51 protein-coding genes and 1 riboswitch (2 of these 52 running past the window's edge) are annotated in these 57,671 nt (G+C 39.0%); of the genes, 11 read left to right on the top strand and 40 right to left on the bottom strand.

Annotation, left to right across the window (positions count from 1 at the left end; genetic code table 11):
- The 6 genes from AC4E8C_RS05360 to AC4E8C_RS05335 all read right to left on the bottom strand — a co-directional run.
- Window positions 1-360: the 5' portion of a glycosyltransferase gene (locus tag AC4E8C_RS05360; RefSeq protein ID WP_490210875.1), read on the bottom strand. Its footprint begins 426 nt before the window's first position; 360 of the gene's 786 nt are visible here — the first part of the coding sequence; the start codon lies at window positions 358-360; the stop codon falls past the left edge of the window.
- 15 nt (window positions 361-375) lie between these two features.
- Window positions 376-1,368, bottom strand: coding sequence for a glycosyltransferase family 2 protein (locus AC4E8C_RS05355; RefSeq protein WP_490210874.1), 993 nt, complete (start codon window positions 1,366-1,368; stop codon window positions 376-378).
- Window positions 1,369-1,395: 27 nt separating this feature from the next.
- Window positions 1,396-2,085 carry a sugar transferase gene (locus AC4E8C_RS05350; RefSeq protein WP_490212478.1) on the bottom strand — a complete coding sequence of 230 codons (690 nt, stop codon included), beginning with the start codon at window positions 2,083-2,085 and terminating at the stop codon, window positions 1,396-1,398.
- Window positions 2,086-2,130: 45 nt separating this feature from the next.
- The gene (locus AC4E8C_RS05345) at window positions 2,131-3,456 is read right to left on the bottom strand and encodes a UDP-glucose dehydrogenase family protein (protein ID WP_490210872.1); all 1,326 of its coding nucleotides are present in this window, start codon (window positions 3,454-3,456) and stop codon (window positions 2,131-2,133) included.
- A gap of 427 nt (window positions 3,457-3,883) precedes the next feature.
- Complete coding sequence (locus tag AC4E8C_RS05340) at window positions 3,884-4,567, bottom strand: CpsD/CapB family tyrosine-protein kinase (protein ID WP_490210871.1); 684 nt, start codon at window positions 4,565-4,567, stop codon at window positions 3,884-3,886.
- Window positions 4,557-5,300 carry a YveK family protein gene (locus tag AC4E8C_RS05335; RefSeq protein ID WP_490210869.1) on the bottom strand — a complete coding sequence of 248 codons (744 nt, stop codon included), beginning with the start codon at window positions 5,298-5,300 and terminating at the stop codon, window positions 4,557-4,559. Before AC4E8C_RS05335 ends, AC4E8C_RS05340 begins: the two co-directional genes overlap by 11 nt.
- Before the next feature lie 261 nt (window positions 5,301-5,561).
- Between AC4E8C_RS05335 and AC4E8C_RS05330 the strand changes: the two genes are divergently transcribed.
- Window positions 5,562-6,512, top strand: coding sequence for an LCP family glycopolymer transferase (locus AC4E8C_RS05330; RefSeq protein ID WP_490210867.1), 951 nt, complete (start codon window positions 5,562-5,564; stop codon window positions 6,510-6,512).
- Between the two features lie 199 nt (window positions 6,513-6,711).
- Here AC4E8C_RS05330 and AC4E8C_RS05325 read toward each other — a convergent pair whose 3' ends face one another.
- The 24 genes from AC4E8C_RS05325 to cax all read right to left on the bottom strand — a co-directional run bounded on the left by AC4E8C_RS05325 (window position 6,712) and on the right by cax (window position 36,620).
- The gene (locus AC4E8C_RS05325; RefSeq protein WP_490210866.1) at window positions 6,712-7,062 is read right to left on the bottom strand and encodes a hydrolase; all 351 of its coding nucleotides are present in this window, start codon (window positions 7,060-7,062) and stop codon (window positions 6,712-6,714) included.
- Window positions 7,063-7,212: 150 nt separating this feature from the next.
- Window positions 7,213-8,613, bottom strand: a complete 1,401-nt coding sequence (locus tag AC4E8C_RS05320; RefSeq protein WP_490210865.1) for a purine-cytosine permease family protein — start codon at window positions 8,611-8,613, stop codon at window positions 7,213-7,215.
- A gap of 684 nt (window positions 8,614-9,297) precedes the next feature.
- Entirely contained in the window at window positions 9,298-10,881 is a 1,584-nt protein-coding gene (locus tag AC4E8C_RS05315) for a SagB family peptide dehydrogenase (RefSeq protein WP_490210863.1), read from the bottom strand.
- Window positions 10,882-10,903: 22 nt separating this feature from the next.
- On the bottom strand, window positions 10,904-12,844 hold the full coding sequence (locus AC4E8C_RS05310; protein ID WP_490210862.1) for a TOMM precursor leader peptide-binding protein: 1,941 nt from the start codon (window positions 12,842-12,844) through the stop codon (window positions 10,904-10,906).
- Complete coding sequence (locus tag AC4E8C_RS05305; RefSeq protein WP_490210860.1) at window positions 12,822-14,789, bottom strand: putative thiazole-containing bacteriocin maturation protein; 1,968 nt, start codon at window positions 14,787-14,789, stop codon at window positions 12,822-12,824. The genes AC4E8C_RS05310 and AC4E8C_RS05305 overlap by 23 nt, the downstream gene beginning before the upstream one ends.
- Window positions 14,790-15,132: 343 nt before the next feature.
- Window positions 15,133-15,408, bottom strand: coding sequence for a heterocycloanthracin/sonorensin family bacteriocin (locus AC4E8C_RS05300; protein WP_490210858.1), 276 nt, complete (start codon window positions 15,406-15,408; stop codon window positions 15,133-15,135).
- 221 nt (window positions 15,409-15,629) lie between these two features.
- Window positions 15,630-16,124, bottom strand: coding sequence for a carbonic anhydrase (locus AC4E8C_RS05295; RefSeq protein ID WP_490210856.1), 495 nt, complete (start codon window positions 16,122-16,124; stop codon window positions 15,630-15,632).
- Between the two features lie 79 nt (window positions 16,125-16,203).
- Window positions 16,204-16,569, bottom strand: coding sequence for a Na-translocating system protein MpsC family protein (locus tag AC4E8C_RS05290; protein ID WP_490212477.1), 366 nt, complete (start codon window positions 16,567-16,569; stop codon window positions 16,204-16,206).
- A 129-nt stretch (window positions 16,570-16,698) separates the two neighbouring features.
- Window positions 16,699-19,311 (bottom strand): DUF2309 domain-containing protein, encoded by a 2,613-nt coding sequence (locus tag AC4E8C_RS05285; protein WP_490210855.1) that lies wholly within the window; start codon window positions 19,309-19,311, stop codon window positions 16,699-16,701.
- Window positions 19,308-20,831, bottom strand: a complete 1,524-nt coding sequence (locus AC4E8C_RS05280) for an NADH dehydrogenase subunit 5 (RefSeq protein ID WP_490210853.1) — start codon at window positions 20,829-20,831, stop codon at window positions 19,308-19,310. Before AC4E8C_RS05280 ends, AC4E8C_RS05285 begins: the two co-directional genes overlap by 4 nt.
- Window positions 20,832-21,295: 464 nt before the next feature.
- The gene (locus AC4E8C_RS05275; RefSeq protein WP_490210851.1) at window positions 21,296-22,720 is read right to left on the bottom strand and encodes a M24 family metallopeptidase; all 1,425 of its coding nucleotides are present in this window, start codon (window positions 22,718-22,720) and stop codon (window positions 21,296-21,298) included.
- Between the two features lie 112 nt (window positions 22,721-22,832).
- The gene (locus tag AC4E8C_RS05270) at window positions 22,833-23,225 is read right to left on the bottom strand and encodes a YsnF/AvaK domain-containing protein (RefSeq protein ID WP_490210849.1); all 393 of its coding nucleotides are present in this window, start codon (window positions 23,223-23,225) and stop codon (window positions 22,833-22,835) included.
- 59 nt (window positions 23,226-23,284) lie between these two features.
- Window positions 23,285-23,788, bottom strand: a complete 504-nt coding sequence (locus AC4E8C_RS05265; protein WP_490210848.1) for a YsnF/AvaK domain-containing protein — start codon at window positions 23,786-23,788, stop codon at window positions 23,285-23,287.
- A 211-nt stretch (window positions 23,789-23,999) separates the two neighbouring features.
- Window positions 24,000-25,253: an L-lactate MFS transporter gene (locus AC4E8C_RS05260; protein ID WP_490210846.1), complete on the bottom strand. Its 1,254-nt coding sequence runs from the start codon at window positions 25,251-25,253 to the stop codon at window positions 24,000-24,002.
- 147 nt (window positions 25,254-25,400) lie between these two features.
- Entirely contained in the window at window positions 25,401-26,159 is a 759-nt protein-coding gene (locus AC4E8C_RS05255) for a LytR/AlgR family response regulator transcription factor (protein WP_490210844.1), read from the bottom strand.
- Window positions 26,156-27,817 (bottom strand): LytS/YhcK type 5TM receptor domain-containing protein, encoded by a 1,662-nt coding sequence (locus AC4E8C_RS05250; protein WP_490210842.1) that lies wholly within the window; start codon window positions 27,815-27,817, stop codon window positions 26,156-26,158. Before AC4E8C_RS05250 ends, AC4E8C_RS05255 begins: the two co-directional genes overlap by 4 nt.
- 142 nt (window positions 27,818-27,959) lie before the next feature.
- The gene (rlmD, locus tag AC4E8C_RS05245; RefSeq protein WP_490210840.1) at window positions 27,960-29,339 is read right to left on the bottom strand and encodes a 23S rRNA (uracil(1939)-C(5))-methyltransferase RlmD; all 1,380 of its coding nucleotides are present in this window, start codon (window positions 29,337-29,339) and stop codon (window positions 27,960-27,962) included.
- A gap of 101 nt (window positions 29,340-29,440) precedes the next feature.
- Window positions 29,441-30,208 carry a delta-lactam-biosynthetic de-N-acetylase gene (pdaA, locus tag AC4E8C_RS05240; protein WP_490210838.1) on the bottom strand — a complete coding sequence of 256 codons (768 nt, stop codon included), beginning with the start codon at window positions 30,206-30,208 and terminating at the stop codon, window positions 29,441-29,443.
- Between the two features lie 63 nt (window positions 30,209-30,271).
- On the bottom strand, window positions 30,272-31,234 hold the full coding sequence (locus AC4E8C_RS05235) for a nuclease-related domain-containing protein (protein ID WP_490210836.1): 963 nt from the start codon (window positions 31,232-31,234) through the stop codon (window positions 30,272-30,274).
- A gap of 408 nt (window positions 31,235-31,642) precedes the next feature.
- Complete coding sequence (locus AC4E8C_RS05230; RefSeq protein WP_490210835.1) at window positions 31,643-33,190, bottom strand: fumarate hydratase; 1,548 nt, start codon at window positions 33,188-33,190, stop codon at window positions 31,643-31,645.
- A gap of 142 nt (window positions 33,191-33,332) precedes the next feature.
- On the bottom strand, window positions 33,333-33,533 hold the full coding sequence (locus AC4E8C_RS05225) for an SE1561 family protein (RefSeq protein ID WP_490210834.1): 201 nt from the start codon (window positions 33,531-33,533) through the stop codon (window positions 33,333-33,335).
- Between the two features lie 101 nt (window positions 33,534-33,634).
- Window positions 33,635-34,444 carry a YfkD family protein gene (locus AC4E8C_RS05220; RefSeq protein WP_490210833.1) on the bottom strand — a complete coding sequence of 270 codons (810 nt, stop codon included), beginning with the start codon at window positions 34,442-34,444 and terminating at the stop codon, window positions 33,635-33,637.
- Between the two features lie 110 nt (window positions 34,445-34,554).
- Entirely contained in the window at window positions 34,555-35,172 is a 618-nt protein-coding gene (locus tag AC4E8C_RS05215; RefSeq protein WP_490210832.1) for a YczE/YyaS/YitT family protein, read from the bottom strand.
- A 389-nt stretch (window positions 35,173-35,561) separates the two neighbouring features.
- Entirely contained in the window at window positions 35,562-36,620 is a 1,059-nt protein-coding gene (gene cax / locus AC4E8C_RS05210) for a calcium/proton exchanger (RefSeq protein WP_490210831.1), read from the bottom strand.
- Between the two features lie 193 nt (window positions 36,621-36,813).
- On the opposite strand from cax, the gene AC4E8C_RS05205 reads away from it, so the two are divergent.
- Window positions 36,814-37,989: an MFS transporter gene (locus tag AC4E8C_RS05205; RefSeq protein WP_490210830.1), complete on the top strand. Its 1,176-nt coding sequence runs from the start codon at window positions 36,814-36,816 to the stop codon at window positions 37,987-37,989.
- 497 nt (window positions 37,990-38,486) lie between these two features.
- Window positions 38,487-40,403, top strand: coding sequence for a heavy metal translocating P-type ATPase (locus tag AC4E8C_RS05200; RefSeq protein ID WP_490210828.1), 1,917 nt, complete (start codon window positions 38,487-38,489; stop codon window positions 40,401-40,403).
- 252 nt (window positions 40,404-40,655) lie between these two features.
- Here the strand turns inward: AC4E8C_RS05200 and AC4E8C_RS05195 are convergent, their stop codons facing one another.
- Window positions 40,656-41,492 (bottom strand): YihY/virulence factor BrkB family protein, encoded by an 837-nt coding sequence (locus AC4E8C_RS05195; protein ID WP_490210826.1) that lies wholly within the window; start codon window positions 41,490-41,492, stop codon window positions 40,656-40,658.
- Between the two features lie 14 nt (window positions 41,493-41,506).
- Window positions 41,507-41,878, bottom strand: a complete 372-nt coding sequence (locus AC4E8C_RS05190) for a YtxH domain-containing protein (RefSeq protein WP_490210824.1) — start codon at window positions 41,876-41,878, stop codon at window positions 41,507-41,509.
- Window positions 41,879-42,088: 210 nt separating this feature from the next.
- On the opposite strand from AC4E8C_RS05190, the gene AC4E8C_RS05185 reads away from it, so the two are divergent.
- Entirely contained in the window at window positions 42,089-42,313 is a 225-nt protein-coding gene (locus AC4E8C_RS05185) for a DUF1128 domain-containing protein (RefSeq protein ID WP_490210822.1), read from the top strand.
- A 44-nt stretch (window positions 42,314-42,357) separates the two neighbouring features.
- On the opposite strand, the gene map is transcribed toward AC4E8C_RS05185, so the two are convergent.
- Window positions 42,358-43,107: a type I methionyl aminopeptidase gene (map, locus tag AC4E8C_RS05180; protein WP_490210821.1), complete on the bottom strand. Its 750-nt coding sequence runs from the start codon at window positions 43,105-43,107 to the stop codon at window positions 42,358-42,360.
- Between the two features lie 304 nt (window positions 43,108-43,411).
- On the opposite strand from map, the gene AC4E8C_RS05175 reads away from it, so the two are divergent.
- Complete coding sequence (locus tag AC4E8C_RS05175; protein ID WP_490210820.1) at window positions 43,412-43,744, top strand: helix-turn-helix domain-containing protein; 333 nt, start codon at window positions 43,412-43,414, stop codon at window positions 43,742-43,744.
- A 68-nt stretch (window positions 43,745-43,812) separates the two neighbouring features.
- Here the strand turns inward: AC4E8C_RS05175 and AC4E8C_RS05170 are convergent, their stop codons facing one another.
- Together AC4E8C_RS05170 and AC4E8C_RS05165 are read right to left on the bottom strand one after the other, a co-directional pair.
- The gene (locus AC4E8C_RS05170) at window positions 43,813-43,959 is read right to left on the bottom strand and encodes an anti-repressor SinI family protein (RefSeq protein ID WP_490210818.1); all 147 of its coding nucleotides are present in this window, start codon (window positions 43,957-43,959) and stop codon (window positions 43,813-43,815) included.
- A gap of 29 nt (window positions 43,960-43,988) precedes the next feature.
- Window positions 43,989-44,078: riboswitch (cyclic di-GMP riboswitch) on the bottom strand.
- Between the two features lie 461 nt (window positions 44,079-44,539).
- The gene (locus tag AC4E8C_RS05165) at window positions 44,540-44,914 is read right to left on the bottom strand and encodes a DnaJ family domain-containing protein (protein WP_490210816.1); all 375 of its coding nucleotides are present in this window, start codon (window positions 44,912-44,914) and stop codon (window positions 44,540-44,542) included.
- A gap of 137 nt (window positions 44,915-45,051) precedes the next feature.
- On the opposite strand from AC4E8C_RS05165, the gene AC4E8C_RS05160 reads away from it, so the two are divergent.
- Window positions 45,052-45,255, top strand: coding sequence for a hypothetical protein (locus AC4E8C_RS05160; RefSeq protein ID WP_490210814.1), 204 nt, complete (start codon window positions 45,052-45,054; stop codon window positions 45,253-45,255).
- A 40-nt stretch (window positions 45,256-45,295) separates the two neighbouring features.
- Here the strand turns inward: AC4E8C_RS05160 and hutH are convergent, their stop codons facing one another.
- Both hutH and AC4E8C_RS05150 read right to left on the bottom strand, forming a co-directional pair.
- Window positions 45,296-46,810, bottom strand: a complete 1,515-nt coding sequence (gene hutH / locus AC4E8C_RS05155) for a histidine ammonia-lyase (protein ID WP_490210812.1) — start codon at window positions 46,808-46,810, stop codon at window positions 45,296-45,298.
- 228 nt (window positions 46,811-47,038) lie between these two features.
- Window positions 47,039-49,228 (bottom strand): DNA topoisomerase III, encoded by a 2,190-nt coding sequence (locus AC4E8C_RS05150; RefSeq protein ID WP_490210810.1) that lies wholly within the window; start codon window positions 49,226-49,228, stop codon window positions 47,039-47,041.
- Window positions 49,229-49,492: 264 nt separating this feature from the next.
- Here AC4E8C_RS05150 and AC4E8C_RS05145 point away from each other — a divergent pair, with 264 nt between their 5' ends.
- Together AC4E8C_RS05145 and AC4E8C_RS05140 are read left to right on the top strand one after the other, a co-directional pair.
- Window positions 49,493-50,758 (top strand): MDR family MFS transporter, encoded by a 1,266-nt coding sequence (locus tag AC4E8C_RS05145; protein ID WP_490210808.1) that lies wholly within the window; start codon window positions 49,493-49,495, stop codon window positions 50,756-50,758.
- An 81-nt stretch (window positions 50,759-50,839) separates the two neighbouring features.
- Window positions 50,840-52,072 (top strand): aminopeptidase, encoded by a 1,233-nt coding sequence (locus AC4E8C_RS05140; RefSeq protein WP_490210806.1) that lies wholly within the window; start codon window positions 50,840-50,842, stop codon window positions 52,070-52,072.
- Between the two features lie 691 nt (window positions 52,073-52,763).
- On the opposite strand, the gene AC4E8C_RS05135 is transcribed toward AC4E8C_RS05140, so the two are convergent.
- The 3 genes from AC4E8C_RS05135 to AC4E8C_RS05125 are packed head-to-tail and all read right to left on the bottom strand — an operon-like array spanning window position 52,764 to window position 54,951.
- Window positions 52,764-53,957: a hypothetical protein gene (locus AC4E8C_RS05135; RefSeq protein ID WP_490210805.1), complete on the bottom strand. Its 1,194-nt coding sequence runs from the start codon at window positions 53,955-53,957 to the stop codon at window positions 52,764-52,766.
- 14 nt (window positions 53,958-53,971) lie between these two features.
- Window positions 53,972-54,358, bottom strand: coding sequence for a DUF6114 domain-containing protein (locus tag AC4E8C_RS05130; protein ID WP_490210803.1), 387 nt, complete (start codon window positions 54,356-54,358; stop codon window positions 53,972-53,974).
- A gap of 17 nt (window positions 54,359-54,375) precedes the next feature.
- On the bottom strand, window positions 54,376-54,951 hold the full coding sequence (locus tag AC4E8C_RS05125) for a DUF6230 family protein (protein WP_490210801.1): 576 nt from the start codon (window positions 54,949-54,951) through the stop codon (window positions 54,376-54,378).
- Between the two features lie 198 nt (window positions 54,952-55,149).
- Here AC4E8C_RS05125 and AC4E8C_RS05120 point away from each other — a divergent pair, with 198 nt between their 5' ends.
- The 3 genes from AC4E8C_RS05120 to AC4E8C_RS05110 all read left to right on the top strand — a co-directional run.
- The gene (locus AC4E8C_RS05120; protein WP_490210799.1) at window positions 55,150-56,652 is read left to right on the top strand and encodes a response regulator transcription factor; all 1,503 of its coding nucleotides are present in this window, start codon (window positions 55,150-55,152) and stop codon (window positions 56,650-56,652) included.
- 116 nt (window positions 56,653-56,768) lie between these two features.
- Window positions 56,769-57,158 carry a large-conductance mechanosensitive channel protein MscL gene (mscL, locus tag AC4E8C_RS05115; protein WP_490210797.1) on the top strand — a complete coding sequence of 130 codons (390 nt, stop codon included), beginning with the start codon at window positions 56,769-56,771 and terminating at the stop codon, window positions 57,156-57,158.
- Window positions 57,159-57,208: 50 nt separating this feature from the next.
- Window positions 57,209-57,671, top strand: partial view of a Bax inhibitor-1/YccA family protein gene (locus AC4E8C_RS05110; RefSeq protein ID WP_490210796.1) — the 5' portion only. The gene runs 176 nt beyond the window's last position; 463 of the gene's 639 nt are visible here — the first part of the coding sequence; its start codon is at window positions 57,209-57,211; its stop codon lies off the right edge, out of view.

Here is a 57,671-nt window from a genome sequence, read left to right as displayed (position 1 = left end):
AGCATACGAACCTACCAAAGCTACGTCTTTATTTGAAGATAGGAAATCTGCCTGTTTACTAAACCTGTTTTTTAGGACAGTGTCTCCGGCATCAATTCTGGCAATATAGCCATAGCCATGATTTTGAATAATCTTCAGTCCATAATTCAAAGCATGTTCAATTCCGGCATTTCTTTCCATTCTTATAACAAAGACATTATGTCCATTAATTTTATCCGGACAGTTTATAGCAGGAACACTTCCATCATCAATAACAAAAATGTCTACATTTAGTCCGCTTTCATTGATCATTGATGAAAGGGTTATCGATATACCATTTTGATTATTAAAAACCGGTATTAAGACAGCTATTCTAGACATGTTTTACTCCTCTCATTATGATAATTCCCGGCTTCTATGGCTCCCAGATGACTGATGACCCGGTACTAAAAAAGGAGATGTGTCCTTTTTAAAGAACGAATATATAATAAAGAGCATATTTTTGCTTAAGAAAGTTCCTAGGTACATGAGAATCATTTTTATGGAAAAGGGGTATGCCCTTATTGCGAGCTTTAAAAAATCTCTGCCTTTCTTTATGGCTGTCTTGTTCTTACCTACAATCCCAGTTCTAACCATTATTTTCGCCATATTTACATGGGCTAAATAATAGTCTTTATTATTTAATGCATTTATTAAAGGTAAGTACTTTTGATAAAAGGCTAAATGACCCATTATTACAGACCTGACATTTGTTGTAATTCTGTCTCCACCATGTTCATTAAAAAGAACAAGTGCTTCCTCCACAACATCAAACTCAGTAATTTGAGCTAATCTAACCCATAAATCCCAATCCTGGCAGCTTGGCAATTCAGGATCAAACCCGCCTGTTTCTAATAGAAGGTTTTTTTTAATGATTACAGTCGATGTCGTTCCTACACAATTTTTCTTTAATAGCTCGAATAAGATTTTGCCTTTATTTTTGTGGATTATGACTGATCTTAGGGCTATGCCTGAAATATTTTTTACACCTGTATAAACAACACCAGCATGAAGATTTTTTTTAAAAAGTTCCATTTGTTTTTCTAGCTTTGATGGAAGCCATTGATCATCAGAGTCAAGAAAGGCAATATAATTACCTGTAGCCCTTTGAATCCCCGTATTTCTTGCTTGAGACCCTCCCTGATTAAATTCATGCCGTACATAAACTATCCGGGGATCATGCTCATTTTCTATTCGACTTTGGGTATTATCCGTAGAGCAATCATCTACAACAATAATTTCAAGATTTTTATAGGTTTGGTTTCTTAAGCTTTCTATTGCTTCCATGACAAGACTTTCTCTATTAAAAGTAGGAATAATGACACTAATCTTTTCTGGCTGATTATCCATAAAAATAATCACACTTCCCGTTTTTTATTAATAGGCACCTTTTTTCAAAACTACTACTAATAAAGTCTTAACCAATATTTTTATATCAAAATACATGGACTGGTGGTAAACATAATAAAGCTCCAGATCTACTCTGTCGGGATAACCAACATCACTTCGACCGCACACCTGCCAATATCCCGTCATTCCCGGTTTTACTGCAAGGAGTTCATGCACTCTATGCTTATATTCCTTCAATTCCTCTTCAACAATTGGACGGGGACCGACTAAACTCATCTCCCCTTTTAATACATTAATTAATTGAGGGAGTTCATCAAAGCTAAACTTTCGCAAGATCCGGCCCAATTTGGTAATTCTAGGATCCACATCCTGTTCAAGTTTGTAATTGTTATGAATGTATTTTTGATATAACGCTTTGTCCTTTTTTAGTATTTCATGAGCATTCACTACCATGGATCGAAACTTATAAATATAAAAGAGTTTTTCATTTTTGCCATATCGCTGCTGTTTAAAAAATAACGGCCCTTTAGATTCACCAAAGCAGTACAAAATACTAACAAGTACGAAAAGGGGAGATGCAATAACCAAACCTAAAATGGCTCCTATAATATCGAGACTGCGTTTTCCGAAGGAATATATTGGTGATATTGAGGCTTTATCTTTTAGTGGAGCAGCTGGTGTATTGGAAGGAGCGGATTTAATCTGGGAAGTTTCCATACTCATATAGAATGTTCACCCCATGCCTCTATGGTAATTACTTAGTCAGATGTAAGTCTTAACTTCCATATTTATAACTGCAGGTCTGCCTATTGAATGATATTCAATTTTGTTTGCTCTCAGTGTTTCGAGATCTAAACAATTCCGGCCATCTATTACAAGTGGATACGCCATGGTATCAAATATCTTTGGATCAATACTCTTAATCTCTTCCCATTCGGTTACAATTAATGCGCCATCACAGTCGAGAATTGCTTCTTCCACACTATTGGCAAACTGAATCCGGTTATATATAAGCGATTTCGCATTCTTCATTGCTACTGGATCATAGGCAACCACAAGGGCTCCAAGTCTGGCAAGTTCTTCAATAATCAGGATAGAAGGTGCTTCGCGCATATCATCTGTATTTGGTTTAAATGCCAGGCCTAGGACAGCAATTCTCTTTCCTGCCAGAGAACCAAGCCGCTTTGTTAATTTTCTTACAAGGAGACCCTGCTGCTGCTTATTTACGTTCACAACGCCTTTTAGTAATTCGAAGTCATAATCTACGTTTCCGGCAATCTGGATAAGTGCCTTCGTATCTTTTGGGAAACATGAGCCCCCATATCCAATACCTGCTTTCAAAAATTGGTTTCCAATTCGCTGGTCAAGGCCCATGCCATTGGCAACTTCTTCTACATTGGCATTTACACGTTCACAAATGTTCGAAATTTCATTAATAAAACTGATCTTGGTGGCAAGAAAAGCATTCGATGCATATTTAATCATTTCAGCACTACGGATATCAGTTTTGTATACTGGCACACCGAAAGGCCTATTTATTTCTTCTAATATATTTGCTGCTTCATCACTATCTGCTCCTATGACAATGCGGTCACCATGAAAGGAATCATGAATTGCAGATCCCTCTCTTAGAAACTCAGGATTTGAAATAATATCAACCTTTACTTCATTAGGTAAGTTTTCGTAAATTAGCTGTTTGATCTTATCGTTAGTGCCTACTGGGACCGTGCTTTTAGTAACTATTATCGTGTCTTGTTTGATATATTTGATGATATCCTGAACAGCTTGCAGAACAAAACTTAGATTGGCTGAACCATCCTCCTTTTCAGGGGTCCCAACAGCAATGTAGACTACCTCAGATTTCCCAATTCCTTCTTCAAGGTCAGTCGTAAAAAACAAACGTTTTTCTTTAATGTTCTTTTTCATATAATCACTTAAAGACGGTTCATAGATAGGTGATATCCCCTTTCTCATCCTCCCAACCTTTGCCTCATCAATATCGATACAGATTACGTGATGGCCAACTTCTGACAGACTTACACCTGTAACAAGACCAACATACCCCGTACCAACAACCGCAATATTCATGAATACTCCCCCAATTGATACAGCTAATTTTATAGCTTCCTCCATTAGTTTGCTTTCCAGCATTTATTTAATTTCTATCTCAGCTGTTAAAATACAACTTTCCATAATTGCCAAATTGGAAAGGGCTGTCCTAGCTTTTAGCCTTTTAACAGAAGTTCTGACTTAAGTAATTCTTTAGGTATTGATTTGGTTTCTCAAAAAAAATTATGTAACCCATCCCACCGCTGGATGATTACTCTTTAACTATTGTTAATCAAATTTCATCCTTTTTACGGGAATTACACTCCCCTTTTCTAGTACCAAAGACTATTTCAATTTATGTAGCGATTTTTATGAATATGACTATCTGCTCATAATTTAGAATTGTTTAAATATAAAAAAAATGACCTCAAAATTTGAAGTCACTTCTAGGTAAATTGATAGAGGCCTAGCTATAGTAGTAGTGGGACTCTTTCTTACTTGAATCATTTAAAATGGTTCCTAATATTTTTCCATCCGAAGCCTTAAGAACTTCGATTGCTTTTTGTGCAACTTCAAATTGTGTTAATTTACTCCTTACGATCAGAACCGACCCATCGCATAAATTTGCTAGAATTTGAGCGTCAGTCACTACTAAAACGGGAGGCGTATCAAACAGAATAATGTCATAAAATTTTCTTGCTTCCTCAAGCAAAGCATTCATTCGTTTTGAAGCAAGCAGTTCAGCTGGGTTGGGTGGAATCGGACCGCAGGCAAGTATATCCAGATTTTCAATTTCACTAGAAATAACGGCTTCCAAGAGTGTTGATTCACCAACCAGAATATTACTAAGTCCCCTGGAATTATCAATACAAAAGGTATAATGGATTGTTGGTTTCCGTAAGTCTGCATCTATAATCAAAACAGATTTTCCCTGCTGGGCATAGACAATAGCAAGATTGGCTGCTGTCATCGACTTTCCCTCACCGGGAGAGGCTGAAGTCACGAGTATAGATTGTACATCCTCACCTGCAGAGGCAAACTGTATGTTTGTCCTCACTGTCCGGTACTGTTCAGAAACAGAAGAGCGCGGGTTGAGTTTTGTAATTAAATGACGCATTGCTGATTTTTTACTATGCACTTTACGACGCATCTCCAACCATCACTCCTTCTTTTTCCTGGACAGATTGCACTACATTGTATATCTCTTTATCATCAACATGAGAAATAACACCCAGAACAGGGATTTTTAATTTTTTTATTATATCGTCCTCTGTTTTAATCTTGTTGTTCAAATATTCCATTAAAAAGGCAATCCCGACACTTACCATGACACCTAATATCATAGCAACTGCAATGTTTAATACTTTATTGGGTGAAACGGGTTTCGGGGCAGTTGGAATCACTGCTGGTGATAAGATTTCCACATTATCCACATTCATTAGCTGTGGGATTTCTGACTGAAAAACATTTACTGTTGTATTGGCAATATCAGCTGCCATTTTAGGATCATGATCACTTGCAAGTACCGTAACAACCTGTGAACTCTCTTCACTTGAGATCTCGATTTTTTCTGCTAACCTCTGGGGTAAATTCAGTTTTAATTCCTCAGCAACATGGTCCAATATCCTCGGACTAAGAATAATGGCCTTATAGGTATTGATTAACTCCACATTTGTACGGATATCGTTCTCAGAAAACACCTGCCCGGGAGCCGGATTCTTCTGATTCACTAAAAACTGCGAGCTGTTTTGGTAAACAGGTTTTAGGACAAAGAAACTAATGATTGCTGCAATTAGTGATGCTCCAAAGCCCAAAGATATAATCAGCCACAGCCACTTCCTAATAACCTTTATTCCCTCTCTTAAGGAAAGCCTTTCGTCCATAATTTACCTCCACTAAATTAGTACAATGAAATATGTCTATTTATAGTTATGCTCGTCCAAGGGGATTAATGACGTGAAGATGTACTGGCTTTAAGGTATTTTTTAAGACTAAAGGCTCATATTCATTTTTTGTAAGGCATAGTTATTAATTGTGCATCTGCTGTTTACGTTTAAATTAATTGGTTATCCGCTTTATAGAATTGATGAGAATAATAGCTTCCCCAGATTACTAAGCAATATTTTTAGGAAAGGATATGGCATATGAAAAAAATCTTAAAAATAATCACCAGTATTATTGCTGTGATAGCAATTGGAATTGGGGGCAGCGTTTTTTATTTCTACAATTCCGTTAAAGATACTGCTAATGAAATGCATGAAACTATAAAATTGAACAGACCACAGAGTAAACCAGTCATTAGTCAAAGCAGCGAGTCATCAGAATCTTCCCCGGAGCAGCAGTCCCCTCAATTCCCCCAGCCCATCTCGATCTTGCTTATCGGGGTTGACGAGTGGACAGGTGACAGAGGCAGATCCGATACCTTAATTGCCATGACATTGAATCCAAAAAAAGAAACGATGCAAATGGTAAGCATACCACGTGATACAAGAACGGAAATTATTGGGCATGGAACAACTGATAAAATTAATCATGCCTATGCGTTTGGCGGACCGAAAATGGCGATAGAAACGGTTGAAAATTTCACTGGTGTAAAGATGGATTATTTTATTCGGGTAAATATGCGGGCATTAAATGCCCTTGTAAATGCAGTAGATGGGATTACCGTTTATAATGATTTGGACTGGATTGATGAGGGCTATTATGAAAAGGGATACCATTACACCAAAGGAGATATTGAGCTTAATGGGGACAAAGCAATAGGTTACGTTAGAATGAGACACCTTGATCCAGAAGGCGATTTTGGCAGGAACAAACGCCAACGGCAGGTTATAACAGCCATTCTTGACAAGGCTGTTAGCGTATCTTCTATTACCCGCTTTTATGATATACTGAAGGCTCTTGGTGATAATGTAAAAACAAACATGACATTCGACGACATGATGAATATCCAAAAAAACTACCGCGCCAGCAGGAACAATATATCCCAGTATGAAATTCAGGGTATAGGTACAAAAATCAGCGGAATCTACTATTTAATCGTTTCCGATGAGGAAAGAGCAAAAGTAACCAATATGCTAAAAGAAAATCTATAGCTCCCCAAACATTAACAAAGCATGAAAACATGGAAGCAATCGCAAAAGATGTTAAACAAGCACCTTACGAAATCGGAAGAGGAATGTCCTAACTGCTATAAAAAAGACATCCCCCCTGCACAGAAAAATAGGGCTGGAAGGATGTCTTTTTTTATAGATTTATTGGATATGATTTATTTTCTTATTAAACATTTTCTTACTATTTAAAGTTTTTATTTTGGTCATTTGTCAGCTTATTCCCGAAGATTCCCAAGCTGTTGATCTGTTCCCGGGTTTTAGCATCTCCCTGAACATAAATCCAAGCATAAATAGCCTGCAATCTCTGGTCAAATTCTTTATTTTGAGGATCATGGTGATATTCAAGAAAAGGGACATGGGAACGCATATAACTCTCCCAATCCGTTTTATGGTTCTCATCAAACAACTGTTCCAGCTCCGCAATCTCCTGCTCGGTTGCTTCCACCTTGAAATCCCATTCTGAGTGATACGGATCTCTAGCTATTTCGTGAGATTGAATATTAATATAAAAGTTTTGCTTTTGCGGTTCCATTGTACCATCTCCTATCCCATTTACTTATTCTTTACCACGTTTTAGGAACCATTAACCTTTTCTAATTAACGGAATAAAACCGGAAATAGAAAAAAGGGAAATAACCCCCTGGTTATTTCCCTTTTCACTATATACACTTTAAATAACAACTTACGACGCCATATAATCTTCTTCCGATCTCTCGTCTGCATTACACATGCTATAATATTTTCCATTTGTCAGCACTGCTATAACTACAGTAAGGATAGAAGCTAAAACTGCCGCGAAAAAGGCTGCTGTACTTTGTAAAAACAACCCCATATAACCTAATGCTGCAACCGTACCTAAAACACTTGCAGTAACTAACGGAATGACTCCAACAGGATTCCATTTATGCAAATTTTCTTGTCTAGCCTCATAATAACTAGGACCAATCTTTAATATCTTTTTCACAACTAAAGAATCAGTAACCAAAACAGCTGCCCAAGTCAAAAGAAAAACCCCTTGGAATGTCATGGCCGTATCTAAATGATCCAGTATGCCGCCTAGCATCAATGCCATTGATATTACCCCAGCCACTACAATCCAAAAACGTCTGCCTGGTTTAAATTTAAAAACATTCTCAAAAAAACTAGATAGTGAAAGTGAAGCACTATAAATATTGGTAATATTTATTCTGATTTGAGTCAACAAAGTAAATAGGACTCCGCCTAAACCAAGGAGCGATACAATGTAAACACCTGGATTGGATTCACCTAAACGAACACCAAACCATATTCCAAGTCCGCCCATTACTCCAAAACAGAAAATTTGAGGGACAAACCCAATCATGAATGAACCAATTTTAATATCCTTTGGTTTTAGGAACCGTGCATAATCTGAACCAAGAAGAGCGGTTAACCCCATTATACCGTGCTGCATCCCGATGCAGAGCAGCAAAGCTGTTCCTCCCGTTTGTACACCCTCTGGCAAATAGGTCCAAAAGTTTCCGTCGTAAAGTGAGGTTTTATTGAATGCAATTATGATAGTGGTTATTAAAAAAACTCCGAAGATTGGCAGTGACCATTTTTGCAATTTATCCAACTGCTTGATCCCAAACCAATTTAAGGGTATAACGACTGACCCAAAGATGATGATTAAAAGCCATACTGGGATGAAAGGGAAAAATGCATGTATCGCAGCAACTAATATCATGCCTTCAAATGCACAATACATGATAAAGTTGGATGCGTAAATAATAGAGGTCAATGAGGCACCTATATATCCGAATCCTCCTCTGGATAATAAATTAACATTCATTCCAGATTTAGCTGACAAATAAGCAATGATTGTTCCGAGTACTCCAGCGACAACAATTGCGTAAATGGCTGAGATGATTGCGTTAACTGCCCCAAATTGAAGCGCCATTACACTTCCCATTTGAAAGTAAAATATAGCTGTAGCGATTCCAAAGGTAATGTTGGTAACACTAAACCAGCCCATATTCCTTTTTTCAACTGGTACTTTATCGTACGAATAATCATCTTTTATCTCTTCTTTTTCTTTAAAATCTGCTGTTTGGGCATTCTTCATCTTACCATTCCTTTCTTTGTATATGTTTTCACATATTATAAATACAAGACACTTTAATGAATAATAAATGAAAATAGGAAAAACTCTTATTTTCATTATGCTTTGCAACATAACAGCTAAATAACAGTATGAATGGGAAACATCTGCCCGTTTTATGGGCAGCTTGAACATAGGATTTTTTTAAGAATCATAATTACTGCGGAGAAATGATTCAATCATTTGTACTCATACCTAAGTATGACTTTTTAGAAGGATTAAACCGCCGGGTTAGGCAGCTAGATGTAAAGTGGAGGTTGTGTAAATAGCAAAAAACATAACTCGCGTAGTTTAATAGTGGATAAATGTAAACAATAAAAAAATGAGTACGTAGTGGGGCATTTAGTGCCCGCTGAACTCATCCCAATTCAACATTTAGTGTTATAGAAAGCATGCCATGTGGGCTAACTTCATTACAAGAATAAATAGCTTTTTAAAACCTCGCCTTGTTAATATATTACTAGTTTAACACAATCAGTTTACATAATCAAGGTCACCTGAACCTGACACATCTCCATGGTTCGGAAACCGTATAAATATCAGGAAGAAATCATTGAGGATTTAGCTTTATTTAATTTAATAAACTTCAAGGCTCAGTCATAATAAGACTGAGCCTAATTTTTAAAAACAAGCACCACCCAATCTCTCCTAGCTTAACAAACGTCCTTTTAACCAGGCGCGGGGACGGTACGGACCCACCGGGATTTGGATTAAGCTGGTTTTTCCTTTTGAATGAATCCTGTATAATTCATCACATTGGTTTGCATTAAATCCCAGTAGTGGATGACCTCCCATCCCTAAGGCACACGACACTAAGAGCAGCCGTTGGACAAGAATGCCGGCTTCCATTTGTTGAATCCGATATCCTCTATACCCCATTTCTTCTTTGAGGTGATCCTTGTCCCCAACGACATGCATGCAGAGTGGTACTTGATACAGATTTACATTGGGCATTGTTAATCCCGCCTGTAAAAACTCTCTAAAATCCCCGTGGTTTATTCTCCGAAGGGCATGTGCGGTATTGTCATATGAGTAAGCACCATTTGGGACTCCATCCACATTATAAAAACTGCCATACAAAGAAACACGAGTCAGACCATGCCCATCTGTTTCACCAAGATCATTCTGGTACGTGAAGGAAAATATCTCGTTTAACAAGGAGGTAAGCTGTATTTGACTCACTTTTCCTATGACAAAATCGATATCAGGAGAGTGCCGCTCCCTGCAAACGGAGGCAAGATCATACGAAAGGCGTTCTGCCAAGGGAAGGAAAATCATCTCCGTATCTAAGGATTGTCTCATACTATTACGTTTCCTTATCTTCACAAATGACTCCGTTGTTTCAAATATGGATGCCTCATTCATTTTTTTCAGCAACGGATAATCAATAACTCTCTTTGAACGGTTATAGGAAACATGCTGAAGCAGTGGTACTTCCCGGGACAATTCATTATCAGTAACAACTTCCCCTCTACTATGATCCTCAACACTATTGTTAGATTGATTAATAGATAGGGGGATTACAGCATATACATTTTCCTCCTTTTCGGACAACCCAAGCAAATGATTCATAGAACGATCAAGAAATTGGTAGAATACCCGAGTTGAAAACCCCATTCTTTTAGCCACTTCTAAAGATTGCCCAATTAAAACACCTGCATCTAACCCTTGGAGCCTATAGGAGAAATTATTATACTTATAAAAATTTTTCCAAAAAACCGTTGAGACAAAAACAGTACTAAAACAATCAGAAAGATCACAGCTATTGCCAAGGCATCTTGATAAGTAGGAATCGTAATTTCCTTCTCGAAGCAAAAGGAGGCGGTGATGTGCCGCATCATAATGGTAAATTCCCTCTGGTGCTTCCTTCAGCTTTACATACACATATAATTCATTGGGATATAATGCCCCGCCAGAGGGTACAAATCTGCGTAATAATTGGGCATAACTCACTGCGGCTTTTCCCTCGGTATCCTCGACTAAAGCGGATTGTGAGTATTGAGTAAGACCGTATACATACCATAAGAAATGACCCAGCTCCTGTAAACTAGGTTCTGCCTTAGCTTCCCTTCCGACCAGTGTTAATGGTACATCTGAACTCAGTGGAATCTCTGGTAAGCCGCGGTACAGTTTATAGGGAAGTGGTGCATCCTTCCAATCCACTTGCCAATCTGGTGGAAAGATTTTCTCCGTCTCAAAGTGAAGATGATGTACAAATGTTTCAAGCTCCAATCTTACACCTCCTACTTTTCAGTTATGGAAATGGGTGGGGATATGGATTAAGCTGTTCATATGATAACGGCTGTTTACTAAATCCAAGTTTCATTGGTACTTTAAGTACCCTTTCCAGCCCTTTCACTCGGGTTAGGTGATGTCCAAATGTCATCGGTAACATACCTGGAATCAATACCTTCACACAGAATAGTCCATTTCGTTTGATGATCGGTGTCGTCTGGTTTACCACAATGACCTCCAAATCTAAGCGGCGGAACCTCTGAAGAATATCCTGGAGATCTTCCTTCAAATCAGTATTTGCAGGCGGCTCTTTGAATTCTTCTGCAAACGTACGTAATGGACGATGATCATCCAATAAAAAATTCAGTCGCTCCTCTGCTTCTTGCAGCCCGTAGAGCAAACCATGGTCCTCCATGGTACGTACGGCGTAAGGGTTCTGTAACATAAGTTCATATTTCTGCTTATTTGCCTCCAATTTCTTGTCATGTCTCACCATCATTCCCGCAAGCTCGTAAATCGCGCTTTTTACAGCCCTTACAGGATCAGGGCTAGCTCCGGCTGCACATATGAGGTTTACACCATTGGATCTTCTGTTTTTTGCCACTCCCCAAACACTTGGAATCGCATGTTCCATCGTCGAATTGTAAAAATGTAAGTCATATCCCGCCACCTCACGTATACGTTCGACCATCAGCTGTAATTCTTGATCGTTAGTCGAACTAAGGTCAAGACGCGGAAGAGGGAGTTTGGCATACCAAGTTAACAAGAATGAATCTCGCTCGACAACCTCCATAATGGCATGGAAAATAGCTTCTTCTAAACTCCCTCCTAATGCACATCCGTTGGAGGTTTCATAAACAAAGCACTCCCCATAGCCCAAACTGTAATAAGCGAGTAACTCCGGGACCAGTATAGGACGTTCTTGTAAAAACGAATAGCCCCAGACCCAATTCATTGGGTTATCAGGATGAAACGGTTTAAACGGAAAATCAGGCTTTGCATATTGTTCCTTTTCATGCAAACCTGCTCTTGCAGGATTTAGGGCATTTTGCTTTAAATTATTATAACTATCACGAACTACCGTCCTTTTGCCTCGAGGCTCGATTCCGCAATATCGTTCCAACCCCTCTAAAATAGCAGTCAGCTCACTCATTTCATATGAAATAGAACGGCCAGCGACTCCCTCGTCCGCTTCAAATAACGGCATGTTCATTAAAACATCAGCAAATGGAAGCGTAAAATCCTGAATTTTTCCATTCATGACACCAGTACGGTAATCCAGATAGTCTTTGACTAGTACTGATTTGAATTCATCCATCGAACGGCTGCGATAACCGCTTCCATTAAACTTAGGACTGGATTCTAACCTAATTTGGGCTAATTCTAGTGTATCATCAGGTAATGGCCTGCAATTCGGGCACATTGGATTAGGTAAGAAAAGGTGGTTAGAAATGGTTAACGTTCTTAGGTTAATAATGCACACTCTTTCTTCTAAATTACTGAGTTTTCCTTGAAGAATCTTTTGAACTTCGTTACATATCAAAGCTGCCATTTGTGATAGTCCTGTTCTTGATGCCCATGCATCTTGCATGACACTTTCTCCTTCTGCCATCCTTAGCTGCAGCTGCCACATTTCTTTTCGATCGGATCCAGCTAGCATGCGCCGTATGTCAGCGCAGAAAGAACATCCCGGTGTGTCAGGGCGAACTAAAGGACCAATGATTCCCTCCCCAAATGAAACGAAACCTCGAAGCCACGGAATACCTCTGTTCCTGTATTTTTCTTCCGCTTTTTGATGAGTGGCAGGATTGCATCCATCATGCAGCACCAGCACTAATTCTGTTTCTTCGGAAACCTCTTCTAATAGGCTTTGACGCCTTACGTGGTAATTCCCGGATAATTGACCAAAAACATAATCCGCTAATAAACCCTCTCCGTCAATGAGAATATGGGCGGCCATAAGGATCCTCCTCTCGAACCTTCACACCATACACCCCTGCTAATTCCTGTTTTAAAAAAGGTTCAAACGCAAGGTCATAAACGGATAGTCGCTTGCTGTTTTGGTATAAGATCTGAATGGAAGATTGTAATAGCTGCAATTGTGTGACTTCTTCACAAGATGGGATTTCAAGTTTAAATTCCTGTTCTTTCAAAAAGACAGCTGACTCCGATAGCCTTTCGGCTGGATGCACCTGATTTTGTGTATTCGAAAGCGCTTGTTGTAATGAACTCCGTAAAGCCAACGTTGCATTTAACCCTGTACTAGTATATCGACGCCCCTTTGACTTTACCCATATTACGGGGAAACCTAGTATTTCATTTTCTAAACCGATGGTCGGCGCACCATTTATGGCCGTCAGGGCATTTAAATAAAATCTGCAGCGCGGATCTTCAATATCTCCCAGTTGTACGCGAAAAATAGGTTTTCTTAAATCACCCTTTTCATTTCTCAATTCTTTCTCTAAATAGGCTTGCAACCCTCGACAAACTGCCTCTTCAATTGTTTCCCCTGCACCAATGCCAACTAATCCCCCTGGTATGTTTTCATCAGATTCATCTTTTTGCTCACTATATCCCTTGAGCATTTGTGAAACATACATTTCAATACCAGTCAGTCCCGCTTCCCTCTTTGCTTCCTCATGTGTAAAACCCGAACAGACAACCTCTGGCAATAGATCTGCTGGTCCCTCTGACAATGGATTAACTGCTTGAACATAACATTGTGAAAGAGGAAGCTGTTTCAAGTTTCGCTCATCCCAAATATGGAAAATCCCGGTTTCCTCCGAACTTAATAGACTGAAATATTCTAAAAGGTTATTCGAAAGTTCTTTTTTACTCATTTCTTGCTTTATCCTTACATCAAGATCTTCTACCAGTCTAGGCAAGTCACTTTTATTCATAACCAATGGATGTGCGATGTATGAAATCCAGTCTCCTTCCAACGTTTCAAGATCCAATTTGTAAATTTGGTTACTCTGATTTGAACCAGCAATTCCTGCTGCCTTTTTGAAAAATTCGAATACAGTTACATTAGCCAGAATGGCTCCTGCAGTTGTAGAGAAAGATTGCGGCTGCCGATCTAATTGCAATGAAGATTGATGAAGTCGGCGCCATGCTGACTCCCAGCATCCCTCTAAATCCGGATGAACCAATGGACCCGCCAGCCCCACTTGGTTCAAACATATGGCAGGAAAGAATCCTTTCCTTTGCTCTTTGCAAACTATATTCAGATCCTTTAATTCTTTTACATTTCCATCCTGAGAGACATATAGGATCCAATCATATGGACGCAAAGCTTCTTTCCAATCACCCACTTCATCCCTTTTTTCTAATGGTACTTGCTCAACCTCCACTTCTGAGTCAGCATTGTGGGCATAGCGTACTAACTCATTTATCCGCAATTGATCTGCAGGTACTGAATCGGTCAAAATAAAGTGGAATTTGGGAAGCCCCGATTCAATTAAGGCAGCAGCTAATGAAACCATAAAGGAGCCAGAACCAATAGCTAGGACCTTAGCTTGACGGTATTCTTGAAAACGGCAGGCACCTGAATCTACAAAACTTTCAATAAATTCAATTTGAGAAGCATACTTTTCTAGGACTTTTGGGTTTAAATTATGTGCTCTATCTTGACTAACATCTCGAACAAAGCCATTCTTGTACAAGGTTTCTCCTATCTCATATACCCTGTTGCGATACGGTGCCGTTAATCCCTCTGTTATTTCTCCCAATGGGTGCTCGCCATTAAACATCGGTAATAATTGTTCAATCCATTGGTAAATCGTATTTCCTTCCATTCGGAATGAACTTACGTTATTTCTGAAATACACACCACCCTCTGGATCTGGCAGATAAAATGAATCCCTTTTGACCTTTAAACGTGTGGACGAGTTAAGTTTTGTCATTCAGCTCCTCCTTAATTCAAATCACTCCTAATTATGCACTATCATTTTATGTACATTTATTTGTCCATTATGATTAGAAAAGCGAAAGTGCCCTGTTCAGCGGCGTATGGCCTGGAGCACTCCAACCGAGATAAAGGAAACACGAAGAGCGTTAGCGATTCGATGTTGACTTATCGTAGGGCGGTGAGCGAAGGACACTAGCCGCTAGGGCACTGGAGCTGGACATATTAAAAGCAGAACTTTATAAATTATCAAAAAAAGAAGTACCCCCTGGGGCACAGGTCCATGCAGGGGGCACTTTCTTATCATAAAATAACTAACTTTTTCTGAGACACCAAAACAACTAAATAAAACCGAATCCGAAACAGCTAAAACCAACTCCGATACCGATACAGCTAAATCCGAAGCAGCCACCGCATCCACCGCATCCGCCACAGCCGAAGCAGCCGCCACAACGAAATCCACCGCAACGAAAGCCTCCGCAACGAAAGCCTCCGCAGCCTCCGCAACGCATTCCAAACAGACGCATATCTTGGCTCTGAGGATCTATAGGGATTAATTCACCAACTTGGTAATGATCCATTCCTAATGATTGTAAACCACTCTGAAAATTATGCATTTTTTCCTCCCCTTTATATTTACTAAACAGGTTAGACACCTGGTAAAAGAGTGTAGCGAAGAAATTGATGTTATGTGTAAATGAAACCATCAAATAATACGTCTACTCTCTTCAACAAATTATGAATCTTTTTAGGTGGTTGTTACTAATTTAGGAGCCTATTTCTAGCTAAAAGAAACATAAAAAAAGACACCTTCTTCTTTTAGAAAGGTGCCCATTTGCTAAAAAGGAACTGTTTGCTTTACATTCTCTTGATCAATAATTAACTTCTTGACCTTCACATATGATGGCAGCAGAGGATGATTGCGAATGATGTTAATTGTTTTTTGTACGCTGTCCATTACTGTTTTGCCACCCTGTAACCATTCACTTACCGTTCCCTCATGAAATTCCGGCATGGTATTTTTAAAAAGGTAATCAAGTGTTTGCAGCTTATTCTGTAATTCTTTATTTTTATATATTTTGTTCAGGATATCCCCAGCATTCGTTTGATAATCATGTGTAGAAACCACAACGATTTCCTCGACATCTTCTTTATAAACTGCAATAATGATATCTCTCATTAAATCGTCGAAAGGGTTTGAAATAAATGCCTGATAACTTTGCAGGATTATCATGTTTTCCGGATGCACATTGGTTTCCTCTTTAATAAAGCGCTCTAATTTATGTTCCATTCCTGTCACAAATAGTATCTTTTTCTTCTCGGCCCTAGACATCAAATTCACCCCTTTAATGCTTTGGAATTTTGCTTCTAGTAAGTTTCTTTACCCTATCTGTTATGAAACGACCCTTAAATTAACATAATTTGCTTTGCAAGTCATTGGAAAGCTTAAAGACTATGATCCGTTCTCCAGTTTGTGTACTAATATCGGTGTGAAAGCTCACTACCTCTTCTCCTGTGACCGTTAAGATAATTTCCTTTAACTCATTCATACCGGATTCCACTAAACTGTTACGGTGTTCTTTTACAGATAACAAACCTTCTTTATCCTGACATAGTGTATATTCAGCAGGAGTTAATATTCCACTCAGTACCACAATCACCATATCCCTTAGGATATCTGATTTAACAGACACAGAGCCTCGTCCAAGATAATTTTTTTCCCAATGTGTTAAAGCTTTGCTAATTTCAGCTTCAAGCGTTCCTTTTGATTTATCCATACCGATTCCTTTTCCTTTTTTCATAGTTACATTCATAGATAACCAAATACTCCCTATAATATTATTCTGCCCTTAGCTGACTTTCTTCCGGAAAAGATATGTATCATTACTATAAAGCTGGGAAAGAGGTTAAGACCAACTTTCCCAGTTTCCTTCCGGATCAATCGAAGCAAGCCGAATCCAACCGTTTTTCACTTTTTGCCCAAAAGCGTGATCGCGGTCCAGTATCCGTTTCACATAATCCCGTGGTGCTTGGATGACTACTAATAAACGCAGTGGCTCATGATATGCCTCTTCATCCGATTTCATTACAGACTGCCAAGGAAGACCAGTTAATAAGTCACTGGCGTTCCCTTGCATGACCCCAAGGCCGGCTGTGACCGTTTGGGTTGTTTTATTCCCGCTGCCATAATAATGCGGGGCAACAGTGGATGCATAATATTGCAGGTTAATCCATTGAGCTACCGTGGTTGGCCCGGAAATAATGTTGGCCAGGATCGAACCGTTTTTATCTTTCTTCCAGTTATAATTATTGAGAAAAGCTCTACCTCCCAAATCGCAGCCTTTGGTCAGCCTGCGTTCCCCAATGACAAATGCGGCGTTACGTGCCAAGCCCCATTCTGGCCGCACCTCACTCCAATCTTCCGAAAGCCGCTCTGCTTCAGCCTTTGGATTCACGTGGTGGGTTCCAAGATTTGGTAAATGCTTTACCCGCTCGGCATTAGCTTTTTCACTGACCTTTGGCAATGCTGCTTGAACACACTGAAATGCTTCTTTAGCCTCTTCTGATAGTTCTGGAACATAAAGCCAACGCAATTCATCAAGTGTGGTTATATGTTCGGCAGCTGCAAAAACGGTATCCTTCGGAATCATAATTCCCTCTATTTCAAGGCTCTTCCTCACGTTTGGAAGATTACACAAGGTTGCCAGCACCCGTGCATTAAATCCACTAGATGCCCCTCCGCATGCGCCACAGTCAAGTGCCGAACTATATGGATTGTTCGTGCTGTGACTTCCATGTCCGCAAATAACCACTAGTGGTGCAAAGTGATCGGTCAACCCCATCATTTTTAGAGCTTGACGTACATAGTTTACTTTTTCTTTCATAGAAAAGCCAATGGGCAGACCTGTTTCCACTGTATCTGTATGATCAAGTGAGAGTTTCGTCATTGGTTTTTGCAGCCATGTATCGTACAGTTTGTTTAATGTTCGGCCTGCGCTTCGTGGAACAAAGCTGCGAGCCAGCGTTTGCAGACTTAGCCAAGGACCGCTAATCTCCGGAAGTACCATGCTGGAAACCAAATTATGCTTCAACGTTTTAAACGTGTGACCTAGTGAGCTGGTCACTTGATGCCGTTGTTGATAGGATTCAGAATCCGCTGAAAACTCTTTAATTTTATATTGTGGCTTAAACATGACTGGCAAAGAGTTATGTGTGTGGTTACTGCCAATCGCACAGGTTTCAATCGGCAATCCGAAAAAGCCTGCTGTTCCAAACGTTTCAAAATCTCCTGCTGTTTCAAGGTTCCGGCGAAAAGGCTCTGAACGTACATCAATACAAAACACAAATTGGGCTAGTGCTGGTTTACCGTTTTCTGCATCTGCAGCAGGTTTTTGTGATGTAATCACTGTCTTTAATTGATCTTCATATGTTTTTTCCCATGCTTCTAGCCAAAGCCGATTGCGTTGAATCTTATCAAAACGATACGCTAGGGTCAAACGTGCCTTTATTTCTGCAGAAGATAATTGTGACCAAGCATTGATGGGAAGGTTCCCCCATTTTACCCATTCTGCAATCAATGACTCTACTTGAACTTGATCATTTCTTCTTTCAGGTAATGGAAGATAGGGTTTAACTAGTACCCTTTCCATCGACATCCGAACTGCTAAATAATCAAGAAGGAGTGAACTTTCTTTAGTGGATTGCTGTGAGCGCCATAGCATCATTCCAGCCCAGCCAGGTAAAGCAAGGAAATGTGCTTCCAAATAGTCTTGAATCTCTGAAAAAGGAATTTCAAGTTCAAGTAAAACTTCCATTAAGGCAGCGTCAGCTTCTTCCGGGAGCTCACTGAATTGTTTACGTACCTTTCGGCTAAGTGCTGGGTCATGCAGGACTAATTTCCGCCACGCATGATAGAAGCCTTCTTCTCGACTAGGCATAGACCAAACTGCCTGGGACTCATCTAAAAATAATTTACACCACTTGATTGTATGGCGGTTAAGTTCTTGAGCTGCATTCACTTTGCCCAGCAGTTCCAAGCTCTGGCTTAAAGTTTTGACCGCGTGTTTTTCGGTCATTTTGGATGTAAAACGATTTAGTTTCCTTGCCATGCTTTTTATCTCGGGCACTTCTAAAGTGTTGGATAATGGTTGATCCATTGAAAGCGCAGCTCTGCAGAAATGTTCTGCTGCCTCACGGGGCAACTCCAAAGACTGTGAGTTTAACCAATCTTGAAGTCCTTTTTCTAAAAAGTCCTGACGAATCCTGCCTTGGTCCCGGGCAGACAGAAATACAGAGTCATTAGGATAAATATCTACATCGCAAGTATCTTTAAGCCACCGTACTGTTTTTTCAAAGGGTTGACCCTCTAAACCGGCCCAAGGGCTGCGGGCCGCAAAGGTGTTAATAGGGCCGAGTGGTGCAATGACCTTGCTTGCAGAGTTCACCAAGTCAGGAAGATCCAAATCAATGGTATCGGGCAGCTTTTCCCAATGTAATGTTTTTGCTAATGTTGTATTCATCTTAAATGACCTCCTCTAAAGAATGATTGTGTCAAATAGGTAGGATGACTTTCGACCAAATCACTTTGAGGCTCACCCAGTCGAACGAGCCAGAGATAAACGACAGCATAGGCAGTTGATGAACGATGACGAGCCAGCCATACACCTCCAGCACTTCCTGCCAAGAGGATTATCAGGAGCAGAATAACCGCCGGTGCCTGTGGTAGAATTCCTTTCGGGATTGAGTTCTGTAACATATGATAAAAAGAATCATGTACTAAACTGTATATAATTGCTGCTGCTGTAATTAAAGTAAGGCCAGCAATACGACTGATACGTCCGGATCCCAAAGCCACGAGCTGGGTCCAGGCTAAAGAAACTGACCATCCTAATGTAAGAGCGCTTATCATTTGGTAACTTTCTCCAGAAGAAGACATCCAAATACCAAGTGCCACTAGGAGGCTTAAAATACCGCCAAAGATTGTCCATAAAAATACCGTTGGCTGTTGCTTGCTAGAGGCAGGCACCGCATCGTGTTGAAGCGCAGAGCCAGCCTGTAAGAAAAGGGTTGATTTGAATAGACCATGTAAGACAGCGTGGATAATGGCTGCCAAATATGCCCCTAATGCACATTGGATTAACATGAAACCCATCTGGGCAATCGTCGATCCGACCAGTTGCCGTTTATAGTCAACGTGAACCAGCATAATTCCGGTCCCTACTATGACTGAAACACTGGATAATATAAGCAAAACCATTTGAGCTATATCTCCGCTAAAAAGCGGTGAGAAACGAGTCAGGATCATTCCGCCTGCATTCACTAATCCCGCATGCATTACTGCCGAGACTGGTGTTGGAGCCACTACTGAATCTAACAGCCAGCGTTGGAAAGGAAATTGTGCTGCCGGAATTACGACAGCTAGGATGAGCAGAAGATTAATACAAGTCCTTTCCCATGAATCCAGCTGTACAATACTGTTTTGGGTGAGGACGAGCGATAACTGCCAATGACCTGTAACCTGAGTAACCCAAATCACAGCCAACATCAGGGAAAGCCAGCCTAGTGCAAATTGACGGCCAGTTTGCTTTGCTGCGTTTCTAGCAATACTCCACTCTTTTTTTAATCTTATAAGCAGGGTCAATCCTAGGAGTGTACCACCCCAGCAGACTAGCAATATACGAAGATCATTACTTAACCAGGCACCTGCATCAACAGTAGTAGTAATCGTTAAAAGAGCAAAATATTTTCGATAGGCATGATCACCTAATAAATAACGAATAGAAAAGCGTTGCACGATAAAACCGATGGTAAGCACGAACAATGCCAGCAGCCATGATAAGGAATCAAACCGCCAAGGGCCATAATTCATTGTCTCCTGGTTCGTAACAAGGGCCAGCAGGGCAATAAGCGGGGGAAAAATGGTGATTCCAACGTGATACCGCACAAAAGACAGCGGAACCTTTGGGTATAACAGGAATAGTGCGCTGAGCACCGATACTGCAAGTAATCCAAAAAATATTTCTGGCAGATACATTAACATTCTACTTCCCCCCTTCAATGAATGTAGAAAACCAACATTCTAAGAAAATATTATTTCCTCCATCACTGATTCCTCTTTATTAAAAATAAACAAAAAAACCGACAATTTTTAAGTAAAATGGTTAAACCATTAAACTTTGAAAATTGTCGGTTTACTTTTAACGGGCCTAGTAAGGCCTTTTAATAGTCTACCTAATTATTAATATTTTCTTCCTTACATTAGGAAGTTTACTCTCACTTAATAAATTTACCTTTTCATTGTGTCAATTAATAGTTATTAACCCAATGCTAAAGTAATCTATTTAATTAGAGAATCAATTAATTAATTTATTTACGGTAGTAATGTTACTATTTCTCAAACATTCTGTCAAGTTGAAATCTACTAGTCGAGTTCACTTGTCTTATACTTACCCATTTCTTGGTAAAGCCTATCCAGCTATTTTTTATAAAGATTTATAATTACGCTTAGGCTTTTGGATGAAATAATAAAGCCTCTTCCTTATTTAATAGATAGGGCCTAAAGTATCCGACTGTATCTGATAAAGGGAGAACCTCTGGATGGAGTTGAATATTTAATTCCTGCTCAATATACTTTCTTCTCTTTTCAAACCGATCCCATAGCTTGGGAAAGTTTTTTTCGATTTCGTTTCGTAATTCTTCATCAGCCAAAGCGATTCCAGTCTCTGCACTGGCACCTCCGTAATTTGGAACCGATGGAATAATATCAATTTGAAATAACATCCCGCTCTTTAAAACAGTATTGGACCGGCGATAAATTGGAGAAGACAGCCATTCCTCATCTGATACAAAGTGACCTGGATTTAAATGCCAATTATATTGTTCCTTCGGCAATACGGTTTCGATTACATTATATAATTGACCACCTGTGATCCCGATTTTAATAGTTTCTAACCAAGTAACAACAGCAGAATAATATGGAATGGCAATTCTCTCTAAATAATCCCTAACTTCATTGGGAAGATCGTTTGTTTCCTTTACGACATAACCGGCTCTACTTGTTAATCCGCCTTTGTATCCAGTTGTAATGGAGAATTTATCACCAAGATTGACTGCTTTTTTTCTTGGATAAATAACGGCATTCGTAAAGCGCTCACCAGTAGCACAGATGGTTGTGACATTATGTGGCTGCCCATATCTTGAAAGAAATGAGGCCAATTCTGTTTCGGTTTTACCAATTTCGATATTATTTAAAGCTTCCAATACACAATCAGATGCCAAACTTGAACCAAACTCATAATAATTAATTTCATCTGCATTATTAATTGTTCTAATTCCACCGTTTTCACCAATAAAAATTTCACTGCAATTAAATACTTTTGTAGAACATTCATGTGCTAAATTTTGTAATGCCTCCACAATGAAATATGGAATATCAAATAAATTTTGATTTTCTTCATATCGGCTTGTAAACACTTTCCAGCCCACAACACCAATATTTTTTCCTCTAAAATCAATTGCATCTTTTATAATGTCTTTAAAACTTTTTTCATTATCCATAGGCTGATTTGGTAAAGAAAAGTGGGGTACATGAATAAGTTTCGACTCTACTCGGGAATATTTTGCCATCTTTAAATTTTCATTTCCAAGAAATAATATTGCGGTACCATTTGAATCCATTGCTAATAATGCTTCTTCAAATCGGGGAATAAAACCTGTTAAATACTCAAAGTTGGCACCATGTTCACGGTCAGCATATATAAAAACGAGATCGATTCTTTTTTTATTCATAGCTTCTAGTAGACTTTCTTTTCTTTCTCGAAATGTACGATCCGATAAAAATACAGTATTATCATTAAAATTCATTTCAGGATGTGCTACTTTCGATAATGAAAATTTGTCCATACTATATTTATGTTTTAAATCTTCCAATTCCTCTTTTCCTCCATTCCATTTGCTATAAAATTGCTTCCCGCAAAGTCACTAAAGGGTATATGAAAAGATCCTGCCGGGAAGCAGATCCTTTAAGAATGGTTATTCTTTTTTACACATCGCTAGTCGGGTTGACTACCTCCACTTTAACATCACCAATCGTTTCAATACGGAGCTTTTCTTCCTTTAGGGTTTCATTTACCTGAATAACCTCTTCAAATTGCTGTGTATCCACTTTCATATTATTCAACATAGCAGGGTGAAGAGTAACTTCAATACGTTCCTCACTCATGGGTATTCGGGTTACCTCGATATCTGAATGATCTGGGGTTAGCCCTTTTTTTTCGATAACTAGTTCTTCATGGTTTACCGGTACCAATATTTGCTTCACTTCGGTGTATGTATTTTTATATACCTTAACATCGGCTGTCTCAACCCGTTTCTTGGTAATATCCAGCTTTTCTTTATGCAGCTGGAACATCATATGTTGCGTTTCATCCTTCAATTTCTTTCCCTCCTTTGCAAAGGATCTGACCCCACCAGGTAGGTGAGGCCAGACTTTAATTAGCTGTTAATATCGCTAAATTCAGATCCGCCGGAAACAATATTGACACTTCCAGTTGTATCCACTTTGGCTTCTTCCCGTCTTAGTGTTTCATCGATTTGCTGGGTCTCTGAAACCTGACGCTTAGAAGCAGCAACTTCTTCCGTTGTAACGGTGTATTTGTTTACATCTACTTGTTCCTGACTAACAGGAATATGAATCGATTCATCACTGCTAATCGCAGCGTTGCTGGACTGGTTATTAACCGGCGTTCTTGTGATGACTACTTCCTCATGCATCACAGGAACGTCAACAGTTTTTTGCTCCTCCACCACTTCTTTTGAAAGAACAACCTCACCTGCATTGACACTATTTTTTGTAATATCAAGCTCTTCTTTATGAAGTTCTAATTTGCCATCCTTTAGACTATTTTGTGTAGTGGAAGTTGTATCGGTCCCTTGAGTGCTTGAATTATCATTGTTTTGCGATTTGTCATCACCAAATAGTCCTAAAAAATCTGCCATAAAAAAATCCCCCTTTGTTGATAATTATGGTCTAACCTTTATAGAATTTGCTCTATCGTGAAAACTATACTGTTATCAGATAAAGTTTCGGATGAAAAATACTTGTTAATGACCAAGCAAAAGAAAAGTCTGTAGGTTCCTTCATTCTATAAAAATAGAAGAAAAAAAGAACCCATGGGTGTTTTTATCTCCACGGATTCGTTTTGTGTTTTTAATATTTACTTGCCGGTGTATTCGGAGACAAGCTACGAATTTTATCAGTATTCCTTTTATCCTTCGTTCTTGGTTCCCCAGTGACCGGTGCTTTTATCATCATGGCAATAATTACAGAAACAATGCTTAAAATAGCAATAAGTTTAAAAGTAGGGATGAATCCCCCTAAAGAAGAAGCAATAAAAGAACCCGAGATGGCACCAATACCGAATCCTTGATAAATAATTCCGTAGTTTTTACTTTGATTTTTCAAACCAAAGAAATCTGCTACAATAGCTGGAAATACTGTAATATTACCTCCAAAACAGAACGCAATTGCTGCAACACTTACAAAGAATAGCCCATAGTTTAGTTGGACAAAACTTAATACTGTAACCGCGGCTGCTGTCACAAGCAATGCACCCGATACCACTCTTAGACGACCGACTTTATCGGATAAAGCTCCCAGAATGATACGTCCACTGGTATTAAAAATGGCTACTAATGCCACTGCATTACTTGCCGTTGCAATATCAAGCCCCGCCATTTTAACACCAATGTCCTTGACAATTCCGATTAAAAATAATCCGCTCATGCAAGATGTAAAGAAGATTACGAATAAAAGATAAGCTTCCTTCGTTTTCAACATCTCTTTCACGGTATAATCTTTTTGAATACTGCCATTTTGAATTTTCAATTCGTTGCTTACTTTAGCTTCCCGAACTAGAAATGAACCGCCTATGACCATGATCATGACAATTAATCCCCAATAAAAGAAGGCTTGAGTAATTCCGGCAGATTGGATGAAAGACCCGTTAATGAACTTGAAAATCAAACTGCCTGTACCGTACGCGCCAACTGAAATACCAGAAATAAGTCCTTTTCTTTCCGGAAACCATTTAATTAAATTTGATAAAGATGTGATATAGGCTGTACCATCCGCTGCCCCAACAATGACGCCTGCTAAGATATAAAGCATCCATAACGATGATACTTGTGAACTAATAATTAAACCTGCTCCGAGGACAATGCCGGCAATAATTAGTAAGCGGCGAATTCCCCATTTATCTTGCAGCTTCCCTGCGAACAAAGTGGATAGTGCTAATGCTAAGCTTGTAATCGAAAAAGTCAAAGCAACTGAATTTAACTTCCAGCCAAAGTGGTCTACTAAGGGCTGATTGAAAAGACTCCACGTATATATAGTACCTAATCCCATTTGTACAATAATCGTTCCTATTACTATCAACAAACGACGGTCTGTGTTTGTATTCATCACAATCTCCTCTTTTCTTCCTTTAAACTAATCATGGTTAACATTGATAATTTCTACTTGTTATCGTTTACATGATCATAATACCACTGAAAAAAAGAGAGAAAACGTTTTCGGAATGAAATGCTTATTATAAGGAATGAAAGGAGATTATAGCTGCATGATTTGTTTAAAAGCTTTCACCTTGCTTCTGCTTACTGGAATTTCAGCGTTAAGCTCTTTAAGACGCAGTATATAGGTTTGATTAAACCATGGTACAATTTCACGGATTTTCGTTAAGTTCACTGTGTAAGATCGGTGACAACGAAAGAACATTTCCTCCGGCAGATGGGTGTGAAACTCTGTTATACTCATCTGCATCGTATACTCCTCACTCAACGTATAAACCAATGTCACCTTTTCACTTGCTTCCGCATAATAAATGTCATTTACATCTGTTACAATAATTTTATCGTTCTTTTTTAAATTGATACGGTTAGAGGCCTTTGTATGTGCTTCTACTTCCTGTATCGATCTAATTTCTGGAATCATTGCTTCTGACTGATTTCGGTTATAAGCAACTTCAAGCCTGCTTAACATCGCCGCCATCCGCTTTTCATCATAGGGCTTTAGGACATAATCAAAGGCTTCAAGTTCAAATGCTTGTGCGGCATGTTCTTTGTAAGCAGTAGTAAAGACAATATATGGCCTTTTCGTAAATTTACTAATGGTACTAGCCAGCAGCATCCCATCAAGTGATGGAATATTGATATCTAAAAAGATTACATCTGTTTCTTGCTCCTGCAAAAATTTTAAAACATCTAAGCCATCATCAAAGAAATGAGTGACTTCAATTTCACTATAAGCTTCAATTAAATATTCCAATTCTTCACGAGCTGGAATTTCATCTTCCACAATAATCGCTTTCATAACTTCTCCTTTACCATCTCAAAAAAAACTTCTGTTCCATGTGAAAGCCGGTGTATCACCAGTCCATTTCCATAAATGAGTTTCACTCGCTGATGAACATTATACAAGCCGATTTTATTAGTTGGTACCGTATCATGCTCCACATTGCTGATGACTTCTCCACTAATTCCTGCACCCGTATCCTTTACGCTTACCCTTATCTTTTCTCCCAAATCTTTGACAGAAATCGTCACTACTCCAGGGCCTTTTTTCTTTAAAATTCCATGAATAATGGCGTTCTCCACTAAAGGCTGGATGAGAAGACTTGGTATGTTAACATTTACTTTGTCTATGTCATAGTCTACTGCTAGACGACTGCCGAAACGTGCCTTTTCGATTTCTACATAATCACGGACTTGCTCCAATTCTTTATGGATATCAATCAATTCATCATTTACCTCTAAGTTGTAGCGCATATAACCAGAAAGATTGATAATCAACTCCCGTGCTTTATCGGGATTTCTTCTTGTAGTAGAGGCAATAGCATTAAGGGCATTAAACAAAAAGTGCGGATTAATCTTTGTTTGAAGTGCCTTCAACTCTGCTTTATTCGCTTCGGCCTTTATTTGTTCGATCCGTGAAACCTCCATTAGAGTAGAAATGATTTGAGAAAGTCCAATCGCCATTGTCTGAAGGGAGTAAGTCATCTTATAGGCTTTCCGATAGTAAATTTTTAATGTACCCGTCACCTCCCCATGTTCCTCAAAGGGAACAATCAACAGAGAGTGAATTTGGGGTGTATAGTGATCCGCTATATGATTTCGTATAATAAACTTACCCGTTCGGATCGCTTCCTTGGTCAAATCACTGATTATTTCCTGACCAGCCACATATCGTTCTTCCCCAAAACCAACATAGGCGAGTACATTTTCATTATCAGTAATGGCCACCGCATCGGCCTTGATATCATTTTTTATAATACTGCAGATTTGCCTTAAAGAATTCAAATTGATGGAGCGAAAATAAGGCAAGGTCTTATTTGCGATATCTAACGCCAGCTTGGCGTGCCTTGCCGCAATAGTTTCCTTCTCACCTTCCACACTCATGACCAGCAACACAATCAGACCAATGTTTAATTCTCCTACTATCATCGGAAAGGCTATCTTTGATACAATGTCGAAACCAAGTGAAAATGGATCAGCCAATGCAAGTATTAACAGCATGGTCAATACTTCACAAAACATTCCAGCCGCAATTCCATAGATCCAACGCAGCGACCTCTTTACTTTTCGGTTAATATAACCCGAAACAATCCCCGCAATGATACTAGTAATTAAGCATGGGACTGAGGTGATTCCGCCAATATCAATCAAATAGCGGTGTACACCCGAGACCACGCCCGAAATGATTCCCACCCATGGACCAAACAAAATCCCACCCGACACAACAGCAATGATTCTGGTATTCACAAGTGAACCTTCAACATTAATCCCTGAATAGGTACCAAAAATAGAAAATAAGCAAAACATGAGTGTAATAATAAGCCGCTCCGTAAGAGAGTGACGATCTTTTTGAAGGGATTCCTTAAATCTGGGAATCCTAATCATAAAAAACAGACAAATTAACAGCAAAGCAGCTCGTTCAAATAAATGGATCAACATTTCTAATGAAGTATTCATCGAAAAATCCTTTCAAATTACGTAAATCGTGATGTAGGTAACTAATGTATCATAATTGGAATTTCCTTCTCTGTGAAAATCTACATAAATCATATTAGAAAGCAAAGAGGCCCACTCCACAAGGGGTTGAGCTTCTTTAAACTTATTTTAGTACAATCTCAGCTACCGCTTCTACATGTGCCGTATGCGGAAACATATCCACTGGCTGAATATACTTTACTTCATATTTAGCATTTAAGGTCTGAATATCTTTTGCCAATGTAGATGGGTTACATGAGACATAGATAAGCTTTTCTGGTTTCACTTGTAAAATCGTTTGGAGCAGCTGGCCATCGAGTCCGGTTCGTGGCGGGTCTACGACGATCACATCTGGCTTCCAACCTTTTTTGACCCATTTTGGTAAGACTTCTTCCGCTTTACCTGGAACATATTTTGTATTCGTTAATCCATGGCGCTTCGCATTTTTCTTCGCATCATCAATCGATTCCGGGATAATGTCCATACCGCGGACCTCGGCTGCTTGATCCGCCAGCCATAAACCGATGGTCCCGACACCACAATAGGCATCGACTATTTTTTCTTTGCCGGTAAGAGCGGCAGCTTTTTTAACCTCATCATAAAGTTTTACGGTTTGAATCGGATTTAATTGAAAAAAAGTTCTTGCAGATAACTCAAATTGTAAATCACCAAGAGTTTCCTGGATAAACTCTTCGCCTGCTAGAGCGAGGGTTTCTTCTCCAAATATTAAAGATGTTTTTTCACCGTTGATATTTTGTACGATTGACTTAACCTTGGGAAGCCTTTTTTGTATCTCTTTTATTATAGACTCCTTTTGGGGCAGCTCTTTTTGTGTCGTAATTAAGACAACCTGAAGTTCGCCCGTTTCCACCCCTACCCTAGCCACAATGGTTCGAACAATTCCTTTTCGTGTTTTTTCATTATAGATAGGGATACGCAGCTCCTCTAGAATGGACTTAACATTGCTTACTGCTTCGTTTGTTTGTGAATGTTGGACGGCACAGTGTTCAATATCAATTAATTGGTGAGAATTCATGCCATATAACCCCGCCAACACCTTTCCATTCTTCTGTGCCACTTGGAAACTGCTTTTATTCCGGTAGCCCCAAGGATTTTCCATCCCGATGGTTTCACGAATATCTAATTTTTCAATTGAGAGTTTTGTATGCCGCTCTAACGATTGGATGATCATATCCCGTTTTTCTTTTAATTGTTGTCCGTATTGCAGATGTTGCAGCTGACATCCGCCGCATTGCTCATAAAACGGACATGGCGGCTGCACACGATGAGGTGATGGTTTACGGATTTTCTTTATTCTCGCTTCCGCAAATTTAGGGTTTATTTTCGTCGCCTCTACGACTACTTCTTCACCGGGCAAGGCTCCTGGCACAAAAACTACCTGCCGTTTAAAATAACCTACCCCTTCTCCATTAATGCCGAGCCTTTTTATCGTTAGAGGAAATGTCTGATTTAATTGGATCTTGATTCCTTGTTCCGTTTTCATTTTGTTCACTCCAAATTTTCATAAAGCCTTTTTATTGTCCTGATATTATAGCACGTTCCAAAGTGAAAAGCCGAATTCCTTTGTGAATTCGGCTTAGTTGACTACTTTTTCTTCGGAAACTCATCTAGGCTTTTGAATTTGTAGCCTTTCTTTTTCAAATCTTTGATTGCCCGTTCTAATGCATCCGCATTGTCTTTAGAAACGGAATGTAGTAACAAGACGCAGCCCGGATGAATTTGACTCATGATGTTATCGTATGAATATTGCCATCCTCTTTGCTGATTAATATTCCAGTCGACAAAAGCAAGCGACCAAAAAACGTGGGTGTATCCCTCTTCTTTTGCAATTTGCATCGTTCTTTCACTAAATACACCACGTGGCGGACGTAAATATTTCATTTTCTTTTGGCCAGTGATTTCTTTTGTTTTGACCTTTACCTTTTTTAGCTCTTCACGAATTATACTATCACTAGTTACTGTAAAATCTGGATGGCCCCAAGAATGGTTCCCAATGATATGTCCTTCTTTAACAATTTGTTTAGCAAGGTCGGGCTGGGAAAGTAAAAAATGTCCTGTGACAAAAAAGGTGGCCGGAACCTTCTGCTTTTTTAAGACTTTAAGAATTTTCGGAGTGTAGCCATTTTCGTACCCGCTATCAAATGTTAAATATAAGACTTTTGAATTAGGATCACCTTTATAAAAAGCCCCATATTTTTCGAGAATCTGGTCATACTCTGGTCCCGCTTCAGGCGGAATTTCATCCACCGCTTTCTTAAAGCCCCAATGAATCGGCTTATTTGAAACTGCTGCGTATGTACTATTTGGAAGTAATAGCAGCAATATTGCAAGGATGCTGATTAGGCGCTTCATCCATGTTCCCCCTATTTTAGTTTATATTAGTGTTTGTTAAATAAGGGAAAAGATAATTAGTATTTATAGGAAATCGTTAGGCTCGTGATAGAGACGATCTTTCGTAGTACCTGTGGATGGAAAGTTTAATAAAGATAAGAAATAAGTGGTGGCTCTTGAGGAAGGAAGGTGAAGGAATGTCCGTATTTGCAAGTTAGTAAAGGAGGACTCCATTAATAAGAAATAATCTTTTATTCCATTTAGATAAGCATCTTTTGAAACATAATGACAGGCTGGACATATCCATTTATTTCTCCTAATATCCATTGGAATGTTTAAGCAAATGGGGCACTCAACCCCTGTTATCACTTCAGATTTATCTATATTAAACTTTTCTGCTAAATCAAGGATTAATGGAGTATGGCTTTTAAGGAGGAGTTTTTTTATTTTTTCAATCGTCTTATTATCAAGGATATCCTTTTTATTATGGTGGTACTCGTTAATCTTTCTTAAAAGGTCGCCTACACGACAAACTTTTTGTATGGCCTCTGTGTAGTCCGTGCTAATGCTTACTTCTGTTGATGAATTGCAAATAATTACAAGCGAGTCGATTGGCAACTGTGGAATTTTGTGTTTTTCAAGAAAAAACCTTATTAATATATTATGACGATTAGCCTGTAAAATTGGATCTTCATATATGGTTCGATTTTCCATATACTCTTGAATCATTTGATTTTTTTCAATTAGGAGCTTTCCAGCATGGTTTTTCCCATCTAACATAAGGATTGCCTTCGAGGAAAGCAGCAGGGCATCAATTTGAAAATAGCCCTCTCCAAAAGGAAGACGCAAATCGTGGAAAATAAAGAATTTGTCGGAAGGAATTTGCCCTAAATAAAAATTGATTTGTCTTTCTCCATTATAGCCTGATCTTAAAATTCTGATATACTGCTGCAATTCATTCAAATTGGGATGATTTTTGGGGGTTCTTTTCTCCAAACCCTCTGCCCTGACTAGGTTGATTGGTTTTATAAGATTTTTTACAAACAAAATAAGTACCTCCTTCCTTTTTAAGTATTAATTTTCGATGAATTATGGCAATATCCCTTGCATTCTAATTTGAACTATTTATGAACTTTTTATCTTGTTTGGGGAATTCTACAAATTTGGGAAGGGTTTCTACAATTTTTCAAGTTTTTCTACAAATTTGGGGAGGAATTCTACGAATTTTCAAGTTATGCTATAAAGTCAAAAAGGGATTCTACAATTTTTCGATTTATTCTACAAATCCAAAGAGAGATTCTACAATTTTTCGAGGTATTCTACAAATCCAAAGAGGGATTCTACAATTTTTCGAGGTATTCTTCAAATTCGAGGAGGAATTCTACAATTAGTCCTAACTCCCCCTCCTCGCAAAAAAAGGACAAGCGCCCACCCGCGCCTATCCTAAAAAAATTTTTATTTAAATACCGGTTCCTTAAACTGTGCCAACTTTTCCAAGGATGATTGATCCACATCTGCATGCAAGCTGTTGCCATGTGAATCCATGGTCACTACCGCAGTGAAACCTTCTACCCGCAGGTGCCACATCGCTTCTGGAATTCCGAATTGCATGAGGTCGACGCCTTCAACATCTTTAATACATTCAGCATAATACTGTGCGGCGCCGCCGATAGCATTGAGATAAACGCCTCCATGCTCCTGCAAAGCTGCCAAAGTTTTCGGTCCCATACCGCCTTTCCCCATCACAGCACGAATGCCAAATTTTTTCATGATGTCGCCTTGGTATGGTTCTTCGCGGATACTTGTTGTTGGTCCAGCGGCCTTTACATGCCATTTACCATTTTCATCCTTTAACATTACAGGTCCGCAATGGTAAATAACTTGTCCATTCAAATCGACTGGGGCATCGTGATCGCTTAAATATTTATGAATTGCATCACGCCCTGTATACATTAAGCCGTTAATTTGTACAACATCACCGACCTTTAAGGAACGAATTTTCTCCTCTGTAATAGGAGCCTCCAACACGATGACATCTGCAGTCGAAGCAGCAGCTGCTGTTTCCTTTTCCGCTTCAGTTTGTGCGAAATCAATGAACTCGCCATCTTGGTATGCCCATTCGTTAATTTCACCAGTTTCTGGATCTACGCTGACACCAGCGCGGCGGAAAGCCCAGCAATTATAAGCAACGGAAACATAAAAGCTGGCTGGAATCCGGTGCATGACACCAACTTTACAACCTAAAAGGGTGGCTTCGCCGCCAAAGCCCATGGTGCCGATTCCTAATTTATTGGCATTTTCCAAGACGTACTCTTCCAGTTTACGGAGATCCTCGTTTGGATTTACATCTTCAACCGAACGGAATAATTGTTCTTTTGCTAAATCGTAACCGGAGGAACGATCTCCGCCAATTCCAACTCCGATAAAACCAGCACTGCAGCCTTGTCCTTGTGCTTGATAAACGGAATGCATGATGCATTTGCGGATTCCATCAAGGTCACGGCCAGCACGGCCAAGCCCTTCTAGCTCACATGGCAGGCTATATTGAATGTTTTTATTTTCACAGCCGCCGCCTTTTAAAATGAGACGAACGTCAATGTAATCTTTTTCCCATTGCTCAAATTTAATGACCGGCAATCCCGCTCCAAGGTTGTCTCCACTGTTTTTACCAGTTAATGAATCCACAGCGTTGGGACGTAATTTCCCCTCTTTGGTTGCAATGACAATCGCATTTCGGATTGCTTCTTTCAACTCTAGTTGGTTTACCCCAACTGGTGTTTTAATTTTAAAAGTAGGCAAGCCAGTATCTTGGCAGATAGGTGAGACTTGGTCGTCTGCCATTTTGATATTATTGGTAATCGTAGCAAGGCTCATGGCAGCACTAGTTCCCGCATTTTCCTTCTCCTTTGCCGCGAGAACCGCGCGGCGCACGTCTTTTGGAAGCTTGGTAGAAGTTTCAACAACAAGCTTGTACATGCTTTCTTGAAATTTTTCGATATTCAATTCGAGTACCCCTTTCCCTTTGTTCCCCATTTATTCTATTTTAAATTTTTCAACTATTTACACGCTTACATTATACTCTACCACCCGCTAGATTTAAAGGATTTGATGATAACTGACTTATTATAAAAAAAGAGCCTGTATCTTAAACAGGCTCACTTCCATCTTCACGATTGTTAAATTCTCTGCATTTCGATTCCATATCATCTAGCATAGCTAGTAAACGGTCAATATCCTCAAGATCAGTATCTTCAGGATCAATCGCCTCCAGCACATCTATAAACATATTTAATCGGTGTTTTAGAAAATCAACTTGTGTATTTTTATCTTGAATTGGACTGCCCATGTAAGTTGCGCTCCTTTCATTACCTTTTTTCATCCTACAGAAATAAACGGATTCTGACAATCTTTTTATAAAGAAAACTCGCCGGTTTGGCGAGTTCTACTTCATCGTGGCCGTTCTGAGGCAGCAAATCCAAATGATACGTAATCTTGGACCGGAATCCAGGCGCCAATCCCTTGTGAGGTAACATTTTTAATGACGATGAATTTTTTACTGCCTTTCAGCATTAAATATACTTCGCCATATGTTACTTTTCCTTTTTCATTGACCCCAGGGGCATAGGCATACAAATAGCCCAAGCGATTTGCAGGGATGTTATAAATATGATCATTTTTCGTACCTGCACCAATGATCGTTTCGAATGCTAAAGGCAGACGTGTCTTTTCCATGGCCTTTAATAGCATCATCTTTTTTACATCTTCGGCATTAGCAATTTTAGCTGTTAATCCGCCTCTAACAACTTTTTGAGCTTCTTGGACATATTTTATTTGATAGGGTACCTTACCACCGCGATTATCAAAGTAGTTTGTATTTATTTTTTGATACTCCCAGTTAGGCGAGGTTTCCGATGATTCATAATTTAATGGCCACTGGCCAAGGTAGATAATTGCTCGATAACCCACCGCAAATGGGGTACTGTTAATACTGGATTCATTGAGCATACGAATCAAGTCAGGGTTTTCGATTTTAACCTTCGAAGAGTTAATCAACTTTTTGGTTAAATCACTAGGCTGCAATAATGGTAAGTCCTGTGTTGAATTGGGATAGGTATTTTCCTTGGTAATGTTACGAACCGAGGACGGAACTTGATATTTTACTGCATTTTTTATCACCGGGGCCTTTTGCGCAAAAGCAGACGGTATAAAGGTTAACATCACGAGCAATGACAAGAGTAAAGAAAGATTTTTCTTCACGGGTTGAACTCCTTTCACTAGGAACATTAATAAGTCTGCTAGTAGTTTTTTCGGAGTTCATAAATATTATCCATCATTAACTCGAAGTATTTTTTCAACCATATTATGTATTACCCTTTTGCTTGTAAACGACCCCTTAATTTCTCAAAATGCGGGAAAAAGATTTGTATAGCCGGTCCTACCGTAAAAGTAATAATAAAAGTTCCGTACGAAATAGGCCCACCAAGGATGAAGGCGGGAATCAAGGCTGTTATTTCGCCGATCGTTTTGGCCAGCATCAAATTAACACCAAACCGTTCTTTTATCGCTAACATAAAATTATCAATTGGGCTTTGTGGAAATTTCGCCTGCAAGTAAATAGAAGCCCCAAAACCGATGACCAAAATTCCTATTAGCAGCATTCCTAGTTTGAACATGTACTGTTCGACACTAAATAGATCAAATACCGTGAACAACCAAAAGTCTACTAACGAACCAATTACAATGATCGTTAGAAAAGAAAGAAAATCAGGTTTTCTTTTCACTAAAAAAGCATTGAGGAAGATTAAAAACGCACCGTCAATCATCACCCATTTTCCTACAGATAAACCTGCCTTCTCGGTTAAGACCACATTTAGTGCATCCCATGCTCCGAGGCCAATATCTGAAACTTTGATTGTCATGCATACGCCAAAAGTCATGATTGATAGCCCAATAATAAAAAATAATAACCGTGTCGTAAATTTCATTAGCTGCTCCTTAAGGATTGATAAAAAAGTAATAGAATTGTAATAATCAGATTATTTACAAAATTCAAAAATGCAGATATAATAAATTTAATCTAAAAAAAAGGAGGGCAGTAATCAATCGGCTCTATTTTACTTATACTTAAGGAGGTTGGGATTTTTCTCATATATGAACTTCAACACTCGTGTTTTTCTACTTAACTAAACATGAAGGTTGGTGATTAATGGTCCCAAAGAACAACGATTGATTTTGTATCCTTTTGAGTTGCTGTTTCATTATAACATACAGCAATGGTGATTTACCCCTTACATTTAAAAGTAAAATGTTGAAAAAAAAAGAGACTCTAGGCCATTTCGGCTTAGAGTCTTTGTTATATAAGAAAAGAAAACCTTTATAGTAGGAAAAATCCAATTCCCATAATTACATAGGCCGCAAGCAAGGTCAAACCCTCGAACCAGTTTGATTCTCCATCATTGGAAATGACCACCATTAGGAGAACGGATGATACCATTGCAATGAGTTCTTGCCAGCTAAATAATAGTGGCATGGACTGTTCAAAGAATAGAGAAATCAGGACGAGTACTGGTAAAACGAACATGGCCACTTGTAAGGTAGATCCAATTGCAATTTCTACCGCAATATCCATTTTATTTTTAAAAGCCATAAGTACAGCGGATGCATGTTCCGCAGCATTCCCCACGATAGCAACTATAATTACCCCAATAAACAATTCAGACCAACCAAACGTCTCTCCTACATATTCAAACGTATGTACAAGATGCTCGGAAATATAGGCAACAGCAATAGTCGCAATAAGAAGAACAGCGATTGCTTTTCCTTTTCCCCATTCTGGTTCTTCTTCCTCATGAGTCGTATTTTGAGAGTCCGACTGATAAACCCCGCGATGGGTGACGAGTTTAAAGAATAGGGCGGCTAAATAAAGGACAATCAGAATAACTGATATACCAATACTTAAGGATAAGGTTTTAGGCTCGCTCATATTCATTGAAAAAACCTCTGGAATGACAAAGGCAATAATGACAGCAAACATCAGTAAACCGGAGTTATGACGGGCATCATAAACATTAAATTCCTGTCGTTTGAATTTTAACCCGCCAATAAAAAATGATAGACCAGCCACCAATAATAAGTTCCCTAAAACGGAACCCGTTAATGAGGCTAGAACGATGCCCACGAGTCCTGCTTTTAGTGAAAAGATGGAGATAATAAGTTCAACCGCATTACCGAAGGTTGCATTTAAAAGCCCCCCTATACGCGGTCCTGCCACAATCGCCAAGCTTTCTGTTGCCCTTCCCATATAGCTAGATAATGCAACAATCGTTAAACAATACAAAATAAAGAGCACAATATTTGACCAATGCATCATGGTTCCAATTACGGATAATGGTACACCAATAAACGTCATTAGCATAAAAATTTTATTTGCCACTGCATTCCCTCCATGAATAAATTCTTACCCGCCATTTTTTCTATTAAACATATTGTTTACACTCGGACCTTAATTTACCTAAAAAAGAAGAAAATGTCTAGGTAACATTTCCCTTGCAATTAAAAGGATTTCTCGTTACCATCATTTAGGAACTATGTACCTGATGAACGTTTTGTAGAAGTGAGGAAGCTAAATGAATAAAACAAATTTACGTTTCTGGATTCTGGTTAGTATTGTGGCTGTATCTGGATTTTCTCAAGGAATGCTGCTTCCCCTCATTGCCGTTATTTTTGAACAAAGTGGAATTTCCCCCTCATTAAATGGCTTTAATGCGACAGCCCTTTATATTGGAATCCTTTTAGTCTCACCATTTATGGAGATGCCTTTAAGGAAATATGGGTATAAACCAGTAATTATTTTCGGCGGGGGATTGGTTGTGGTTTCCTTAGCCTTATTTCCACTTTGGAAAACATTTTGGTTTTGGTTTTTATTACGGTTACTGATTGGAATTGGGGATCATGCTCTCCACTTTGCTACACAAACGTGGATTACCGTTTCCTCGCCAGCTGCTAGACTGGGGCGGAATATCTCCTTATATGGATTATTTTTTGGAATTGGATTTGCAACCGGCCCATTAATGACTCCATTGGTAAATGTAAATCCTTCCCTTCCTTTTATTGTCTCGTCAATTCTTTGTTTAATTGGCTGGGGATTTGTATTTTCATTAAAAAATGAATTTCCTCAACAAGATGTTAGCATTAACTCTTTTCTTGCCACCGTCAAACAGTTTAGAAAGGCTTTAAAATATGGCTGGGTCGCTTTTTTACCACCATTTTCATACGGATTTTTAGAATCTTCCTTAAACGGCAGTTTCCCCATTTATGCCCTAAGAATGCATATTAATGTTTCGAGTGTCTCGATTATGTTATCTGCTTTTGCAATTGGAAGTCTCATTACCCAGCTTCCTTTAGGGATATTAAGTGACCAGTACGGTCGGAGAAATATTTTAATGTCTATCCTTTTTATCGGCTTTTTTAGTTTTACTGCTGCAAGCGTTCTAGAACAATCCATTGTTGGTTTGTTTATCACGTTCCTGATATCCGGAATGGCTGTCGGTTCAACTTTTTCACTAGGCATTAGTTATATGACGGATCTCGTTCCAAAACAACTATTACCAACGGGGAATTTAATGTGCGGAATCTTTTATAGTCTCGGAAGTTTAAGTGGACCAATAATAGGCGGCTTGTTTATTAAAAATTTTCAACAGATTAGTTTCTTCTACATTATAAGTACGATGCTTCTAACGGTCTCATTCATTATCTTTATTTTTGGAAGAAAAGCCTATCCCTCATTTGAACAAAATTCTTAATATGGAGATAGGGCAAATTCATATCTAAAGCATAAAATGTGTGATAAAATAAAAGAAAAATAAATTCACCTAAGAATGCCGCTGTCATCAATTGATGACAGCTTTCGTGTTTTTTAGGGGTACTGACTTTGATTATTTTTCTCAATTAGATAAAAAAGCGGAAGCGCCCTGGTCAGCGGCGTATGGGCTGGAGCGCTCCAACTGAGATAAGGTGAAACTTCAATCAGCGAACGTACTTCTCGCTGATTGTTAGTTGAACCGATCGGGTTCTTACGGGCAGTTGAGAATCTACTGCCCGTTAAACGCGATAAAGGAAACACGAAGAGCGTTAGCGATTCGATGTTGACTTATCGTAGGGCGGAGAGCGTTAGCGATTCTGTGTTGACTTATCGTAGGGCGGAGAGCGAAGGACATTAGCCGCTAGGGCGCTGGAGCTAGACAGATAGAAAAGCGTAAGCGCCCTGGTCAGGGTTAGCAAAAAATAAGGGGGAGAAACCATGAGTTCGGAAGCAAAGCTTATCACGAAGGGAATTCAAGAGGTTAGTTTACTGGAAAAAATCAAACCACATGCCGAATTGATTGCTGCAGGATTGAGTGGTGTTTTAATAGTAGCTGGCTGGCTTTTTGATAAATATGGTTACAGTGTTGAATCAATCATTGGCTATCTGCTGGCATTTGTGATAGGTGGATTTGCCAAGGCAAAGCAAGGAATTGAGGCTACGTATGAAAATAAAGAATTAAACGTGGAAATGCTGATGATTTTTGCAGCGGTTGGTTCTGCCATTATTGGTTACTGGACAGAAGGAGCCATATTAATCTTCATTTTTGCCGTCAGTGGTGCTCTAGAAACCTACACCATGAATAAAAGTCATAAGGAAATTTCCTCTTTAATGAACCTGCAGCCAGAAGAAGCCTGGCTGATTACAAATGGGCAGGAAAAACGGATTGCCGTTACCGAACTTCTTATCGGGGATCATATCCTAATCAAACCGGGTGAACGAATCCCTTCTGATGGCGTTATTATTAAAGGTCAAACCAATATTGATGAAGCTGCCATTACAGGAGAATCCATGCCGGTCTCAAAAAGTGAACAAGCGGAAGTTTTTGCAGGAACAGTGAATATGACAGGTTCTATTACCGTAAATGTCACAAAAGAAAGCACAGATACGCTTTTTCAAAAAATAATCCAGTTGGTCCAATCAGCCCAAAGTGAAAAGTCGCCTTCCCAACTATTTATTGAGCGTTTTGAGGGGACCTATGTGAAAGTGGTCTTGCTTGTTGTCATCGCCATGTTCTTTTTACCCTATTTTCTACTAGGCTGGAGTTGGCATGAGTCCTTTTACCGTGCAATGATATTATTAGTGGTTGCCTCTCCGTGTGCGCTTGTGGCCTCCATCATGCCGGCAACCTTATCGGCGATTTCAAATGGTGCTAAGCATGGCATATTAGTAAAAGGCGGAGTTCATTTAGAAAATCTAGGTCATTTAGGGGCGATCGCTTTTGATAAAACGGGAACTTTGACTAAAGGAAAGCCTGAAGTTACAGAAGTAATTGTTAAAAAAGGATTGGATCCAGAGGACATCATTTGGAAAGCAGCTTCTATTGAGAACCTTTCCAACCACCCGCTCGCTGTTGCTATCGTAAATTACGCTAAGCAGCAACTTAAAAAAGATTTATTTCATCCAGACAGCCTAGAGGATATTCCTGGCTGGGGTGTCAAAGCACAAATAAACGGGGAGAATTGGAAAATTGGTAAAGCCGCTTTTGTTGGCAAAGATCAGGTGGATCAATTTTCAGATGGGAAAGCACAAGAATTGGCCAGTGTAGGTAACACCCTTGTCTTCGTCGAGATTAATGAAGAACTATGTGCCATGATTGCAATGAAAGACGTTGTTCGGGAAGAAACAAAACTAGCCATAGATGGCCTAAGAAAACAAGGCATACAAACGGTTATGCTAACGGGCGATAGTGATAAAACGGCCCGTGCGATTGCAGCTGAGTGTCATGTTGATAAATTTTTTGCAGAATGCTTGCCTGAGGAAAAAGTCGAGCAACTCAAACAATTGAAGGAAAAATATAAAACAGTGGCGATGGTGGGCGATGGCATTAACGATGCCCCGGCATTAGCAATTGCCAATGTGGGCATCGCCATGGGTGGCGGCACGGATGTAGCCCTTGAAACAGCTGACGTGGTCTTAATGAAAAATGATCTTCCTCGAATTGCTGAAGCCATCCACCTTTCACAGCGTATGAATAAAATTATTAAACAAAATGTGATCTTCTCCATTCTGGTCATCATGCTGTTAATCTCGTCCAACTTTTTTCAGCTGCTTGATTTACCCTATGGAGTCATTGGCCATGAAGGCAGCACCATTTTAGTCATACTCAATAGTCTCCGATTATTAAAATCATAAAATAAATTGTATAACAAAAGCTGGGTGTGCGTTTACACCCAGCTTTTCCTATTAGAGTAACACTTAGTGGTATCCGTTTGAACCGTTTGCAGAACCGGACGTTTTGTTTCCTTTACTGCCTTTACCTTTTTGCTTAGTGCCGCCATCTTTTTTTGTGTGTTTGGTCATTTTGAAAACCTCCCTTTTTAATGTGGAGTTAAAAACACCACAATCATAGTTTGGGCAAAGGGAAGACTTTCATGAAGGAAAGTATTAGCAGTTCGTCTTATTTTTTTCACTATAAAAGGCGTTGATTTCTCCACCCAGAATGATGATGAATGCAGATAAGTATAGCCAAATCATTAAGACAATAATTGCCCCAATACTACCATAAGTAAGCGAATAGTTACTAAAATTTCCTACATAAAAAGATAAACCAAATGATGTTAGAATCCAGCCAAAGGTAGCAAATATTGCACCAGGAAAAGCACTTCGACAACGGAATTTCACATTTGGCGCAATCCAGTATAAGCCTGTAAAAATGATAAATAAAATGATTGTACTTCCAAGCCAGCTCAGAGCGTTCCACAATTTAATAAATTCCTGAGTATAACCCATTTTGGAAAATAAAAAAACGCCAATTTCTTTACCAAAAATCGGAAGAACAATGGCAAGAAGAAAAACAAAAATCATTGCAAATGTTAACAGAATAGCCATTCCTCGAGATACAATGAACGAACGGCTTTCCTTTACATTGTAAGCCTTATTAAAGGCTCTCACAATCGCATTAATTCCGTTTGAAGCAGACCAAATGGTACCAATGATTCCGAACGAAAGCAAGCCGCCGTTCTGGTGATCCATAATCTCATTTATATTTTTCTCGATTAAATCCATCGCTTCATCTGGTGCAAAGTCCTTAATCATACCGAGCATATCCTGATGTGGAATCGGAATATAAGGCAATAATGTAAATAAAACAATCAAGAGTGGAAACAAGGAAAGAAGAAAAAAATAGGCAAGTTGTGCACTTAAGCCAGGAATATCATCTTCTTCAATCCTGTGCCAAAGTAATCTCAGTAATGAAGAGCGTACGTTCGCTTCCTTGTTCATATACTACCTCCTTCTTAATTGATGATTTTTCTCCCTTCTACAACATCTTCTAAAAGATCAACCTCTTCATTTTCTGTAAAGGCCTCTTTGGTTTCTTTGATCATTCCGGTTACTTGTGGTGTAAGTTCCTTTAACTCATCCACCTTATCTGTAATAAAGACAATATCTTCACTGACTTGTTCAAAGGTATTGCGGATTTTATCAGCAGTTTCCTTTACCTTTTCAGTTACTTCATCAGGATGTTTCACTAAGTAGGCTACTTTGCTAGAAGTCCTTTGGACGTTCTCCTTCATAGTCTCACGAGTATGCTTGTCCAATAAACTGATAGCACCACCTGCTAAAGCTCCAAGCAGAATACCCTTCCAAAATTGATTTTTCCTCGTCATCTTAACCTCTCCTTTATGTAACGTAATATCATAAATGTCGATATAAGAAAATAATACCATTAAATATATTACCATTTATTTTGCTTTATCAAACATTTCTATATAGGTTTGCTAGTTCACTTTCCTCCATTTCTTTGGGTAAACTATATATTGACAGATACTTTTTAACATGAAAAGATGGAATCATTACTTTCGAAAAGGGTGACCAAGATGAATTTGTCAGAAAAATCCGTGGAAAATGTTGAATACATGATTGAACAAATTAAGGGAAAGTTAAAGGTCCTTAACCTTGGAGCCATTAAACCATCTCACTTTGATGAAGAGATGTATGAAGAACTAAAGGAAATTTACGATTTAGTGCAAAAAAAGAATTCCTTTAGTCCTAATGAAATGCAGGCATTGGTTGAAGAGCTAGGAAATCTTAGAAAAAGATAAAAAACAAAAACCCGGTCATTCCAAGGAATGACCGGGTTTTCGTTTTATTTTTGCTCAGTAAGGATGATGGGGCCATCCTTTGTAACTGCTAGTGTGTGCTCATATTGTGCTGAGTTTTTACCATCGATCGTTCTTGCAGTCCAACCATTATCATCCATTTTTGTTTGATAACGGCCGATATTTACCATCGGTTCAATTGTAAATACCATACCTTCTTTAATTCTTGCCCCTTTTCCTGGCAACCCATAGTGAGGTACATCTGGTTTCTCGTGCATCACTGTACCAATACCATGGCCGATAAAGTCACGTACAACAGAAAGACCTTCACTTTCCACATAGGTTTGAATGGCGTGGCCAATATCTCCAATTCGATTACCCACTACTGCTTGTTCTATCCCTTTATATAGAGCTTCTTTAGTCACTTTTAATAAATGCTCGTTTTCCTCAGAAATCTCACCGACTGCATAGGACCAAGCCGAATCAGCCAATGCCCCATTGTATCTAACAACCATATCTATTGTGACAATGTCACCTTCTTTTAATGGTTCCTTCCTTGGAAAACCATGGCAAATTTCGTCATTGATACTCGCGCAAGTAGCATATTCATACCCTCTATAACCGACTTGTTCAGGTATTGCATTATTTTTTCGTAAAAAATCATTGACGAACAATTCAATATCCCATGTAGTGATTCCTGGTTTTATTAATTTTGCAATTTCTTTATGACAAGCAGCAAGAACTTTGCCGGCCTCATTCATGGCTTCAATTTCACGTTGTGATTTTAAGACAATCATTTGTTTCCCTACCTTTAGCATATATTTATATTTATCTTTATATAATACTGAGCATTAAACCTTCTGTTACGCATTTCCTTTACATTCTGTTTGCAGCACTCTTTAATATTAACTCTATCTTCCGTTTTTTTCAAAAAACAATCATGAGTGCCCTAAATGTTCATTTTTTTGTAATATTACCTCGTTCTTTATATGGTACTTTTTCATTCATTTTGGTAGAATGAACATATAAATTAATCCCCCTTTTTTCGAAGAGGGAGAGTTATTCCGGAAAATTAAAAAATAATTAGGTGTGTGAGACTCAATGATCGGTGACCGCGTTAAAAAATTTCGCTCAGAAAAGAAAATGTCACTATCCGAACTGGCTGAACAAGCAGGGGTTGCTAAATCCTATTTAAGTTCACTTGAAAGGAACTTACAAAAAAATCCTTCTATCCAGTTTCTCGAAAAAATAGCTGCTGTCTTAAATCTCCCTGTCGAACATTTGATTCATGAACAAATTGATCGGGATGAATTAGATACTGATTGGATGAATCTTGTAAAAGAGGCTATGAATTCTGGTGTTTCCAAGGATCAATTTCGCGATTTCCTAGAATTTAATAAGTGGCGTAATAATAATCAAACGAATGACAACTAAGTTGAATATGATAAAAAAAGCATTCTACAAAATTTGACAGATTTTGTAGAATGCTTTTCTTTTCTATTTTAGTATGTACTTGATGGTTCTTCATGACTATCACGTGTAAGGAAATCTCGAACATCTTCAATTGATAGTCCAATTTGCCTTGCCTCTAATATGAGCGTTATCCATTCCTGATCGATTACATCCACTTCTCTTTCTGTAATAACCATTTTTCTCACTCCCAAAATACATTCGTATTCCAGGTAGCCCGGCCACCATAGCAAATACCCCTCGCCTTAGATCCTCGGCTTTGCGTCCCTGCTTTTCAACAGGTTTGCCTTTTTCTGCCTCCCATACAACTTGAGCCACCAATTGCTTTATTCCCATTATCTACTAGGTCCAAATACTTAATCCTTTAACGATACCTCCATTATATATAGTCCTTTTATAACAGGGTGTTAGATTTTGTCATTTATATTAATTTTCTAACTGCTTTTTATTACATTTTTTTCCAAGATTCTACATATCATTTTAACTGAATATTCAAAATAGTTGTTATTGAAATTTGTCTATTTGATGACAATTAACATATAATGTAAACAATATACGCGAACACCTAATGTTGTAAATTAATTTCTATCGTGAGGGGGAGAGTAATGACTGTCATTCATGTTTTAAATTTTTCTATTCCTATTGCTTTCATTGTTTTTGCAGGTTATTTTCTAGACAGAATGTGCAAACCTGGAAAACAAGAAGAAAAAGCTGGAGATGAATGAGATTTCCCACAAATCAACCAGCTTTTATTCCTTTTTAGGTCATTTTATTTCGAACCTTCAACTCATAATTTTTAAAAATAGAGGAATTTGTTTTCACACCCCGTTTTGACATCAACCGGTTAAATCGAAGCAGTTTTTCATTTAACTTATTTTGAAGATTTACCTTTTCAACATTGTCATCACATTTTTTGATTAAATCCTCTATGCTCATCATTTCTTGGCGCAAACGTCCTTCTTCCTTCGTGTAACCGGCATTTTTCATTACTTTATAGGCCATCCGCAATTCCTCAGGAATTCCGGACAAATCCTCCAGCTGCAATGGTTTCCCCAATCCAGGAAGATGATCAAATTCACCTTCTTCATAAGCCTTTTTTATCCGATCCTCTGAGATTAAATGGAAAAGATCCAATTTGCGGCCCCCTTTTTAACCATATTTGTTTTATTATATCAATTTCTTCTCTCTAGATGAATTGATAATCAACTACCAAGTGATATTTTAGTGTGTGGATGGGAATGCTACTTACGAAGACGAAAGGAGTGTTAACCATGGCACGCGGAGAACATTTTGAACACAAGAAAAAAAATCATCCTGGTGATTTTCCTGAGGACAGTCTTACGGAAAAGCATGTAAAAGAAGCGATTGGGGATGAAGAATTAATTGTAACCCAAGAAGCTTTTAAAAATAGAGTCGAAAATGAAGAAGAGCAGCGGGTTGATACAGGACGTTGGCTTCCAAATCATATGAAGTAAAAGGCGTGAATTTTCACGCCTTTATTTTCTTGTTCTCTCCTTATTGCACACTTATATTCTTGATTAATTGGTGAATTTCGATGGTCTTTAACCAGTTCGCTGCTACTTCAATATCATTTGCGAAAACACGGTCTTTGCTGATGGTTGGCACTTGTTCCCTGCCTTTTTCATAAAGCAGCTTTGTCTTACTAGCCATTTGATCTACTCCGCGAATTTCCACTGCCTGCATTGCACATATTAATTCAATAGCGAGGACTCTTCTTACATTTTGGATAATTTGGTAGGCATGCCTGGATGCGATTGTACCCATGCTGACATGGTCTTCTTGGTTTGCTGATGATGGAATCGAATCCACACTAGCTGGATGTGCCAGAGTTTTATTTTCAGATACAAGAGCAGCCGCTGCGTATTGCATAATCATCGCTCCTGATTGCAAACCTGGCTGTGGGCTTAAAAATGGCGGCAAGTCATTTAGCTGTGGATTGACTAATCTTTCAATTCGTCTTTCCGAAATATTTGCTAGTTCAGCCATCGCAATCTTCATAAAATCCATTGCAAATGCAATGGGCTGACCATGGAAATTACCGCCAGAAATAACCTTTTCTCCATCATCAAAAATTAATGGATTATCGGTTGCTGCATTCATTTCTATCTCTAACTTTTCTCTAACATAATCTAGTACCTGCCAAGACGCACCATGCACTTGGGGAATACACCGTAATGAATAGGCATCCTGGACTCTTAACTCACCTTGTTGTGAGGTTAATAAGCTATCGCTTAAGTAGTCACGGATTCGCGCTGCAGTTTCTATTTGCTGTTTATAGCCCCTTGCAATATGGACCTCCTCGCTAAAGGCATCGATGATCCCATTCAACCCCTCCATTGTCATCGCAGCAATTAATTCACCCTCATAAGCCAGTTGTTCTGCTTCTAAATAACCGACCACACCCATAGCTGTCATGGCTTGCGTGCCATTAATTAGAGCTAGCCCTTCCTTGGCTTCTAGTGTGACGGGGAGAATTCCTTCTTGTTTAAATGCTGTCATTGAGTCGATACGATTTCCTTTATAAAACACCTCGCCTTCCCCAATTAAAACCAAAGCAAGATGGGATAGTGGTGCAAGGTCCCCGCTAGCTCCAAGTGATCCTTGCTGTGGAATCACGGGGATAATGTCCTTATTTACAATATCCAATAATTTTTCAATCACGAGAGGTCTTATTCCTGAATAACCCTTCAATAAGGCATTAGCCCGAAGAAGGACCATTGCTTTGGCGACAACTTCTGGAAAGGGTTCCCCTACCCCACAGGCATGGGAACGAATCAAATTTAACTGCAAGTCTTGAACATGTGCTTTATCAATTAATACATCACTAAATTTCCCAAATCCAGTTGTAATTCCATAAACCACCCTTGATTCAGAAACAATTCTTTCCACTGCATTCCTGCTCTTAAGTACGGCCTCTATACTTGTTTCTGAAGCTTGAACCTTTTCTTTTCGATATAAAACTGCTTTCATTTGCTCTAAAGTTAAACTGCTGCCTGTTAAGGTGATCATAATGCCACTCCTCTACCAATTTAGTACAATAAAGAAAGAGGCTGGAATCCTCATCAATTCAGATTTGGATTCCAGCCTCTTTTATGGTTATAAATAAATGATGACTCTTAATATGGGGATGTCCCATGGGTATCATTCCATTCTAAAAACTATCTTATCAATAATTATTGTATGTGAAAAAATCTTTGTCTGTCAATTTGATTTTCCCAAATTTTAGCATCATAAGATTTATTTTAGATTTAACTTCTTTAAAGCATCCGCCAATGCTGTATTAATTGGCTCTTCTTCCTTACTTTGATTCTTCAGATACTTTTGGACCGTCCGTTTATCCACCTTACCGGCAGATTCCTTTTTGCGCCGTGCTTCGAAAGCAGATAGTTTCTCACGATGTCCACATTTACATGCAAAGATTTGTCCTTCGCCTTCACCGCGCAGTTCTAATTTTTTATGGCATTGCGGACAGCGCGCATTTGTGACGCGTGAGACATTTTTGCGATGTCCACATTCACGATCTTGACAAACAAGCATTTTACCTTTTTTGCCGTTTACTTCGAGCATTGGTTTTCCACAGTCTGGACAATTTTTCGCTGAAATGTTGTCGTGCTTGTATTTTTTACTGCTTGACTTTATTTCAGCTACAATTTCCTTGGTATACCTCTTCATTTCACCGATAAACACTTCTTTTTTCAACTTGCCATGAGCAATTTGGTCGAGCTTTTGCTCCCATTCAGCTGTCAATAATGGAGACTTAAGTTCTTCAGGAACTAACTCCAGCAATTGACGGCCCTTAGAAGTAAGATGAATGTCTTTGCCGCGCTTTTCGATTAAAAATGAATTAAATAGCTTGTCAATTATATCAGCCCGTGTCGCCACTGTCCCTAAACCACCCGTTGATTTTAAGGTATCGGCAAGCTGTTTATCCTTAGTTTCCATATACTTCACTGGATTTTCCATTGCTGATAAAAGACTCGCTTCTGTAAATCGTGCCTGTGGTTTTGTTTGACCGGATGTTTGTGCGATTAGATTTACGTTTAATGTATCGCCTTTTTCAATCCGCGGAAAAATCTGTTCTTTTAGGTCATCATTTTCATCTTCGTCTTCCAAGTGATTATTGTAAACTTCTTTCCAGCCAATCGATAAAATTGTTTTTCCTCTAGCGACAAAGTTTTCTTCGCCGATTTTCGCCCGAAGTGTTAATTGTTCATACTCAAATGCGGGGAATAAGACAGCCAGGAACCGTTTTACAACTAAATCATAGATTTTCCGTTCCTTATCTGTAAAAGCTGAAAAGTTCACGTATCCTTCAGTTGGAATGATGGCATGGTGATCAGACACTTTGCTATCATCTACAAATGATTTCGAAGCCTTAATTGGCTTTTTTAAGATTTTATTTGTCAGTAAACGATATTCACCAACACCGCACGCTTTTAGACGCTCTGGAATGGTAGGAACAATATCTGATGAGATAAAGCGTGAATCTGTCCGGGGGTACGTTAACACTTTATGCTGCTCATATAGCTTTTGCATAATATTCAGCGTCTCTTTAGCCGAGTAACCAAATATTTTATTGGCATCACGCTGTAATTCTGTTAAATCATAAAGTCCTGGAGAAAATGACTTCTTCGGCTTCCTTTCAATCTCTGTTACAACAGCATTTTTTGTACCCAATTTTTTCACTACCGCGTCTACGTTCTCTTTATTAAAGCTGCGATTATTCCCTTTTGCATCCTGCCAGGTGAGCTTTAATTTATCGGTTGTCTGTGCCTCAATGCCGTAATAGGTTTGGGGTTTAAAGTTTTTGATTTCTTCCTCACGTGCTGCAATGATGGCTACAGTAGGAGTTTGTACGCGGCCACAGTTGAGTTGTGCGTTGAATCGTGTTGTTAACGCTCTGGTTGCATTAAGACCGATATACCAGTCAGCTTCGGAGCGGGCTACAGCCGAAGCATAAAGGTTTTCGTATGCTTTTCCCGGTTTCAAAGACCTAAATCCATCTTTAATCGCCTTATCCGTAACTGAAGAAATCCATAACCGTTTTATAGGTTTGTTTATCTTCGCTTTAGCAATGACCCAGCGGGCAACTAATTCACCTTCCCGCCCCGCATCAGTAGCAATTATAATCTCCCCTACATCAGAACGAAGTAATTGGCTTTTTACCGAATGAAACTGCTTTCCTGTTTGCTTAATAACGACAAGCTTTAACTCGTTAGGTAACATTGGTAAGTCTTCCAGTTTCCATGTTTTATATTTATCATCATACATCTCAGGATCGGCAAGTGTAACTAAATGTCCAAGCGCCCATGTTACTATATATTTATCTCCTTCTAAAAAGCCATTTCCTTTTTTATGGCAATTTAATACTCGTGCAATATCTCGAGCAACAGAAGGTTTTTCAGCTAAAACTAAACTTTTTTTCACTTTATAAAAACATCCTTTCGGGTTACCCATTGAATTATAATCATAGCACAAAACCTAATATAATTCAGTTTCACAGAGACCTTTAAATAGTAAACCTCTTTTTAATAGTAGGAAAAAATGAGATGTCCCTGCACTTCAGATTCTTAATCTTTTCTAGATTTGTCATTCAATATTTTAAATATGTACCGGCTAATTTTACTTGAGCATTTTTCCAGTTAAATAGTATGATGGGAAGGGCACGAAAATAGAGAAACGAGGAACTTTATGAGGATTAGGGATTGGGATGCAAATTTAAAGGTTCGCTTGTTTTCTGAAGCGATCGTCAACATAACTTATTGGATGTTTTTTCCGTTTTTATCAATCTATTTTGCCGATGAATTCGGCAAAAGTAAAGCAGGGTTATTATTAGTTTTTTCGCAAGTGTTTTCCGTTGCAGCAAATTTAATGGGCGGTTATTGTGCCGACCGATTTGGACGAAAACGAATGATGGTACTTTCAGCCATTGGCCAGGGACTCTCGTACTTTTGTTTTGCTTTAGCAAGCTCTCCGTGGCTTGAATCTCCATGGTTAGGGTTTATTGCCTTTACCATTGCAGGTGTATTCGGTTCATTTTACTGGCCTGCAAGCCAAGCAATGGTAGCCGATGTGGTGGATGAAAAACATCGGAGTGATGTGTTTGCCATCTTTTATACTTCTATTAATATTGCAGTGGTCGTTGGTCCCATTTTAGGATCTATTTTTTATGTCAATTATCGCTTCGGATTGTTGTTATTTGCAGGTGCTGTTTGTATTTTCGTTGGATTGATTTTAGCAAAATGGACAAGGGAAACAGTACCTGTACAAAAACGTGCCTCTAGTGATGGAAAATGGTATTACTTTTTAAGTAATCAGCTCAGGGATTATACCCTAATTGTTAAGGATAAAACCTTTCTTTTATTTATCATGGCGGGCGTCTTAGCGGGTCAGACCTTTATGCAGCTAGACTTATTAATTCCTGTTTATATCAAAGATTTTGTTAGCAGCCAGACTTTGATGACGATCGGCGATTGGTCACTTGTCGTCAAAGGAGAACAGGCCTTTGGGATTGTTTTAGCTGAAAATGGCTTGCTCGTCGCCCTATTCACGGTCTTTGTTACAAGGTGGATGGGTAAGTACTATGAACGAAATGTGTTTGCCCTCTCTTCTGTCGTTTATGCCATCTCTATTGTCATCTTTAGTCAAACACAGTGGATTTGGGGCTTACTTTTTGCCATGGCTATTTTCACATTTGGTGAACTTATGGGGGCTGGTCTGCAGCAAAGCTTTGTTTCTAAACTGGCACCTGAAGAAATGAGGGGACAGTACTTTGCCGCGGCCAGTTTACGATTTACCCTTGGGCGAACCATTGCTCCCCTAGCTATTCCTTTGACTGTTTGGGTAGGCTATGGATGGACTTTCACCATTCTTTGTTTGCTTGCACTGATTAGTGCCGGACTATATTGGGTCATGTTTAATGTATTCGAAAAACAAAAAAGCAGCCAGCCAATGTAATCAAGACATTCGCTTAACGGTTTATTTTTCCATATAAACACGCTACAATATAGAAAGATTCTGAAAAAAGGAGCTATACATATGAGTGAATTTCGAAATAATCTTGAAAAGTATGCTGAGCTTGCTGTTAAGGTCGGCGTAAATGTTCAGCCAGGCCAAACCTTAGTCGTCAATGCGGCCTTAGATGCAGCAGAATTTGTTCGACTGGTTGTCAAAAAGGCTTATGAAATTGGTGCACTAAATGTCATTGTTAATTGGAACGATGATACGGTTACCAAAACAAAATATGACTTAGCTCCAGATGAAGCGTTCAAAGAGTACCCTGTCTGGCGTGCAAAAGAACAGGTAGAACTTGCCGAAACAGGAGCTGCCTTTATGTCTGTCCTTTCATCAAGTCCAGACTTGTTAAAAGGTGTCAATCCTGAACGGATCGCAAACTTTCAAAAGGCGGCTGGAAAGGCGTTAGCTCCCTATCGTAAAGCCGCACAGACTGACAAAATCAGCTGGACTGTTATTGCGGTTCCTTCACAAGACTGGGCTGCTATGGTATTCCCTGATGAACCTGCTGAAAATCAAGTCAATAAACTTTGGGATGCTATTTTTAAAGCTGTCCGAGTAGATACAGACAATCCAGTCGAGGCGTGGAAAAAACATGATGAAACCCTTCATGAGAAGGTACACTACTTAAACGAAAAAAGATATAAAAAGTTGCATTATACTGCTCCAGGTACGGATTTAACAATTGAGCTTCCAGAAAAGCATGTTTGGATTGGTGCAGGCAGTGTAAACGAAGCTGGTTTTGAGTTTATGGCCAACATGCCGACGGAAGAAGTCTTCACTGTTCCATTAAAAACGGGTGTTAATGGCACCGTTGCAAGCACTAAACCATTAAGTTACGGCGGCAATATTATTGACCGTTTCTCGATTACGTTTGAAAACGGAAAAATTGTTGGTGTTCAGGCTGAAGTCGGTGAAGACATCTTGAAACGATTAGTTGAAACAGATGAAGGTTCACATTATCTTGGTGAGGTGGCACTTGTTCCATTTAACTCGCCTATTTCACAATCGAATGTTCTTTTCTTCAATACTTTATTTGATGAAAATGCTTCGAACCATTTAGCGATTGGCAGTGCCTATGCATTCTGTATTGAAGGCGGTAAGAAAATGTCTTCTGAGGAATTAGCAAAGAATGGCCTTAACGAAAGTATCACGCATGTTGATTTCATGATCGGTTCAGCTGAAATGGACATCGATGGTATTACCGCCGATGGAAAGGTAGAACCAGTCTTCAGAGCAGGAAATTGGGCTTTTTAATTCTACAAAAGGAACTGTCCTTACCGATTCGGTAAGGACTTTTTTTATAAATATAACAATGGGCGATCAATCCTATATAGGGATTAGGATTGATTTCTACTTTGTAAACCGATGTAGAGAGGCGCTACGTCGGGATTAGGATTGATTTCTACTTTGTAAACCGATGTAGAATGGGCCTACGTCGGGGTTAGGATTGTTTTTTACTTTGTAAACCGATGTAGAATGGGCCTACGTCGGGGTTAGGATTGATTTCTACTTTGTAAACCGATGTAGAGAGGCGCTACGTCGGGATTAGGATTGATTTCTACTTTGTAAACCGATGTAGAGAGGCGCTACGTCGGAATTAGGATTGTTTTTTACTTTGTAAACCGATGTAGAATGGGCCTACGTCGGGATTAGGATTGATTTCTACTTTGTAAACCGATGTAGAATGGGCCTACGTCGGGGTTAGGATTGATTTCTACTTTGTAAACCGATGTAGAATGGGCCTACGTCGGGGTTAGGATTGATTTCTACTTTGTAAACCGATGTAGAATGGGCCTACGTCGGGGTTAGGATTGATTTCTACTTTGTAAACCGATGTAGAGAGGCGCTACGTCGGGGTTAGGATTAATTTTTAAGTAGTACGCTGATGTAGAATACTTAACTCATAAAAATGGAAAAACTCGGACTGACCTTTCCCAGCTCTTTTTTATGGAGAATAAATAATTGCTCCGTTTTTTTCTTTTTCTATCTTTTCCCGCATTTTATAAAGCTGCTGGATTGGATCTTCAAGCTTTATTTTCCCTAACAGATCTAATAATCCAAGTGATTTTAGAAGGCCTTCCTCTACCTTTTGGAGTTGAGTCATGAGTGTTGTATCATTCGTACAAATCTTACTCAAAGGTAACTTTTTCTCAATCCCCTCATCAATTAATTCGAGCGCTAACTCTTTAGTAATAACTCCCTTTGCATCCTTGACTCGATCACATACCGTTTGAAGCGTTTGGTTTACTGCTTCGGTTGTGCCAGAGACAATAGGTTCCATTGGTTTCGTTACAGGATCAAGCGGTTTTAATACAGGTTCTAATGGTTTAACAACGGGTTCTAGTGGTTTTAAAACTGGTTCAAGTGGTTCTAACACCGGTTCAAGTGGTTCTAACACGGGATCAAGTTGGTCTAGTACAGGCTCCAACGGTTTTGTTATGGGATCTAGTGGTTTGGTGACCACTTCAAGGGAATCTGGAAGCGGATTGGTAATGGTCCCTATTTCATCTGACGGGTCTTCAGCCGTTGAACCAGTCCCACAAAGTAATGGTAAATGGCCGTTTGTTATGTTATCAATTTCTTTATTTACTTGATTTATAGGCAGCATGCTTAAGTCCTGAAGCGTTTTAATTTTCTCAGGCTTTTGATGTGCTGCTTTTCCTGACAATGTACTGAGGGTTAATTGTTCAATCAAGCTATCGACAGATTTCATATAATGTGCTGCCATGGCTACGTCCTCCATTCCCAGTTCCGGAATCGTCTCCCCAGCCTTTATACAAGCCCCTTTAAAAGAAATGGCCGTGGTATCAACGGTCATATCCTTTACCGTAACCGGGCCTTTTGCTTTTAGGCTGACGGTTACAGTACCCTTTGGGGTTTCAATTTGTTTTGTTAATTTCATTCCGTAGATGGCTGCAGATTTATATTGTATCCGCAGCATGGGCTTTCCATCATTTCCGGAAGTCTCTTGTTTCACGATGGTCGCAAACATGCCGGAGCCAACGACCCGGTCCGCCTCGATAATAAAACCTTCGTCCGATGTATTTTCAGCTTTCACACTTTCACCGAGCGAGAACAAAGTCATCATTAGCAGTTGAGTACATAAGCCAAACAAAAGGTACTTGCGTTTCCACCACATGATTTTGCTCCCCTTCAGACGGTATGCGCCGTTTTTTCCATATTATTTGACGGTGTGGCCTTCGCTTTTGCCGGGGCCAGTCTCCACGCCATTAATAATGCACCGCCAATTATTCCGAAAAGGGTTCCAAATAAGAACCCTCCTAATGCACCAATAACAGAAAGAATAGATAGAAAAATGGTAAAGATGCCTAAGATTTTAGAAGCATTGGGAAAAAACAAAGCCACTATTCCAATTAAGGTAATGATCCCGCCAAATAATAATCCAATGACGGCTATCGACCCAGGTAGAAATGTACTTAGATAAAGGTTTAAGGGCACCCATAAAATCATGAGTCCGCTAAGGATCGTGATAGTAGCTCCCCACAAGGGTCTTTTTTTTCGCCACTTTTTAAAGCTCATTCTTGTTATCCCCCCTCCTATTTCTTATCTATTTTTTCAACGGTTAAGCGCATACCATTCATGTTAATGGTTTTTTGAAATAGATAGTGAGTTTTTAATTTTGCGTGTTCTAGTATAATGGTTGAGGAAGTTTGCTGAAATTGCTTTTGCCAGTCATCACTATGTTTTTCTTGGAGGACTAAATTCTGGAATTTAGCATTTGCTTCAATTAACCCCGCATCATGCTGGAGTCCTGTAATTTGCACAGGCTTAGAAGCCGCAATCTTAACACGAATCCAGTCGCCGCCCACTTCAAAATCCTTGTACAATTGGAGATTGTCGATTGTCAGGGTTTCAATTAAATTTGTCCCTTGTGGAGCCGAATCAGAACTGCTCGTTTCACCCATTTTTGGATAAAAGGTGTAATTATTCCCTTCCAATTTATCAAACTCTACATAAAAGTCACCGACGCCTGCTATGGGTACTGCATAGGCAACACCAGAAATACCAAACGAGACTAATAGTAACCCTAACACCAATACTCCTGTAGCTAAGGCCGACCAAAACATTTTTTTACTTGTCGTCCCCTCTAATAGTTCAATAGAACTGTCCATCATACCCCTCCTATTTTCTGAATTTTTAAATAAACTTTCTTTCAGCATACATTCCTTGCATGATGCCGACAATCACGAAAAATATCGGGAAAATAATCAGCCCCCGTTAAATGTCGGGTAAACGCTTTCCAATACGGACATATTGGAAATTTTTTCAACGTACTATATAAAAACGTTGTTGATGGAGGAGGTAGGACAATGAAGCACAAGATGGAACAGCTTTTACTAAAGGGGTTAACTCTCTTAATTGAGCTTAAAAACCCATTTTTAAAAGAATGGAAGGAACAATTATCCACCTTGCAATATAGGAATGAAAATTTAGTAGAAGAGTTTGATTCTATTATTCAAATTGCTGTTTTCAAGGTGTCCGAGGAAAATACCTCTACAGTGGATTCCTTTATTTTTGCCCTGCTGACCGAATGGCAGAATCGTTTTTCCAGTAAATATGATGAATATGAATCAATTTTTCTTTTAACGACTATTGAAAATATTTTTCATAAATTGATTGCCGAAAACCCTAGTACGACATTTCTTGATCACCAAGCCATCCAGGCATTTTTCTCACGGATTCTTGATCAAACCTTTTTATCACAAACGATTGAGGAACCAAATCGAAAATGGATCAAAACCATCATAGCTACGAATGCCGTCCCTATAAAGTGGATGGCTGTAGTAAACAAAGATCAGGAGGAATATCAGGTTGAAACAGTGGTAAGTTCTGCCCGAAACGACGCGAGCAGTGACTTACTTGATATTTGCACAAGTTTAAAGGCAAACAAACTTGACCATCTTTCATTGGCAATTAGCAAATTGATTGGCGCACGTCATAGTGAAGACAGGATTATCCAAATTCCTTGTTTACATGATGTTCTTCTCCTTTGCCTTGAAGATGACACCCGGGTTATTACTGATCAACAAATTGAATTTATTAAGGGTATGTACCTTAGACAATTTAAGCTTCACCAATTGGAAAGTAAGCTAGAATGGAAGGATGCGTCACTGCTTTTTTTACAAAACTTATTATACTCACCGAATGCAGAGGAAGCGGTGAAGGCCATTACCCAGGGATTAGTAAATTATATGCCGTTCACGCGCTGCGCTCTGTTTTTATATAATCACTATGAGGAAAAAGGGGTAGGGGTTTCCGGCTATAATGTAAGCGATACCACCATTCAACAAATTAGGGAAGAAATTTTTACGCTGCCCTTAATTGATCAATATTTACCTAAACTGACCCACTCGCAGCCACTTTATTTTCCAAATGCGGCAGATGTATTGCCCAAAAAATATGTCCATGAGTATCAGTTGAAATCGTTAGTGGTACTACCTATCTATGCGCCAACAAAAAGCAAGCTTCTCGGTATTGCTTTATTGGACCAAGGGATTGATTCCCAATTTGAGCTTTCCATTGAAACAATGACCACACTGATTAAATTTGGCCATTACGCTGGAGAAATGTTGTATTCTATTTGGGACGAAGCACTGCAACAGTTCGGCGGTGCTCAATCCATCCTAACAGTGCGGGAAAGAGAAGTTCTCCAATTAATTGCTAATGGAGCCTCTATTAATGAAGCAGCCTCAAAACTTCATCTTAGCAGCTACACAGTAAGGGACTATGTTTCAGCCATCATACAAAAATTGGCTGCCAAAAACCGAACAGATGCAGCGGTTAAGGCAATCAAAATGAAATTGATTTCATAGCAGTAACGGCAAAACTTCCCCTTCCAATAAATGCTAATTACTTTTTAACCTGTTTCTTTGTTTATAAAAAAGCGATACAATGTACAATTAGGTAAGAAGTATTGGAGGGATTTTTCATGTGGAGTGACTTTAAGAAGTTTGCTATGAAAGGAAACGTGATTGACTTAGCTGTCGGTGTCATTATTGGCGGGGCATTTGGGAAAATTGTCTCTTCCCTTGTTGCAGATATCATCATGCCATTGATAGCATTTTTTATTGGCGTAGTTGACTTTACTGACCTGACATATGGAAAGATAAAATACGGTCAATTTATTCAAACTGTGGTGGATTTTTTCATTATTGCTTTTTCTATTTTTCTCTTTGTAAAATTCATAAATCGTTTTAAAAAGAAGGAAGAACCCGTGAAAGTTGAGGTAAAAGTGGACCGTCAGGAAGAACTTCTCACTGAAATTCGGGACCTATTAAAAGAACAAAAAGATTTTTTTAGAAAAAATGAAACATCTTGACCACTTTTTCGTATATCTTTAGTATCAAATAAATGTAGAGGTGAAAATCTTTGTATACACAAACATCTACTCAATATATGCCCTCCGTTTTACGGACGTTTGCTCTTTCATTGGCAATTGCCTTCTTAGGAACAATGGCAGGCGCTTTTGTTGTACCACCTGGTTTATTTATGCCATTAATGATCTTAGAATTCGTCATGCTGATCACAGCTTTTTTCTTCAGAAGAAGAAAAGCGATTTCCTACTCGTTTCTTTATATCTTTACCTTTATTTCAGGGATCACTTTGTACCCAATCGTAGCTCATTACTTACTAACCTCTGGTGCAAACGTGGTTGTAATGGCATTTGCCAGCACGACCGTTGTTTTTACCGGAATTGCCGTTTACGCAGCAAAATCTAAACAGAATTTCTCCTTCTTAGGAGGATTTCTGTTAGCAGCACTATTAGCATTAGTAGCCATTTCGATTTTTAATATTTTCTTTCCATTAAGTTCAACAGGGATGCTGGCTTACT

The sequence above is a fragment of the Neobacillus sp. SRL179 genome (genome assembly GCF_984799095.1).
This window is presented reverse-complemented; position numbering and strand designations above follow the sequence as displayed.

Coding starts and splice junctions, on each gene's coding strand:
- AC4E8C_RS05355 (WP_490210874.1), bottom strand. CDS start 1,368: ATGGATAATCAGCCAGAAAAGATTAGTGTCATTATTCCTACTTTTAAT.
- AC4E8C_RS05350 (WP_490212478.1), bottom strand. CDS start 2,085: ATGGAAACTTCCCAGATTAAATCCGCTCCTTCCAATACACCAGCTGCT.
- AC4E8C_RS05345 (WP_490210872.1), bottom strand. CDS start 3,456: ATGAATATTGCGGTTGTTGGTACGGGGTATGTTGGTCTTGTTACAGGT.
- AC4E8C_RS05340 (WP_490210871.1), bottom strand. CDS start 4,567: ATGCGTCGTAAAGTGCATAGTAAAAAATCAGCAATGCGTCATTTAATT.
- AC4E8C_RS05335 (WP_490210869.1), bottom strand. CDS start 5,300: ATGGACGAAAGGCTTTCCTTAAGAGAGGGAATAAAGGTTATTAGGAAG.
- AC4E8C_RS05330 (WP_490210867.1), top strand. CDS start 5,562: ATGAAAAAAATCTTAAAAATAATCACCAGTATTATTGCTGTGATAGCA.
- AC4E8C_RS05325 (WP_490210866.1), bottom strand. CDS start 7,062: ATGGAACCGCAAAAGCAAAACTTTTATATTAATATTCAATCTCACGAA.
- AC4E8C_RS05320 (WP_490210865.1), bottom strand. CDS start 8,613: ATGAAGAATGCCCAAACAGCAGATTTTAAAGAAAAAGAAGAGATAAAA.
- AC4E8C_RS05310 (WP_490210862.1), bottom strand. CDS start 12,844: ATGGCCGCCCATATTCTCATTGACGGAGAGGGTTTATTAGCGGATTAT.
- AC4E8C_RS05305 (WP_490210860.1), bottom strand. CDS start 14,789: ATGACAAAACTTAACTCGTCCACACGTTTAAAGGTCAAAAGGGATTCA.
- AC4E8C_RS05300 (WP_490210858.1), bottom strand. CDS start 15,408: ATGCATAATTTTCAGAGTGGTTTACAATCATTAGGAATGGATCATTAC.
- AC4E8C_RS05295 (WP_490210856.1), bottom strand. CDS start 16,124: ATGTCTAGGGCCGAGAAGAAAAAGATACTATTTGTGACAGGAATGGAA.
- AC4E8C_RS05290 (WP_490212477.1), bottom strand. CDS start 16,569: ATGGATAAATCAAAAGGAACGCTTGAAGCTGAAATTAGCAAAGCTTTA.
- AC4E8C_RS05285 (WP_490210855.1), bottom strand. CDS start 19,311: ATGAATACAACATTAGCAAAAACATTACATTGGGAAAAGCTGCCCGAT.
- AC4E8C_RS05280 (WP_490210853.1), bottom strand. CDS start 20,831: ATGTTAATGTATCTGCCAGAAATATTTTTTGGATTACTTGCAGTATCG.
- AC4E8C_RS05265 (WP_490210848.1), bottom strand. CDS start 23,788: ATGGCAGATTTTTTAGGACTATTTGGTGATGACAAATCGCAAAACAAT.
- AC4E8C_RS05260 (WP_490210846.1), bottom strand. CDS start 25,253: ATGAATACAAACACAGACCGTCGTTTGTTGATAGTAATAGGAACGATT.
- AC4E8C_RS05255 (WP_490210844.1), bottom strand. CDS start 26,159: ATGAAAGCGATTATTGTGGAAGATGAAATTCCAGCTCGTGAAGAATTG.
- AC4E8C_RS05250 (WP_490210842.1), bottom strand. CDS start 27,817: ATGAATACTTCATTAGAAATGTTGATCCATTTATTTGAACGAGCTGCT.
- rlmD (WP_490210840.1), bottom strand. CDS start 29,339: ATGAAAACGGAACAAGGAATCAAGATCCAATTAAATCAGACATTTCCT.
- pdaA (WP_490210838.1), bottom strand. CDS start 30,208: ATGAAGCGCCTAATCAGCATCCTTGCAATATTGCTGCTATTACTTCCA.
- AC4E8C_RS05225 (WP_490210834.1), bottom strand. CDS start 33,533: ATGGGCAGTCCAATTCAAGATAAAAATACACAAGTTGATTTTCTAAAA.
- AC4E8C_RS05215 (WP_490210832.1), bottom strand. CDS start 35,172: ATGAAATTTACGACACGGTTATTATTTTTTATTATTGGGCTATCAATC.
- AC4E8C_RS05205 (WP_490210830.1), top strand. CDS start 36,814: ATGAATAAAACAAATTTACGTTTCTGGATTCTGGTTAGTATTGTGGCT.
- AC4E8C_RS05200 (WP_490210828.1), top strand. CDS start 38,487: ATGAGTTCGGAAGCAAAGCTTATCACGAAGGGAATTCAAGAGGTTAGT.
- AC4E8C_RS05195 (WP_490210826.1), bottom strand. CDS start 41,492: ATGAACAAGGAAGCGAACGTACGCTCTTCATTACTGAGATTACTTTGG.
- AC4E8C_RS05190 (WP_490210824.1), bottom strand. CDS start 41,878: ATGACGAGGAAAAATCAATTTTGGAAGGGTATTCTGCTTGGAGCTTTA.
- AC4E8C_RS05185 (WP_490210822.1), top strand. CDS start 42,089: ATGAATTTGTCAGAAAAATCCGTGGAAAATGTTGAATACATGATTGAA.
- map (WP_490210821.1), bottom strand. CDS start 43,107: ATGATTGTCTTAAAATCACAACGTGAAATTGAAGCCATGAATGAGGCC.
- AC4E8C_RS05175 (WP_490210820.1), top strand. CDS start 43,412: ATGATCGGTGACCGCGTTAAAAAATTTCGCTCAGAAAAGAAAATGTCA.
- AC4E8C_RS05170 (WP_490210818.1), bottom strand. CDS start 43,959: ATGGTTATTACAGAAAGAGAAGTGGATGTAATCGATCAGGAATGGATA.
- AC4E8C_RS05160 (WP_490210814.1), top strand. CDS start 45,052: ATGGCACGCGGAGAACATTTTGAACACAAGAAAAAAAATCATCCTGGT.
- hutH (WP_490210812.1), bottom strand. CDS start 46,810: ATGATCACCTTAACAGGCAGCAGTTTAACTTTAGAGCAAATGAAAGCA.
- AC4E8C_RS05145 (WP_490210808.1), top strand. CDS start 49,493: ATGAGGATTAGGGATTGGGATGCAAATTTAAAGGTTCGCTTGTTTTCT.
- AC4E8C_RS05140 (WP_490210806.1), top strand. CDS start 50,840: ATGAGTGAATTTCGAAATAATCTTGAAAAGTATGCTGAGCTTGCTGTT.
- AC4E8C_RS05135 (WP_490210805.1), bottom strand. CDS start 53,957: ATGTGGTGGAAACGCAAGTACCTTTTGTTTGGCTTATGTACTCAACTG.
- AC4E8C_RS05130 (WP_490210803.1), bottom strand. CDS start 54,358: ATGAGCTTTAAAAAGTGGCGAAAAAAAAGACCCTTGTGGGGAGCTACT.
- AC4E8C_RS05125 (WP_490210801.1), bottom strand. CDS start 54,951: ATGGACAGTTCTATTGAACTATTAGAGGGGACGACAAGTAAAAAAATG.
- AC4E8C_RS05120 (WP_490210799.1), top strand. CDS start 55,150: ATGAAGCACAAGATGGAACAGCTTTTACTAAAGGGGTTAACTCTCTTA.
- mscL (WP_490210797.1), top strand. CDS start 56,769: ATGTGGAGTGACTTTAAGAAGTTTGCTATGAAAGGAAACGTGATTGAC.